The organism is Paraliomyxa miuraensis (assembly GCF_026337845.1).
Taxonomy (GTDB): Bacteria; Myxococcota_A; Polyangia; order Nannocystales; family Nannocystaceae; genus Paraliomyxa; species Paraliomyxa miuraensis.
In genome coordinates this window covers 1-57,671 of the sequence record NZ_JAOVZF010000134.1, presented here as the reverse complement: position 1 = coordinate 57,671, position 57,671 = coordinate 1, and the positions used below count along the sequence as shown (strand labels likewise).

Annotated in this window: 44 protein-coding genes and 2 tRNA genes (1 of these 46 running past the window's edge); 27 read left to right on the top strand and 19 right to left on the bottom strand. The window is 70.2% G+C overall.

What is annotated here, in order from left to right:
- From OEB96_RS05035 to OEB96_RS05015, 5 genes are all read right to left on the bottom strand, one after another.
- A protein-coding gene (locus tag OEB96_RS05035; RefSeq protein WP_266214293.1) for a lysine N(6)-hydroxylase/L-ornithine N(5)-oxygenase family protein crosses the window boundary here: on the bottom strand, positions 1-1,111 show its 5' portion. 200 nt of this gene lie to the left of the window's left edge; the window shows 1,111 of its 1,311 coding nt (coding positions 1-1,111); the start codon lies at positions 1,109-1,111; its stop codon lies beyond the left edge, outside the window.
- Between the two features lie 70 nt (positions 1,112-1,181).
- On the bottom strand, positions 1,182-2,984 hold the full coding sequence (locus OEB96_RS05030) for an IucA/IucC family protein (RefSeq protein ID WP_266214292.1): 1,803 nt from the start codon (positions 2,982-2,984) through the stop codon (positions 1,182-1,184).
- On the bottom strand, positions 2,981-5,737 hold the full coding sequence (locus tag OEB96_RS05025; protein ID WP_266214291.1) for a GNAT family N-acetyltransferase: 2,757 nt from the start codon (positions 5,735-5,737) through the stop codon (positions 2,981-2,983). The genes OEB96_RS05030 and OEB96_RS05025 overlap by 4 nt, the downstream gene beginning before the upstream one ends.
- Positions 5,738-5,747: 10 nt before the next feature.
- Positions 5,748-6,626, bottom strand: coding sequence for a hypothetical protein (locus OEB96_RS05020; protein ID WP_266214290.1), 879 nt, complete (start codon positions 6,624-6,626; stop codon positions 5,748-5,750).
- 219 nt (positions 6,627-6,845) lie between these two features.
- Positions 6,846-7,430: a superoxide dismutase gene (locus tag OEB96_RS05015; protein ID WP_266214289.1), complete on the bottom strand. Its 585-nt coding sequence runs from the start codon at positions 7,428-7,430 to the stop codon at positions 6,846-6,848.
- Between the two features lie 275 nt (positions 7,431-7,705).
- Here OEB96_RS05015 and panB point away from each other — a divergent pair, with 275 nt between their 5' ends.
- Entirely contained in the window at positions 7,706-8,611 is a 906-nt protein-coding gene (gene panB / locus OEB96_RS05010; protein WP_266214288.1) for a 3-methyl-2-oxobutanoate hydroxymethyltransferase, read from the top strand.
- Positions 8,612-8,738: 127 nt separating this feature from the next.
- Positions 8,739-10,580 carry a hypothetical protein gene (locus tag OEB96_RS05005; RefSeq protein ID WP_266214287.1) on the top strand — a complete coding sequence of 614 codons (1,842 nt, stop codon included), beginning with the start codon at positions 8,739-8,741 and terminating at the stop codon, positions 10,578-10,580.
- A 34-nt stretch (positions 10,581-10,614) separates the two neighbouring features.
- Here OEB96_RS05005 and OEB96_RS05000 read toward each other — a convergent pair whose 3' ends face one another.
- Together OEB96_RS05000 and OEB96_RS04995 are read right to left on the bottom strand one after the other, a co-directional pair.
- On the bottom strand, positions 10,615-11,763 hold the full coding sequence (locus tag OEB96_RS05000; RefSeq protein WP_266214286.1) for a hypothetical protein: 1,149 nt from the start codon (positions 11,761-11,763) through the stop codon (positions 10,615-10,617).
- A gap of 32 nt (positions 11,764-11,795) precedes the next feature.
- A complete protein-coding gene (locus OEB96_RS04995; RefSeq protein ID WP_266214285.1) occupies positions 11,796-12,644 on the bottom strand; it encodes a ribulose phosphate epimerase in 849 nt (282 codons plus the stop codon).
- A gap of 309 nt (positions 12,645-12,953) precedes the next feature.
- On the opposite strand from OEB96_RS04995, the gene OEB96_RS04990 reads away from it, so the two are divergent.
- From OEB96_RS04990 to OEB96_RS04965, 6 genes are all read left to right on the top strand, one after another.
- On the top strand, positions 12,954-13,370 hold the full coding sequence (locus tag OEB96_RS04990) for a hypothetical protein (RefSeq protein ID WP_266214284.1): 417 nt from the start codon (positions 12,954-12,956) through the stop codon (positions 13,368-13,370).
- Positions 13,367-14,827 (top strand): site-specific integrase, encoded by a 1,461-nt coding sequence (locus OEB96_RS04985; RefSeq protein ID WP_266214283.1) that lies wholly within the window; start codon positions 13,367-13,369, stop codon positions 14,825-14,827. The genes OEB96_RS04990 and OEB96_RS04985 overlap by 4 nt, the downstream gene beginning before the upstream one ends.
- Positions 14,824-15,387 carry a hypothetical protein gene (locus OEB96_RS04980; RefSeq protein ID WP_266214282.1) on the top strand — a complete coding sequence of 188 codons (564 nt, stop codon included), beginning with the start codon at positions 14,824-14,826 and terminating at the stop codon, positions 15,385-15,387. The genes OEB96_RS04985 and OEB96_RS04980 overlap by 4 nt, the downstream gene beginning before the upstream one ends.
- 67 nt (positions 15,388-15,454) lie before the next feature.
- Positions 15,455-16,171, top strand: coding sequence for a hypothetical protein (locus OEB96_RS04975; RefSeq protein ID WP_266214281.1), 717 nt, complete (start codon positions 15,455-15,457; stop codon positions 16,169-16,171).
- A gap of 19 nt (positions 16,172-16,190) precedes the next feature.
- The gene (locus tag OEB96_RS04970; protein WP_266214280.1) at positions 16,191-17,072 is read left to right on the top strand and encodes a class I SAM-dependent methyltransferase; all 882 of its coding nucleotides are present in this window, start codon (positions 16,191-16,193) and stop codon (positions 17,070-17,072) included.
- A gap of 5 nt (positions 17,073-17,077) precedes the next feature.
- Complete coding sequence (locus OEB96_RS04965; RefSeq protein WP_266214279.1) at positions 17,078-18,052, top strand: SGNH/GDSL hydrolase family protein; 975 nt, start codon at positions 17,078-17,080, stop codon at positions 18,050-18,052.
- Positions 18,053-18,071: 19 nt separating this feature from the next.
- Here OEB96_RS04965 and OEB96_RS04960 read toward each other — a convergent pair whose 3' ends face one another.
- Genes OEB96_RS04960 through miaB form a run of 3 tightly spaced genes read right to left on the bottom strand, consistent with a single transcriptional unit; the run spans position 18,072 to position 22,672 of the window.
- Complete coding sequence (locus tag OEB96_RS04960; RefSeq protein ID WP_266214278.1) at positions 18,072-20,756, bottom strand: S49 family peptidase; 2,685 nt, start codon at positions 20,754-20,756, stop codon at positions 18,072-18,074.
- Positions 20,753-21,208, bottom strand: coding sequence for a co-chaperone GroES (locus tag OEB96_RS04955; RefSeq protein WP_266214277.1), 456 nt, complete (start codon positions 21,206-21,208; stop codon positions 20,753-20,755). The genes OEB96_RS04960 and OEB96_RS04955 overlap by 4 nt, the downstream gene beginning before the upstream one ends.
- A gap of 33 nt (positions 21,209-21,241) precedes the next feature.
- Positions 21,242-22,672: a tRNA (N6-isopentenyl adenosine(37)-C2)-methylthiotransferase MiaB gene (gene miaB / locus OEB96_RS04950; protein ID WP_266214276.1), complete on the bottom strand. Its 1,431-nt coding sequence runs from the start codon at positions 22,670-22,672 to the stop codon at positions 21,242-21,244.
- Positions 22,673-22,873: 201 nt separating this feature from the next.
- Here miaB and OEB96_RS04945 point away from each other — a divergent pair, with 201 nt between their 5' ends.
- Positions 22,874-24,124: a peptidylprolyl isomerase gene (locus tag OEB96_RS04945; protein ID WP_266214275.1), complete on the top strand. Its 1,251-nt coding sequence runs from the start codon at positions 22,874-22,876 to the stop codon at positions 24,122-24,124.
- A gap of 118 nt (positions 24,125-24,242) precedes the next feature.
- Here the strand turns inward: OEB96_RS04945 and OEB96_RS04940 are convergent, their stop codons facing one another.
- Complete coding sequence (locus tag OEB96_RS04940; protein ID WP_266214274.1) at positions 24,243-24,941, bottom strand: hypothetical protein; 699 nt, start codon at positions 24,939-24,941, stop codon at positions 24,243-24,245.
- Positions 24,942-25,318: 377 nt separating this feature from the next.
- On the opposite strand from OEB96_RS04940, the gene cysD reads away from it, so the two are divergent.
- The 3 genes from cysD to OEB96_RS04925 are packed head-to-tail and all read left to right on the top strand — an operon-like array spanning position 25,319 to position 29,091.
- Positions 25,319-26,221, top strand: coding sequence for a sulfate adenylyltransferase subunit CysD (gene cysD, locus OEB96_RS04935; RefSeq protein WP_266214273.1), 903 nt, complete (start codon positions 25,319-25,321; stop codon positions 26,219-26,221).
- A 2-nt stretch (positions 26,222-26,223) separates the two neighbouring features.
- The gene (locus tag OEB96_RS04930) at positions 26,224-28,050 is read left to right on the top strand and encodes a GTP-binding protein (protein WP_266214272.1); all 1,827 of its coding nucleotides are present in this window, start codon (positions 26,224-26,226) and stop codon (positions 28,048-28,050) included.
- Positions 28,051-28,056: 6 nt separating this feature from the next.
- The gene (locus OEB96_RS04925) at positions 28,057-29,091 is read left to right on the top strand and encodes a ParB N-terminal domain-containing protein (protein WP_266214271.1); all 1,035 of its coding nucleotides are present in this window, start codon (positions 28,057-28,059) and stop codon (positions 29,089-29,091) included.
- Between the two features lie 6 nt (positions 29,092-29,097).
- Here the strand turns inward: OEB96_RS04925 and OEB96_RS04920 are convergent, their stop codons facing one another.
- On the bottom strand, positions 29,098-31,374 hold the full coding sequence (locus OEB96_RS04920; protein WP_266214270.1) for an erythromycin esterase family protein: 2,277 nt from the start codon (positions 31,372-31,374) through the stop codon (positions 29,098-29,100).
- Positions 31,375-31,512: 138 nt separating this feature from the next.
- Positions 31,513-32,541, bottom strand: coding sequence for a synaptic vesicle VAT-1 family membrane protein (locus OEB96_RS04915; RefSeq protein ID WP_266214269.1), 1,029 nt, complete (start codon positions 32,539-32,541; stop codon positions 31,513-31,515).
- Positions 32,542-32,661: 120 nt separating this feature from the next.
- Between OEB96_RS04915 and OEB96_RS04910 the strand changes: the two genes are divergently transcribed.
- Positions 32,662-32,734, top strand: a tRNA-Glu gene (locus OEB96_RS04910).
- 40 nt (positions 32,735-32,774) lie between these two features.
- Positions 32,775-32,847: transfer RNA gene (locus OEB96_RS04905), tRNA-Lys, on the top strand.
- A gap of 84 nt (positions 32,848-32,931) precedes the next feature.
- Here the strand turns inward: OEB96_RS04905 and OEB96_RS04900 are convergent.
- A complete protein-coding gene (locus tag OEB96_RS04900) occupies positions 32,932-33,666 on the bottom strand; it encodes an integrase arm-type DNA-binding domain-containing protein (protein ID WP_266214268.1) in 735 nt (244 codons plus the stop codon).
- Positions 33,667-33,804: 138 nt separating this feature from the next.
- On the opposite strand from OEB96_RS04900, the gene istA reads away from it, so the two are divergent.
- From istA to OEB96_RS04870, 6 genes are all read left to right on the top strand, one after another.
- Positions 33,805-35,376 carry an IS21 family transposase gene (gene istA / locus OEB96_RS04895; protein ID WP_266214267.1) on the top strand — a complete coding sequence of 524 codons (1,572 nt, stop codon included), beginning with the start codon at positions 33,805-33,807 and terminating at the stop codon, positions 35,374-35,376.
- A complete protein-coding gene (gene istB, locus OEB96_RS04890) occupies positions 35,373-36,125 on the top strand; it encodes an IS21-like element helper ATPase IstB (RefSeq protein WP_266214266.1) in 753 nt (250 codons plus the stop codon). The genes istA and istB overlap by 4 nt, the downstream gene beginning before the upstream one ends.
- Before the next feature lie 420 nt (positions 36,126-36,545).
- Positions 36,546-37,877 carry a cytochrome P450 gene (locus OEB96_RS04885; protein WP_266214265.1) on the top strand — a complete coding sequence of 444 codons (1,332 nt, stop codon included), beginning with the start codon at positions 36,546-36,548 and terminating at the stop codon, positions 37,875-37,877.
- Between the two features lie 44 nt (positions 37,878-37,921).
- Complete coding sequence (locus tag OEB96_RS04880) at positions 37,922-38,842, top strand: hypothetical protein (RefSeq protein ID WP_266214264.1); 921 nt, start codon at positions 37,922-37,924, stop codon at positions 38,840-38,842.
- Positions 38,839-39,255 carry a hypothetical protein gene (locus OEB96_RS04875; protein WP_266214263.1) on the top strand — a complete coding sequence of 139 codons (417 nt, stop codon included), beginning with the start codon at positions 38,839-38,841 and terminating at the stop codon, positions 39,253-39,255. Before OEB96_RS04880 ends, OEB96_RS04875 begins: the two co-directional genes overlap by 4 nt.
- Positions 39,252-40,040, top strand: coding sequence for a hypothetical protein (locus OEB96_RS04870; RefSeq protein ID WP_266214262.1), 789 nt, complete (start codon positions 39,252-39,254; stop codon positions 40,038-40,040). Before OEB96_RS04875 ends, OEB96_RS04870 begins: the two co-directional genes overlap by 4 nt.
- A gap of 13 nt (positions 40,041-40,053) precedes the next feature.
- Here the strand turns inward: OEB96_RS04870 and OEB96_RS04865 are convergent, their stop codons facing one another.
- The 5 genes from OEB96_RS04865 to OEB96_RS04845 all read right to left on the bottom strand — a co-directional run bounded on the left by OEB96_RS04865 (position 40,054) and on the right by OEB96_RS04845 (position 44,276).
- The gene (locus OEB96_RS04865; protein WP_266214261.1) at positions 40,054-40,779 is read right to left on the bottom strand and encodes a hypothetical protein; all 726 of its coding nucleotides are present in this window, start codon (positions 40,777-40,779) and stop codon (positions 40,054-40,056) included.
- 283 nt (positions 40,780-41,062) lie between these two features.
- On the bottom strand, positions 41,063-41,569 hold the full coding sequence (locus OEB96_RS04860; RefSeq protein ID WP_266214260.1) for a 4-hydroxylaminobenzoate lyase: 507 nt from the start codon (positions 41,567-41,569) through the stop codon (positions 41,063-41,065).
- Positions 41,566-42,462: a hypothetical protein gene (locus OEB96_RS04855; RefSeq protein ID WP_266214259.1), complete on the bottom strand. Its 897-nt coding sequence runs from the start codon at positions 42,460-42,462 to the stop codon at positions 41,566-41,568. Before OEB96_RS04855 ends, OEB96_RS04860 begins: the two co-directional genes overlap by 4 nt.
- Positions 42,463-42,492: 30 nt before the next feature.
- A complete protein-coding gene (locus OEB96_RS04850) occupies positions 42,493-43,533 on the bottom strand; it encodes a hypothetical protein (RefSeq protein ID WP_266214258.1) in 1,041 nt (346 codons plus the stop codon).
- Complete coding sequence (locus OEB96_RS04845) at positions 43,527-44,276, bottom strand: NUDIX hydrolase (protein ID WP_266214257.1); 750 nt, start codon at positions 44,274-44,276, stop codon at positions 43,527-43,529. The genes OEB96_RS04850 and OEB96_RS04845 overlap by 7 nt, the downstream gene beginning before the upstream one ends.
- Before the next feature lie 262 nt (positions 44,277-44,538).
- On the opposite strand from OEB96_RS04845, the gene OEB96_RS04840 reads away from it, so the two are divergent.
- The 7 genes from OEB96_RS04840 to OEB96_RS04810 all read left to right on the top strand — a co-directional run.
- Positions 44,539-46,845: an ATP-binding protein gene (locus OEB96_RS04840; RefSeq protein WP_266214256.1), complete on the top strand. Its 2,307-nt coding sequence runs from the start codon at positions 44,539-44,541 to the stop codon at positions 46,843-46,845.
- Positions 46,846-46,888: 43 nt separating this feature from the next.
- Complete coding sequence (locus tag OEB96_RS04835; RefSeq protein WP_266214255.1) at positions 46,889-47,869, top strand: response regulator; 981 nt, start codon at positions 46,889-46,891, stop codon at positions 47,867-47,869.
- A 214-nt stretch (positions 47,870-48,083) separates the two neighbouring features.
- The gene (locus OEB96_RS04830) at positions 48,084-49,241 is read left to right on the top strand and encodes a hypothetical protein (RefSeq protein WP_266214254.1); all 1,158 of its coding nucleotides are present in this window, start codon (positions 48,084-48,086) and stop codon (positions 49,239-49,241) included.
- A gap of 45 nt (positions 49,242-49,286) precedes the next feature.
- On the top strand, positions 49,287-50,384 hold the full coding sequence (locus OEB96_RS04825) for a hypothetical protein (protein ID WP_266214253.1): 1,098 nt from the start codon (positions 49,287-49,289) through the stop codon (positions 50,382-50,384).
- Between the two features lie 44 nt (positions 50,385-50,428).
- Complete coding sequence (locus tag OEB96_RS04820; protein ID WP_266214252.1) at positions 50,429-50,992, top strand: hypothetical protein; 564 nt, start codon at positions 50,429-50,431, stop codon at positions 50,990-50,992.
- Positions 50,993-51,477: 485 nt separating this feature from the next.
- Complete coding sequence (locus tag OEB96_RS04815; protein ID WP_266214251.1) at positions 51,478-51,609, top strand: hypothetical protein; 132 nt, start codon at positions 51,478-51,480, stop codon at positions 51,607-51,609.
- A gap of 285 nt (positions 51,610-51,894) precedes the next feature.
- Positions 51,895-57,671, top strand: a 5,777-nt coding sequence (locus OEB96_RS04810) for a SpvB/TcaC N-terminal domain-containing protein (RefSeq protein WP_266214250.1), incomplete at its 3' end; no start/stop codon positions are given.

Sequence of the window (57,671 nt, the reverse complement as noted above, 5' to 3'; positions counted from 1 at the left end):
TGACCGCGAACAGGCGGTGGTGTCGGGGCCCGTCCCACGCGACGGCGAAGTCGGGCCCGACCTCGAGGTGGCCATCAGCGAGCGCGAGGCGCTCCGAGAGCCCCTCGAGGCACCGGGGCAGGCGATCGTCGAGCCCCGTGCACAGCACCACCACGTCGGCATGGAGCCGCTCGTGCGCACCATCGAGGCGGCAGCGCAGGTCGAGCTCGAAGCCGGGCCGCATGCCCTGCAGCTCGCGGCCGGGGAGCAGCTCGACCAGTTGAGCGCGACCGGTCGCGTGCAGCTCGTAGACGACGTCGTGCAGCGCCTGCAGCGTGGCCAGCGAGATGCCGTCGCCGGCCAGGCGCTGGTGCTCGAGCAGCGCGGCCCGGGTGGACGGCGGAAGCCCGTGGAACAGCCGCACGTACGCCGGCGTGAACAGGTGATTGGTGAACGGGCTCTCGTCGAGCGGCTCGAAGTTCAGGCGCCGCGAGGCCCACGACACGCGTGCGGGGTCGCCCCAGCGACCCTGCAGCAGCTCGAGCAAGACCTCGGCCCCGGTCTGGCCGCCGCCGATCACCACCACCGAGCGTCCTGCCACGCTCAGCTCGCGCTCGAGGATCCCCTGGGCATGGAAGCATCGCGGGCCGAGGAACGGGCGCGTGCACTCCGGCACGGCCGGCGTGCGGCCCGTACCCACGCACACGTGCTCGGCCACGCACAGGCGACCTTCCTCGCCCCACAGCTCGAAGCCTCGCGCGCCCAGGCGCACCTCGCCAACGTCCGCCCCGAAGCGCAAGGTCGGCAGCCGACGCGCCACCCACTCCATGTAGTCGGCGAACTCGCGGCGGCCCACGCAGGCCTGCTCGCGCGCGAGGAACGGATAGAAGCGCCCGTGCCGGACGAGGTAGTTGAGGAACGAGTGGGGGTTGGTCGGATCGACCGCCGTCACGAGGTCCTTGAGGAACGAGGTCTGCATGCGGGCCGAGGGGAACATCAGGCCCGGGTGCCACTGGAACCGCGGACGACGATCGAAGAACGCCGCGTGCACCTCGTCGATGCCGTCGAGCAGCGCCGCGAGGCTCAGGTTGGAGGGGCCGATGCCCACGCCTGCGAGGGTGAAGTGGTCCATGGTCGTGCTCGTGGGGGCCATCAGGGCCCGTCGTGGTCCATCGTGGGTGAAGAGCCCGGCTCACCGAGGCTCAGCAATCATCGAGCGGGTGCGCCAGCGGATTGCGTAGCGGAGGGCCGAGGTCGGGAAGGGGACGGTGCTCGAGGTCGCCGTAGCCCACGCGAAATCGGGCTCGGTTCAGGCACACGCGCTCCATCTGGGCCCGGTCCAGCGGGGCCCGTGCGATCCGCTCGCGCAGCTCGGGGTGCTCTTGGGCGTAGCGGCGCACCACCTCCATCACCAGGTGGTAGACGCGAGCCTCCGGCAGTCCCAGCTCGAGCTCGAGCACCGGCGCGAACAAGCGCATCACCGAGACCAGGTGGCCGGTGAACAGATCGTGCACGAGCTCGCCGATCGGGGGCCGCCGGATCGGGGCCCGGGTGATGCTCGTGGGCAGGCCCGACTGCTCGGGCCAGGGCTCGTCCACCAGGCGCACGTCGCCGTGGAAGTCGCGCAGCACCATGCCCTCGGGTCGACCCTCGCGCAGCAGCACCGCCACGTTCTGGCCATGGGCGATCACACCGAGTCCATGGGCGCACAGCAGGTGATAGAGCGGCATCACCGTGCACCGAAGCAGCGCGAGCAGCCAGCGCTCGACCGACCACCCACTTCGCTCGATCCAGTGCCGCACGAGCGGCTCCCCGTCGAGGTCGCGCTGGTACAGCGCCGCGGCCAGGATCTCCTGCACACCCGGATCGAGCCGCGAGGGGGCGCTCTCTCGCCAGATCGCGGCGAGCAGCTCCTGGTAGCGATAGGGTCCCGCGGCCTCGGCGTGCACGGCCGAGGGGACGTGCACGCCGGCGAGGTCTCGCAGGACCACCGTGCCCGCCGTGGCGAGCAGCGGATCTCGCTCGACCACGTGCGCGACGGCCTGGGACAGCGCTCCACCGATGGCGACGTGCTGCGCCGCGATCCCCCGGTAGCACGACGTGTTCATGATGGTGAGCGAGAGCTTGAGCTCGGGCGCCTCGGGCCGGCATGCATTGGTCAGCGTGCGGATCGAGGCCCGCGGCTGGTACTCGTCGCCGAGCTCGCCCAGGTCGCGAATGCGCCCGGTGGCCAGCTCGGCCGCGTACTGGAGCTGGATGTGGCGATCCCACTGCCAGGGATGCACGGGAATCACCGCGTGACGCTCGACATCGGCGTCCATTGCCGCCGCGGTCCGGCGCAGCTCGTCGTAGGCTCCGTCGCCCAGGGTGTGGCGCAGCAGCTCGGGCTGTGAGCATCCCGCGGCGCCGTGCAGGCGCAGCGCGTGGTCGCGTGCGATCAGCCACCGCAGTCGAAATCGTGGCGAGGCCTCGGGCGCATGAGCCCGCAGCTCGCGACTCCCCCAGCCCAGGCGCCCGCGGTTGCCGATGATCTTGGGGTGCGCGTCCAGGTGCTGCTCGAGCTCCACGCCGCCGAGCGCCGCGAGGTGAGCCGCTCCGCACTCGAGCCGGCGGCACTGCTGGGCCTCGGCGGCGATGGTGTTGAGCAGCTCCTCGAGCAGGTTGCCCAGCACGAGCGGCCGCAGGCCCAGCTGCGCGCGTGCATCGATCAGCAGGCGTGCGGTCCGAGGGGGTGGTGCCTCGCTGGGGACGCCGTCGTGCTCGCGCACCACCGTCCCCGGCCATACCTGAAGATCGCCCCATGCGCTGCGCCGGGCCAGGAAGCGATGGCGCACGCCGCCGTCGAGCACCAGCTCGTGCTCGTCGTGGCCGTCGCGGCCCTCGCCGACTCGCCGCGGCTCGAGCAGGCCCTCGTAGCACAGCTCGCGGATCGTCCGCGCCAGCACTCGGTCGTCGGCCAGGCGATACCACCACGCCGGATCACGCTCGTGCTCGGTCGCGCTCACGCGGCCCCTCCGGACTCGACGTTGGACCGTTCGCCGGACCGTTCCCTGGACGCTTCACTGAATTGGGCGAAGAAGTCCTCGCGCCGCAGGGTCATCAGCCGCGCACGCTTGTGCGGCATCGTGATCGTGCCCTCGATCCTCCACGCGGTGGAGTCGGCCCACGAGCGCACGCGTGCCTGATCCACGCGGGGCTCGCCCACCAGCCGCTGCGTGCGTGGCTCGTCGAGGAACAGGAAGTGCGCCATGGCGAGGAACCAGTGGCGCCCGAGGCCGCAGAACCGAAAGCGCTCGTCGCCCACCGCCATGTGGAACCCGCGGTCGTAGTCGCCGGCGTCGTAGTAGGCCCCCAGGCGATCTTCCTTGGCCCAGTACGATTCGAAGTACGCGAACGGCACGTCGTCGAAGCAGCCGATCATGGGCACCGTGTGCGGGTCGCCCAGACGGGTCTCCACGTACTCCGAGAGCCGCGGCCGCGACCACGCTTGCTCCCAGAACTCGGCGACCGTGGGGTCGTTCATCCACGCCACGAACGCGTCGAAGTGCTGGTCGGGATCGAAGCGGTGCAGCGAGAACACGCGGTCGACCGCGGCGCAGCGCCTGCGGTAGAGCAGACCGGGCGGGGTTGGGGGGCGCCACGGATGCACGGCGGTCGCGCTCGTCACCCAGGCCGAGGGATCGACCGACCGGCCGCGCCGGTGGTGCCACGGCTGCGCACGCTGGAGCAGGGCCTCGCGCACCACCACCCGAGGGTCCGTGCTCGCGCCGACACGATGCGTCACGCGCTCGAGCCCCGGGGTCGTGGCCAGCAGGTGCTCGCTCACCAGGGCCAGCGCGACGTCGGTCGGCGGCCCGCTCCAGCCCACCTCGCTCCGGGGTCCCGGGGCCACCGTGAGCTGCAGACCGGCGCCATCGAGACTCCCACGTCGTCGCATCACGCCGTGGGCGTCGACCTCGGCGCCCCCCAGCTCGAGCCACGCGTCGCCGTCGATCCCGGCCAGCCGCACGCGCTGGGCGGCCACGTCGACCACCAGCGGCTCCCGGGGCGGCTCTCGCCACAGCGGGTTGGGCATCGGATGCTGGATCTTCGAAGGATCGGCCAGCGTGGCCTCGTCGAGGTCGCTCAACGTACAGCCGAGGTTGCGCTTGCCCCAGATCGTGGGCTCGTCGAGCAGGTAGGCCAGGCCGCGTGGATCACCCGACGTGCGCGCACGCAGACCCTCGAGCTCGGCCCGAAGCATCTCGAGCAGCCACGCCTGCCGTACCCCCGGGACCATCACGAGCGAGGCGATCGTGTTGAAGATGGCGTTGATGACGAACGAGTAGGCGAACAGCCGAACGTCGTACGGAGGCACGAAACAGGCGCGCTCCAGCTCGGGTACGCGCTCGCCGTAGCGCTCGCGCGCCCTCGGCCCGTAGGCGGTGCCCTGGGCGTCGCGAAACCACACGTGCTCGATCTCCACCCCGCGCAGGCCCAACACCAGGTTCTGCTGGTGTGCGCTGAGCAGCAGGCCGTGCTCGGCTTGTGCCACGAACACCGGCCGACACGCGCGGGCGAGGAAGCGTTCGAACCAGGCCTCCGCGAGCAGCACCGCCGAGGAGCCCTCGGCGAGCGCCGCGCTCGTCAAGCGCTTGGCCAGGCGGCTGCAACCGTCGCGCGGATCGTCTTGCAGGAGCGTGGCGAGCACCTCGGCGTGGGCATCGGCGCCAAACGGGTTGTCACGCAGGACCACCACGCTCGCCGGATGGCATGCGCCGTCGTCGTCGACGAGCCCGTAGTGGGCCGGCTCGCGCAAGATGGAGAACTCGGGGTGGTCGCGCTCGAGCGTGCCGACCTCGGTGTGCTCGAGCAGGCGGCCGAGCACGAGCCCCCGCTCGAGCTCGGCCGGGTGCAGCAGCCGCATCGAGTTGGTCAGCCGCACCGGCAGCGAGTGCTTGAGCATCACCGGCGCGTCGGGCCGATGGAGCGTGCGCATCGACGAGGTGGGGGCCCAGCACGCCGGGCCCGGGCCCAGGCGCCACAGCGCACCGCGCCGCTCGGCGCGCTCGAGCACGGGCAATAGCGCCCGCGCCTGCAGCGGATGCAGCGGGACGAGCACCACGTCGGCCGTACTCGGCACGCCCTCGGGTCGACGCTCGGGGGTGGGGAAGGGGACCGGTCGATCCGGCCGCACGGCGCTCACCTGCAGGCGATCGCGCTGCACCGCGATCCACTCGAGCGCCACCCGAGCGGCGCGCGTGGGGAGGTAGGCCGAGGGATCGTCACCCGTGACCGAGCCATGGGCCCGCGGCACCGGGTGCATCGAGTGTCCGAGCAGCAGCGCCTGCTCGGCCTCCAAGAAGCGCAGCGGTCCCGTGAAGATCGCGTCGAGCTCGTCGCGGCGCTCGTCGAGCGTGGCCTCCAGGGCCCGCGCGCTGTCGGCCACGCGCTCGACGAAGCGGCGCCGCATCGACGGGCTCACCGGGCCGATCCCCAGCGCGGCCAGGAGCGAGGGCTCCTGCACCACGATCGCGGCCACCGCATCCGCGGTCGGGCGCGTGCGCGTGCCGTCGGCCGCCACGCGCCAGGGTCGTCCCACCGGCCAGCGCCCGACCCCCGGCTCTCCCAGCAACGGCACCTCCAGCGAGCCGCCCTGGGTGGGCAGGTCGATCACCACTCGTCGCTCGGTGCCCTCGCCCTCGATGCGCCCGCTGGCTTGCTCGCGCAGCAGCGTGTTGAGGAGCGCGGACGTCGATGGATCTCGTCGGTCGTCCATGGTCTGCTCCTCACGGCGCCACGCAGGCACCCACGTGCTCCTGGCCGGGGGTCGTCACGCCGATCGCCTGGCACTGCGCCATCGGCCCGGCCTCGGCGCATGCGTCCCCGGGCACGTCCACGTCGCACAGCGCCGTGCAGCAGTAGTCGTCGGGGTCGCACCCCGCCACGTTCTGCGAGCAGTGCAGCCCCGGTATGCAGCTGATCCCGGTCTCGCACGGCTCGCCCTGCCCATGCGGGTCGGCGCCCGACGGAAAGCACACGAAGCCCTCCTCGTAGCCACGCAGGATGCAGGACTCGGCCTCGCCGCAGCTCCCTGCGAGCAAGGGGTCGCACGCGGTGGCGCAGATCGGCAGCATGCCGATCCCCACGCACACGTCGTCGAGTGCCTCGCAGCTCCCCCCCACGCACAGCGGGTAGCAGACGCCGTCCCATGGGGCTCCCGTGGTGTCGAACGAGCCGATGCACCACGTGTCCTCGTTGCAGGTGTCGGTGCCGGCCACCACGCCGTCGTGCATGCAGGCGTCACCCGCCCCCCCGTCGCCGAGCACGGGCAGGCATACGAACTCCCAGGCTCGCTCGTCGCGACGCAGCACGCACTTGAAGCCGTCGGGGCAGTCCTGCACGTCGGCCTGGCACTGGGAACCGGTGGGATCGCCCCCGGTGGTCGTGTCCGGCGTTGGACCGTCCTCGGTGGAGGCGTCGCTCGTGGAGGTCTCGGGCTCGGGGCTCGGTGCCGTGCTCTCGGAGTCGTCCTCGACGGGATGGCTGGTCGAGCCCGAGGAGTCGGATGCGCCATGGGCGGCGTGTGGATCGGAATGGGTCGGGCTCGCGGGGCACCCGGCGCACCACGAGACCACGGCAACGAAGACGAGCGGTCGGGGCAGCATGATGGAGGAGAAGAGAACTTAATTAAAAATGATTTTCAATTACATTTTCATTCAAACACGGTTTTGCGCATAATCACCGGTTGAACACGGACTAATTGATAACAATTTTCAAAATAATTCCGCGCGTCCTTTCTCGTCTCGGCGCCGGGTCGGGGTTCGAAACGACGAAGGCCGCCCCGGGGGGCGGCCTTCGTGCATGTGCGAGCCGTCGGGCTCGGCTCAGCCGGCGAGGTTGCGCGCGGCGAAGTCCCAGTCGACGAGGTGGTCGAGGAACGCCGAGATGAAGCCCGGACGCGCGTTGCGGTAGTCGATGTAGTAGGCGTGCTCCCACACGTCGAGGGTGAGGATCGGGGTCTTGCCCTCGGTCAGCGGGTTGCCGGCGTTGGCGGTGCTCATCACCGACAGCGCGCCGGCACCGTCCTTGACCAGCCATGCCCAGCCCGAGCCGAAGCGGCCCGCGGCCTCGGCCGCGAACTTGGACTTGAACGCGTCGAAGCCTCCGAACGCGCGGTTGATCGCGTCGGCGAGATCACCGGTGGGCTGACCACCGCCCGCCGGCTTCATGCTGTTCCAGAAGAAGGTGTGGTTCCACACCTGCGCCGCCTGGTTGAACAGCCCGCCCTCGGTGGTCTTGATGAGCTCCTCCAGGCTCTTGTCGGCCTCGGGCTTGCCCGCGGTCAGCTCGTTGAGCTTGTTGACGTAGGCCTGGTGGTGCTTGCCGTGGTGGTAGTCGAAGGTCTCGGCGCTCATGTGAGGGGCGAGCGCGTCCTTGGCGTAGGGAAGGTTGGGCAACTCGAAGGGCACGGTGATCTCCTCTTGGGCTCGTTGGCTCTCGGGGTCGGGCGACCGCGACGGCGGCCGTCATCCGTCGGAGCGCACTGTGTCACGCGCCAATCGAGGGTGTCAAACGTCCTTGGCGTTGATTTCTTGGCGAAATTCGGCAGGCCCACCGGTCGTGTGGGCACGGTGAGGGCGTTATTCGGGGCCGGATCCGCACCTCGCGTGGTACCTTGGCGGGGCGAGCTGAGGCGTGGACCGGGATGGACCCGGCCGCGACCCAAGCGCCCCGCAACATCCAAGTGTCCCACGACGATCGCAACGACGCGAGCTATGGCCGGGCCGTGCCCGGACCCGGCTCGAAACCTCCTCTTCGCAAGGCCGTGACCGTCCCCACCATTCGCGCCGCCAAGGGGCGCGAGCCGCTGGTGATGGTCACCGCCTACGACGCGACCTTTGCCCGGATCCTCGACGAGGCCGGCGCCGATCTCTTGCTGGTCGGCGACTCGCTCGGCATGGTGATCCAGGGCAACGACGACACGTTGTCGGTGACCGTCGACGACATCGTCTATCACTGCCGCGCCGTGGCGCGCGGGGCCAAGTCGGCCCACGTGGTGGGCGACATGCCGTTCCTCAGCTACCAGGTCACCCCCGAGGAGGCCGTGCGCAATGCGGGGAGGATCCTCGCACAGGGGCGCGCCCACTCGGTCAAGCTCGAGGGCGGCCGCACGATCGCTCCCACCATCGAGCGCATGGTGGCCGCCGGCATCCCCGTCATGGCGCACGTGGGACTCACCCCGCAGAGCGTGCACGCCATGGGGGGCTTTCGGGTGCAGGGCCGCGACCACGACGACGCCGAGCGGATCCTCGCCGACGCCCACGCGGTGGCCGAGGCTGGCGCGTATGCGCTGGTGCTCGAGGGGATCCCCGGTGAGCTCGCGGCCCGCATCACGGCCGAGGTCTCCATTCCCACCATCGGCATCGGGGCCGGGGTGCAGTGCGACGGTCAGGTGCTGGTCTGCTACGACCTGCTCGGGCTGACCGCCGATCTGCGGCCCAGGTTCGTCAAGCGCTACGAGGAGCTCTACGACCGCAGCGTGGCCGCCGTGCGAGCGTACTGCGACGAGGTTCGCACGCGCCGGTTCCCCGCGCCCGAGCACACGTTCGGGGCCCGCAAGGGTCCGCGCGCGATCGCTTCGACGGGGTAGGGCGGTGCGCCCTGCTTCCCGGCAGGACCCGGGCCGAGCCAGGGCGGGGTGACGCGTCCACGCCAGCGATGATCGCGATCGAGGTCGATCGTTTGTGGGCCGCGGATCCCTGCGGCACAGTAGGGCCATGCGGAAGTGGTGGGTGGCCCTGGCCGGTTGGGGCCTGTCGTGCGGCGGCGGTGCGGGCCAGGACGCGGGCGTGTCGGTGGCAACCATCACCGAGCCGGACGCGAGCGGTGGGACGACCACGCCTGGCGCATCGTCGGATCCGAGCGGTGACACGGCGGTCGACGACACGAACGGCGGGCCCAACGTGCCGCCTGCGATCGAGGTGCCCTCGTCGGTGGCGCTGGCCGAGGAGGTCCCCTGGTCGCTGGTGGTCGGCGTCGTCGACCCCGATGACGCCGACGTGCGGGTGTTCGCGCTGGGCCTGCCGCCCGGGGCCCGCTGGGACGAGCCCACCCGGACCCTGAGCCTGCGCCCCGACTTCATCCAGGGCGGGGACGATGCACTATGGGAGGTGACGTTCGTTGCCGACGACGGGGACGCGCGGGTGGAGGCCAGCATGAGCCTGGCCATCGACGACACCGTTGCCCCGCCGTGGCCGATGGTCGTGGGCAGCGAGCCCGGGGATGGCTTTACGCGGCTCTACCTGTCGCAGGTCACCGATGACTTCCTCGACTCGCCCGGCTACGCGGGGCGCAGATACGACGCGGTGGTGACTCGTCCCGATGCCGTGCCTCCGGGGGAGCGGCGCCCCGTGCTCGTTCGGCTGCACGGCTTCGACGGGAGCCCGCCCACGTCGGGGTGGGAGGGCGAGTATCGGATCATGCCGCACGACCCCGACGACACGTACTGGTGGGGCTACGGCGAGGGGCTGCCGGGGCCATTGCCGACCGAGGGCGCCGTGCCTCCCTACACGCAGCGTCGCGTGCTGCACCTGCTCGAGTGGCTCCTGCGCAGCGAGCCCGGGGCGGATCCCGAGCGGGTGATGATCGCGGGGGGATCGATGGGGGGCGCCGGGGCGGCGACCATCGGGCTGATGCACGGGCGGCACTTCGCCGCGGTGGATGCCACGATCTTCCAGGCGATTCCGCGCAACCACCGGCCCTCGCGGATCGCCCAGCTCACCACGCGTTGGGGCGCGCCCGAGCTCTCGCTGGGCGACGGGCTCGATGATGGGCTCAGCGCCTGGGACCACATGGATCTCACCCGGGCGCTGCTCGAGCTGCCCGAGGCGCGGGCGCAGTGGATCTTCCTCGAGCACGGCAAGGACGACCCCACGATCCACTTCGGGGCGATGGTGCTGCCGTCGCCGCTGACCGGGAGCACGTTCTACGAGGCGCTGCAGGAGACGGGGGCCGGGCACCTCGCGGTGTGGGACGAGGGGGCGCACGGACCCGCGGATCCGGTGCTGGGCGACGGGTGGTGGCAGACCGGGTGGAATCCGATCTACGACGACACCGCGTGGGCACGGCGGGACACGGCGCTCGTCGGGTTCTCGAGTGCCTCGCACGATGGCGATCCGGGCAGCGGCGAGGGCAACGGCCTGCAGCCGTGGAGCGACGAGAGCGGCTACGCCGGCGTGCTCGCGGTGCCGGGAGACACGGGGTGGAACGGTGAGATCGCGGGGGCGCTCAACCGGTTCTTGCGCTGGGATGCCAATGGGCTGGTCGACGAGCTCGATCGCTTCGAGGTGCCGATCGTCGGGCTCGACGGCGAGGGCGGGCCGCCGCCTCGAGCCGGGTATCCAAGCGTCGGAGACCAGTACGACGGCGTGTGGCCGATCGACGTGGACGTGTCGCTGCGGCGGGTGCAGGCGTTCGGGTGCCGGCCGGGTGAAGTGGTCGACTGGAGCTTCGGCGAGCAGAGCGGCGAGGCGACCGCGGACGGGGCAGGGGAGCTGACGATCCCCGGGGTCGAGGTGGGACCGCAGTGGGAGACGCTGGTGGTCTCGCGGCGGTGGTAGCCGCCCAGCGCCCGACCGAAACGGTGGTCGGCGCTCACTCGCTCGGCACGGCTTCCCACCGACAGTCGCCTGCATCGACCCCTGGCGCCGCGCAGCACTCGAGCACGTGGTCCCGCGCCTCGCCGAACGCCGCCTCCCATGCGTCGAAGTCCGCGAGCTCCACGCTCGCCGTCGGCATCCAGTATGCCAGCTCCCAGTACGGGCTCCCCGGCTCGGCCGCCGCATGCACCTCGTCCTCGTACGGGTGGAGCTTGTGGCTCCCCATCGAGTCGGGTGCAAACGACGAGCACGTGTTGCGGCTGCCCAGTCGATGGCAGCTCGTACACGCATCGGCCTGCGGTGACACCAGGTGCATCACCCCGGTCGGCCGTGGCTCTCCCCGCAGATCCACCAGGTGATACGGCCTCTTGTTGGCGGCGATGCTCGCCCAGCCGGTCGACTGCAGGTGCGGCGTGTAGATGAACGGATCGTGATCGTGGCAGGTCACGCAGCTCGAGCCATCGTTGTACTTGAACACCTCGACCGAGCGCGCCCGCTCGTCCTCGGTGGCCTCGGACAGGTCGAGCGGCGGCGCGTCGTCCTCGTGCACCTGGTCGTTGATGTCGTCCCAGAAGCACGTCGCTCCGGTGCGCGCGTTGTGGCCGATGACGGCCATGTCCTCGAAGAGGACCGAGCCGTCGAGGTCGAGGTAGGGATCGCGGCAGATCCAGTACACCGACACGTCGCCGTGCGTGAGCTGGCCGAGCTTGCTGCCCTGCTGGCACGAGCCGGTGAGGAACGAGGGGTTGGCGCAGTCGGTCGCCCCCGGGGGGGCGGGCTCGAGCGTGTAGCCGGTCTCCGAGAGCACCGCGTGATGGGTGACGATCGCCTCCGCGTTCTGGCACTGCAGCTCGTCGACGGACGGCAGCCAGTCGTCGAACGCGATCTTGCAGCGGCACGCGTGGCACCCGGCGATGCCGTCCTCGCTGCCGAGATCGATGCATGCATCCTCGCAGGCGTCCGGCTCCGTCGGCTCGCCGGTCGAGTCACCATCGACCACGTCGGGCTCGGTGCCCGCCCCGCTGCCGCCGCCCGACGACTCCGAGCTGCCACCGATGTCCTCGCTGGCCGGCGTCACGTCGCGACAGCCCACGATGCCCAGGACGAGCGCGACGACGATTGCACGGCAGGAGCTCGAGCGCATTGGATTCCTCCGTGGCATCCATGGGTGCATGCTCAGCTCGGCACGACGCATGCGCCGGTGTGCTCGAAGCCGGGCGGGGCCGCGCCTTCCTCGAACCACGGGACGCACTCCATCGTCGGATCCAGCTCGCTGCACGCGCTCGATCCGACGAAGCAGAACGTGGTGCAGCAGCCGACTGCACCCTCGCAGGGCAGCCAGGACGCCCCGAGGCAGACCAGGCCGGGATCGCAGGCGTTGATGTACTCGCACGGGTCGCCGAACGCACCGAGGTCGCCGCTCGCATCCGGTGCGCACGAGAACGAGTCATGGATCGCATAGCAGCCCTGTCCCTCCACGCAGTTCTGCTCGAGGGGGCAGCACACCGGCAGGCACAGCAAGATGTCTCGCCCCTCACAGGTGGTCTCGGGATCCGCACAGTAGGGGTTGGACGCATCGCCCTGGCAGTATGCGACGCAGACCCCCTCGAGGGTCTCGGGGTCGACGTCCCAGCAGACCGCCCCGAGCACGCACGTGTCGAGCCCGCTCGTCCCGCTGCCTTCCACCGTGCAGGGCTCGCCGACCTCGTCGGGGTCGGGGGCGATCGGGACGCACTTGGTGGCATTCCATGCGCTGCCGCCGTCGTTCGACCATATGTTGCACTTGGTGCCCGCTGGACAGTCCTGGAGCAGGAAGTCGCACTCGTACGAGACTCCTCCTCCGTCGGGCTCCACGAGGAACAAGATCGGGGGATCGCCCGTGCTGCCGTCGCTGCTCGCATCGGGCTCGACCGGGGTCGATGTGTTGCTGCCACCGGCGCCGCCGCTCGAGGTGTCGCTCGGAGCCTCGCTCGTGCTTGCCCCTCCCGCCCCCACGGATGGGCTCGAGGGCCCGCAGGCAGCCATCGTCAGAGATGCGCACAGCGCATGAACTGAGAGCCACGGGGCCGGGAAACCCTTCATTTCACCATGATAGGGCTGCCATAGATCGCATTTCAATCCAATATTTCGAATATTTCAAAACCCATGGTCGGGGTTTGGTTGGACCGATGCCGGGTGCCGATCCCGCTTGCTTTTTTGGGCGCGCTGTACCGGCCTTGCGACCGCCCGATCCCGTCCTAGATGGTCTTTGAAGAGACCTCCGATCGGCGCATGCAGACGACGTGAGCGCAGACCGCTGCGTCCTCTACGAGGGCCGCGCCAAGGAGCAGGACCATGCCCACCCTGGCCGAGCTCGCCAACGAAGTGAACAACCGGCTCTCGCAGATCGAGACGCACACCAAGGAAGCGGCCGACATGGTGGCGCTCGTCCGGGGCGATGCCGCCGAGCTGAAGGCGGGCGTCGACGTCACCAACGCCACCGTCGACGCCGGCCTCGCCTTCCTCGGCCAGGGGCTGTTCTCGGTGCTCGAGGCGCAGCGGATGACCAACGCCAAGCTCGCCACCCTGGTCGATCGGGTCGAAGTGATGCTGGGCTGGGCGGCGAAGCTCGCGGACATGATGGGCAGGCAAGTGCGAGCGCTCGAGCAGGAACTCGCGAGCCGCGAGGACGCGCTCGCCGAGCCGGGCTCCACCACCCCCCACGAGCCGCGCGCTCGGGGCTGGGACGGCCAGTGGAAGCGCGAGCCATGACCCTCTTCATCCAGATCGACGCAGGCACGTGGGGCAGCTGCGGCGACGTGGTGTTCCCGGCCAGTGCCAGCGTCGATCTGATCCAGATCTCCAACAACGACACCGGCGACGACGTGGCCGCCGGCTACGGCGAGGACGCGTTCTGCGACGGCCTGGTCAAGATCTCCTACGAGCGCAGCACCACCGGCCCGTGCCCCGAGCGCCTCGACGTGCTGGTCAACACCGAGTTCGGGGTCGGCGACGACGGCATCGACATCATCATCGTCGCGGTCGGCAGTGGGTTCACGTTTGCCGACGGCACGCCGATGGCCGGCAACGGGAGCTCGTGCGAGCCGGGAACCTCGGGCAACCCGACCCGCTCGATCCTCGTGTTCTATGACGTCGAGGACAACAACGGTGAGGGCGTGTGCCTGAGCGCCGAGGACAACGGACAATATGACCTGTCCAACCCCACTGCGGTGCTGCTGTATCACGAGCTGTCGCATGCCCTTCGGCAGGCGAGGGGCGAGCTGCTGTCGCTGCAGACCGCTGACCCTTGCAGCGAAGCCTCTCCCGAAGAGCAAGCCGCCATGGTGGACGAGAACGACATGCGCCAGCAGATGGGCGCGCGCCGGCGCAATACCTCCAATCACTGCGCCAACCCGGGGCTGGATGGCTCGTGCGCCGCGAGTTGCTGCGTGGTGGCTACGGTGGCCACCGGCTCGCCATACTCGGCCGAGGTGAACGCGCTGCGCCGCGTTCGCGACGAGCTCTTGCGGCGCTCCGAGGTCGGCTTCGACTTCTTCGCCCGTCTCCACGACGACTACTACGGGTTCAGCCCCCAGATCTGTCGCCTGATGGCCGGCTCGCGGGTGGTGCTCGAGGAGATCCGCGACTACTTCGTCGGTCCGCTCACCACGTGTCTCGAGCTGATGGTCGCCTACACGCTGGGGCGCTCCGGCACCGAGGCGCTCGGCGGACGGGTGCTCGCTCGGCTTCGGCAGTCCCCCGAGCTGCTGCGCTCGACCCCCGAGGAGCTCGACGCCGCCGAGGCGGTGCTCGATCACCCCGGTCGCGCGGAGCTGACGGGGTCGGCCGAGCTTCACGAGCTCGCGGTGCTGATCGACGCGCGCGCACGCGGCAGCGAGGTGGTGCACTGGGCGTTGTTCGAGCCGATCCGCATGATCATCGGCACGCTGCGGCTGGTGCACGCCAACGCCAGCGCGGCCGCGATCGGCGAGCACCTGGCGCGCTCGTTCGATGCCTGGGCCGCCCAGCTCCCCCTCACCGACGTGTGGCATGGCCTGTCGCGCTTCGCCCTGGCGCAGGAGCTCGCCTTCCTGGGGCGTGCGCTGGTCCGCACCTCCGCCGCGCGGGCCGAGCTCGGCGCTCGGATCGCGAGCCACCTGTGCAATCACACCGACGTCGAGGCCCTGCTGCGGATCGCATGGGACGGCGACGAGGACGCCTCGCCATGAGCCCCGCGCTTCGCATCACCCATGCCACCCTCGACGACGACGGGCGCAAGCTGCGGCTCGAGCTGACCGTGGCCAACCCGGCCGAGCGTACGCTGCACCTCTACCGCACCATGCGAGCGGTCCGCTACGACGCGAGCACGCGAACGCTGCAGGTGCAGCTCTCCGAGCGTGGCCTCGAGGAGCCCACGCGCGTGGGCTCGTTCTTGTGGCCGCGCTTCACCTCCGTGGACCCCGGAGGCACGGCGAGCCTCGGGGTCACCGTGCCCCGTGTCCTCTCGCGCATGCGACCGGAGCAGGCCAACGGGCGCACGCCGATCATCGAGGCGCTGCCGGCCCACGAGGCCGTGGTGGTGGAGGTGGAGGTCGCGTGGAGCGGCACTCCGTTCTACGACGATCCTCGCCCCCGCGCGGGAGGTCCCCGCGCCCGTCTGGTGGCGTGGCCCCAGGGACTTGCGTGCGTTCGCTTCACCCGCGACGGTTCTACCGGTGAGCCCGACCGCCCGACCGAGCCCGAGCTCGGGCCGCGCGGCCCCATCACGAGCCCACCCGATCCGCGTTGACGGGGCCGGCTCGAGCGCGTCGCGATCGCGCGCTTGCGCGCGCTCGCGGCCTTGATACCTTCGACGCATGCCGCTGTCGCCCGAGCAGGAGTGGACGCTCACCGCCTGTGGCCTCGTCGCACACGCCGACGGCATCGTCGAGGCCGGCGAGTGGGATCGCGTGCTGTGGATGCTCGACGAGCGCCTGGGAGACGACGCGGCGACGGCGTGGTCCGAGCTGCTGGCCGATCGCGCGCGCCTCCACGCTCACATGGAGTCGCTGGCCCCGCCCATGCCGTTCTTCGCCGAGGGGATCCTCGAGAAGGCCTGGCGCATGGCACTGGCCGACGGAGAGGGAAGCGAGCAGGAGGCCACCGTCCACGACGCGCTGGCCGAGCGCATGGGCGTGCCCGGGCCCGAGGCCGCGCACCTGCGGGCCCAGTGGCTTCGGCAGGCGCATCGTCGCTCCGAGCTGGTGGCGGGCTTTGCCGCGATCCTGGCCAACCTCGACGGCCGCCTCGATCCGGCCGAGGCCGCGGTGCTCGACGCCATCCTCGAGCGCCTGCCCGTCGAGCCCGAGCGTCGTCCCGCGCTGGTGGCCCTGCGCGATCATCCCCCGCCGCTCGACGAGGTGGTGGGCGAGCTGATGCGCATGGACGCCGAGGAGCGCAGCATTGCGCTCTTGGCCCTGGTGCCGGTGGTCCACGCCAACGACGATGGCGAGCGCGAGCGGGCGCTGTTCCTCGAGGTCGCCGAGCGCGTGGCGATCGGACCGACCGAGGCCCAGCGCATGCTCGAGCGCTGAGCGGGCACGTCCGACGAGCATGAGCGAGCACGCCGAGCGGATCGGGCCCACGGCCCACTACACCGCCTACGTGTGGCGCAGGGCCGGCTTGCCCCACGCCGAGCACTTCGCCACGCGCACCGGGGCCGTGCTCTACTGGGGCTTCTTCGTGCTGGGCGAGTGGGCCACCCGCCTGTCGTCCACCGTGCCCACGATGCACGAGTTCCTCGAGTATCGACACCGCCTGATCGACGCGGTGGTGGCCGAGCTCCGACCCGGGTGCGTGGTGGAGCTGGGGGCCGGGCTCACCCGGCGCGCGGTGACCTGGGCCGCCGATCACGGCGTGCCCGGCCTCGAGCTCGATCTGCCGGCGATGGCCGCGATCAAGCGTCGCGCCCTGGCGCGAGCCCCCGCCGCGCTGCGCGAGCGCCTGCGCGGGCGCCATGCGGTGCACGACGCGGACGCGCTCGCCCCCGAGTTCGCCGCCCGCCTCGCGAGCCTGCTTCGCGAGCACCAGCGGCCGGTGGTGATCCTCGAGGGGGTGGTCGGCTACTTCGACGCCGGGCCCCGTGCGCGCATGTTCGCCGCCGTGGCCCAGGCCCTGCGCGAGGCGGGAGGAGGGCACATGGTCTGCGACCTGCACACGGTGGCGGCCCAGGCCCGGGTGGGCTGGGCGACGCACGTCCTCAAGGCCGCGACCCGCAGCCTGACCCGGCGTCGCAAGGCCCAGGATCCGTTCGCCGATCTCGACGCCGTGGCCCGCACGCTCGACGTCGCCGGGTTCGATGCCTGGCACGAGGAGCATCCCGAGCACCACCAGCGAGCGCAGCCTCGCCTGGCCCGGCTGCGCTCGCCGGCCCACGTGATCGTGGCCCGCGTCGATGGTCCCGCGCTCGTCGAGCGGCCCGACGGGCTATCCTGAGCGCAATGGTGATCCACGAGAGCGAGCTGCGGGCGCGCTTGCACGGCGACGACGACGAGGACGTCTACGACGCGCTGGTCGAGCACTTCGAGGCCGAGCACGGAGGCTCGCCGTTCGTGGCCGCCTGGAGGTTGCGGTCGGGGCTGCGGATCGAGGCCGATCGCGCGCTCGAGGCCATCGGCGACGCCGTACGGCCACGCCTCAAGGATCGCCTGCTCGACCTGGCCAACGACGCCCAGCGGGCTTGGCGTAGGATCCGATTCGAGCGCCGTCGGGCCGAGAACCCGCACTGGCCGGTGATCGTGTGCGAGGGGGACTCCTGGGTGGCGCATCCCTACATCGAGGATCTGACCGACCACCTGCTCGACGACGACGATCTGCCCGTGCTCGCGCTGGGGGTGGGGGCGGCCAGCGATCTGCTCGGGCGCATGGAGGGCACGCGCGATCACGAGCGGGCGATCGAGCAGCACCGCGCGAGCGCGCTGCTGCTCAGCGGAGGCGGCAACGATCTGATGCTACGGTTCCACGAGTTCCTGCACCCGTGGCGCACCGGCGCGGATCCAAAGCGGCTGCTCACCCCTGCCGTCGACGACCACATGCTCGCGCTCGTGGGCACGATCCGCCAGATGCTCCTGCGCGTGCGCCGACGCCAGCCCACGCTGCCGGTCCTCGTGCATGGCTATGACTATCTCCGGGTCGGCGACGTGGGGGACGACGGCTACCTCGCGAGGTTCTTCGATGCGGCGGGGATCCGCTCGGGGGACGAGCGGCGCGCGGTGTTGTGGGCGATCGTCGATCGCTACAACGAGCACCTGCGCAGCACCTGCGAGTGCGTGGCGGGGGTGAGCTACGTCGATCTACGGGGGATCGTGACGCACGACTCCATGTGGCACGACGACATCCATCCTACCGACGATGGCTTCGCGCTGATGAGCACCAGGGTGGGCGAGGTGCTGCTCCAGCGGCTCTCCGACGGCTGACGGCCTCCGGGAGCCCCGGCTACTCCAGCTCGATCACGGCGGGCATGATCGCCTGGGCCTGCCCCTGCGGCAGGAACAGCAGCGACAGCGGAATGCGCGACAGCGCCTCGTCGAGCGCCAGCGGCAGGGCGCCGCGCAGCGACGCTGCCTCGCGGGCGGATCGCTTGCGCTCCACCGCCCGACCCACCGGGCCCACGCGCCCCCTCGGGCCGCGGCTCGAGCCGAGGATGAGGTCGAGCAACGATGGCTGCTCGGGCAGCACGCGCAGCTTCAGCGGTCGCCAGTCCGGCAGACCCGCCTCCGACCGCACCAGGGCAATCGCGTCGTAGAGACCGCCCATCTCGTCGACCAGCCCCAGCGCCTTCGCATCGGTGCCCGAGTACACGTGCCCGCGGCCGAGCTCGTCGACCTTCTCGGGGGTCATGCCCCGCGCGGTGGCCACGCGCTCGCGAAACAGATCGTAGGTGCGGCGGATCGAGGCTTCGATGCGCGCACGCTGGTCCTCGGTGTAGGCCGAGTACGGCTCGCCGATGGTGGCGTTCTTGCCCTCGGCGAGCGTGAACGTGCTGATCCCCAGCGTCTCCAGCAGCCCCGACACGTCGAAGTGCAGCGAGATCACCCCGATCGAGCCGGTGATGGTCATCGGATCCGCGAGCACCACCGGTGCCCCGGCGGACACGTAGTAGCCGCCGCTGGCGGCCACGTCGCCCATCGACACCACGATCGGCGCCGAGAAGCGCGGGTCCTGGGCGTGGGCCTGCGCCGTCAGTGCCACCTCGCGCCAGATCACGTCGGAGGCCAGCGCCGACCCACCGGGGCTGTTGACCCGCAGGACCACGCCGCGGCAATCGGGGTCCTCGCGAAGGTCGTGCAGGGTCTTGGCGATGGTGTCGCCCCCCGCAAAGCCCAGCCCGAACAGCGGGATCTTGCGGCTCTTGCCGTCGACGATCGCATCCTCGACCAGCACCACCGCCACGTAGGGGTCCCCGGCCCAGTGCAGCCGCGGCGTGGTGTCGTAGAACTCGGCGAATTCCACCTTGGCCCCGATCCGCTCGGAGATCCGCTCGAGCAGCTCGTCGCGGAACACGACCTCGTCGGCCAGCCCCTCGTCCACCGCGGCATGGGGCCCCCACGGGGCCTCGTCGAAGCGGTGGCGCACGTCCGCGAGCGACAGGCCCCGGGCCTGCGCCACGTCGTGGACCACGGTCGCGTAGAGATCGCGCTGGATCTCCTGCCGCTGCGCGCGGTCGGGCTCGGACGGCGCGGTGTGGGTGAAGCGCTCGCCCGCGCTCTTGTACTCGTCGACCTTGATCACCTCGGCCTTCACGCCCACCTTGTCGAGCGCCCCCTTGAGGTAGAGCGAGGTCGAGCCGATGCCGTAGGTCTCGAGCGAGCCCGCCGGGTGCACGAACACCTGCTCGGCCACGCTCGCCACGTAGTAGTCCTTGAGGCTGGCCGTCTCGAGGTAGGCGAACACGTGGCCGCCCGCATTGCGCACGCGGACGAGCGCCTCTCGCAGCTCGTGCAGGCTGGCCCAGCCGGCCCCGGTGCCCCGGGCGTCCACCACGAGCACGCTGCGCTCCCCGGCCTGTTCGGCCCGCTGCAGCCGCTCGAGCATCTCGATGAGGCTGCGCTCGTCGCTCACGTCGGCGAGCTCGAAGCGCTCGGCATCGAGCTCTCGCGTCCACACCACCCGGCCCCGCTCGCGGGAGTGCAGGCGGGCCGAGAAGCCCACGCCGTCGAGCCCCTCGGACACCCCCGCGTGCAGGCCGGCGCCGGCCGTGATCACGTCCCACGAGCCCTCGAGCGCCACCCCGCCCCGCAGCGCCTTTTGGCCCTCGACCCGCTCGAACGTGACCGGATCGAGCACCGAGGCGCGCACCTGCTCGACCTCGGCCTTGAGCGCCCAGCCCTGCCAGCGCACGGCCACCCGTCCGCGCGGCAGGAACCCCGAGAAGTCCACCCGCTGGACCGGCCCCCCGTTCTCGCTCACCAGCACCTGCTGGGTCGCCGCGGCGGCCAGCTCGAGGTGGTGCGTGCCCAGGGGTCGCAGCGCCAGCTCGCCGGTCAACGACAAGTGCGCCGGGAGCACCGTGCTGTCGAGGTCGGCCGACGACAGCCGAGCGTTGATGCCGGCCGAGCCATAGTCGAACATCCTGACCATCGCGCCGATGTCGAGGTCGGGCCGCTGCAGCCACTGCCCCTGCACGCGCACGCCGTGGACGCCCACGCCGAACGCCGCCTGGTCGAAGTCCCCCGCGAACGCCAGCGAGAGCTTGGTGAGGTCGGGGTTGAAGTCGGCGTCGAAGTCGTCGCCGTCGAGCCGTAGCTGGGGCCGCACCACCTGCACGCCCAGGCCCATCGCCAGCCCGAAGCCCAGGTTGGAGGCGAAGAAGCCGCCGAACCCGCTGCCGCGGGTGTAGTTGGACACGCTGCGATAGCCCAGCAGCGACAGGTCCACCCCCTCGATGTCGGCGAGCAGCGCGGGGTTCAGCTCGATGCTGGTGGCGTCGCCCTCGCCCGAGACGTCGTGGATGACCCGGTCGACCCCGTCGGTGGGGTGGCGATCCTGCGCCCGCGGCACCTCGGCCCGCGCGGGCGCGGCCGGGAGCAGGACCAGCCCCGCGCCGAGCAGCGTCGCGAGCAGGGGCGAGACCCGGGATGGCATCTGGGGAGCACGGCGGCGCGGGGCGGTGGCGGTCACTGGATCTCGTCCTCGCTGATGATGTCGACCAACGCCAGGATGTGTCGGACCTCGATGATGCGCAGCGTCTCGTCCCAGGGCACGGCCACCCCGCGATCCTTCTCGAACAGCACGTTGGCGTGAAGCGGCACTCCGCTGACGTTCCTGCCCAGATCTGCGCGTGGATCGGGGCGGTCGTGGTCGTCGTCCTCTTCGGTGGTCTCGTCGGCCAGGGGATCGTCGACCTTGGGCATGGTGCGCGCGACCTCCACGACCTCGCCCAGCAGCGCCATCGCGTTGTCGTCCTTGACCCCCTGGGGGAGGAACAGGCCGGCCTCGGACCGATCGGGGGACTTGAGCACGCGGACCAGCACGCGCGGCCCCAGCGGCTGCACGTGCCGACTGACCCGCCGCGGTGGCTCGGGCTTGGGATCGTCGTCCTCGGGGCGAGGCTTGGGCGCGGCTTTGGCCATGGCTGCGATGGTCTCGCAGCCGCGGGGGCGTGGCTAGTGCCGCTGGCTCGGGGCGGGCTCGGCCCACAGCGAGTGGCCGGTGCTGCCCGTGATCGTCACGTCGAGCAGATCGCCGGGGGCCGCGGCGTGCAGGGGCAGCAGCACCTTGTGGAAGCTCTCCGTCCGCCCCACCAAGCGGTCGCCGCGGCGGGACGTGCCGCTCACCAGCACGCGCTGGCGGGTGCCCACGCGTGCCTCGTGCGAGGCGCGGGTGTGCTGCTCCTGCCGCTCGATCACCTGCTGGAGCCGCTGCTTCTTGACCGCCTCGGGCACGTCGTCGCTCATCTTCTTGCTGGCGTAGGTGATGCCGCGATCGCTGTAGGCGAACATGAACGCGCTGTCGAAGCGCACCTCGTCCATCAGCGCCAGCGTCTGCGCGTGCTCGTCCTCGGTCTCGCCGCAGAACCCGACCATCAGATCGGTCGACAGCGCGATGCCGGGCACCGCCTGCCGCAGGCGGGCCACCAGCGCCACGAACTGGTCGCGGGTGTAGCCCCGGCGCATGCGCTCGAGCACCGCGGTGCAGCCCGACTGCGCCGGCAGGTGCACCTGGGGGCACACCTTGGGCAGCCGCGCCATCGCGTCGACGAGCGCCGGGGAGAAGTCCACGGGGTAGGGGCTGGTGAAGCGGATCCGCTCGATGCCCTCGACCTCGTGCACCGCGGCGAGCAGCTCGGCGAAGCCCACGTCTTCGTGGCGATAGGAGTTGACCGTCTGCCCCAGGAGCACGACCTCGCGGTAGCCGGCCTGGGCCCGGGCCCTCACCGCGCGCAGGACCTCGCGCGGCGGCACCCCGCGCTCGCGCCCGCGGGTGTAGGGCACCACGCAGAACGTGCAGAACTTGTCGCAGCCGCGCTGGATGGTCACGAACCCGCTGATGCCGTCGTCGTCGGGTTCTTCGGCCAGGCCCTCGTAGACCTCGGCCTTGTCGAGCCGCACGTCGATCACCCGCTCGCCCGCCCGCGCGCGGTCGCACAGCGCGGCGATGCTGCGGTAGCTGTCCGGGCCCGCCACCAGCGTGATGTGGGGAGCCCGCTGCGCCACGCGGGTCTTGAGGTGCTCGGCCATGCAGCCGGTGATCCCGATGACCAGCCCCGGGTTGTCGGCGCGATGGCGCAGCAGCTGGCTGGTGCGTCCCACCACGCGATCCTCGGCCTTCTCCCGGATGGCGCAGGTATTGACGAGCACCACGTCGGCCTGCGCTGGATCGCGCACGCGCACGTAGCCGCCCTCGCGCAGGCGCCCGGCGATCAGGGCCGAGTCGGCCTCGTTCATCTGACAGCCGAACGTCTCCAGGTAGACCCGCGGTGCGTCGGTGGCGACCACGATGTCCGCGGTCGGCTCGGGCTCTAGTTCGGGCTGCGGCCCGCGCTCGGATGACGCGTGGGGGGCCGGGCCCCGCCGGATCTGCACCAGGGACGACAAGGGGCCGAAGCCTACGCGAAATGGACGGGGGCCGTGAGGGCGGCGTGTGCGCGGCATGCGAGGGTCCGTCCCGGGCGGATCGGCCAGTGTCGCGGCGTCCGGGCCGGACCTTCGTTGTCGTGGGGCGCTCGATGTGCTTTACATCGGGACGCCATCGTCGGCCCGGCCGCGTCGCCAGCCGGGCCCACTGGGGAGGCACGCATGCGCTACTCGTTTCCTGCCATCGTAGGTCTGTCCCTGCTGCTCCCGCTCGGTTGCACCGAGCCGCCCAAGCCCGAGAAGGCCCAGGATCTGGACAAGATCGAGTCGGCCGACGGCAAGTCCGAGCAGATCGAGCTCGGTCCGATCCCCGACGGCGCCATCGCGAAGGTCGGCGACGTCGAGATCCCCAACGGGGTGTTCCGCGAGATCTACGACCTCAAGATCAAGAAGTATGCCGATCGCGGCCGCGAGATCCCTCCGTCGGCCGATCGTCGCTATCGCAAGTCGATCACCGAGCGGCTCATCTATCACGAGGTGCTCGCCCAGGAGGCCAAGGCGCTCGGCGTCGACTACGACCAGGCCGAGCTCGCCTCGCGCGACGAGCAGCAGCGTCGTGGGATCCGGGAGTGGGACAAGCACCTGGAGCGGCGCGGCGAGACCGACAAGAGCCTCGAGGACATGGTGATCGCCGAGCTCCGCGAGAAGGCCATCCTCGTCAAGCTCGGCAAGCTCGAGGTGACCGAGGCGGAGATCGACGAGGACTACGACAAGATCAAGGGCAACTGGAAGTCCGACAAGCCGCGCGTGCAGGCGTCGCACATCCTCGTGCCGATCGGGCCGCAGGCCGACGTGCGGGCCAAGGCCGACGGCAAGGTGCCCGAGCCCTCCGAGGACGAGCGCACGCAGTGGGAGGCGGAGGCCCTGGCCAAGGCCAAGGAGATCCACGCCCTGGTCACGGCCGAGGGCGCCGACTTCGCCAAGATCGCGACCGAGAAGTCCACCGGCCCCAGCGCGGCCAAGGGCGGCGACATCGGCATCTTCACCGCCGATCGCATGGCCGAGGAGTTCTCGGCGGTGGCGTTCGCCCTCGAGGCCGGCCAGGTGAGCGAGCCGGTGAAGACCAAGTTCGGCTACCACATCATCAAGGTCACCGGGAAGTGGCCGCCCGGCGAGCTGCCCAAGGAGGCGCTCGTCGATCAGATCCGCGAGCGGCTGGAGCAGCGCAAGCTCCACCAGGGGCGTCGCGAGCTCAAGGAAGAGCTGCTGGCCAAGTACACGATCGTCGACAACATCGAGCCCACGCTCGGGCCCGAGCCCAAGCGTGGCGGTCGGCGGATGCGCGGCGAGGGCAAGGGCCCGCGCAAGCTCGGACCCAAGGCGCGCGAGGGCAAGGGAGCCCCGCGGGCTGCGCTCGATCGCGACGCGGTCAAGGGGATGCGAGGCGCCCCGCCGTCGGGCCCCGAGAAGTGAGCGCGGGCGCGAGCCCAGCCCGAGCCAGCAATCGCACGCAATGAAGAAGGGCGCGGCCATCTCGGTCCGCGCCCTTCGTTCGTCATTTGCGATTTGCGGGCGCCGCTGCGTCGCTGGTCTACAGGAACGTGCCGCCGACGTGCAGGCCGAACAACATCTGGTGCACGGGGGCGACGTCGGTGTCGTAGGACTGCTTGTCGCAGACCACGGTGGTCTCGTTCTCGCGGCACGTGCGGCCGTGGGCGTTGAGGATCATGTCGAGCTTGGCGCCCACGAACACCCGGCGGCTCACGAACACGTCGATGGTGGGCTCGATCTTGAAGGCAAAGCCCTGCGAGTAGTCCTTGGTGCCGTCGGTGCGAACGAAGGTCTGTCGCGAGAACCCGGGCCCGAGCCCCAGGCCGAAGTCGAAGCGCCACACGGGGAGGGTGGGGCGGACCACCCCGAACACGCTGTTCTGCATCCCGCGGCGGTAGCTGGCCGCGCCCACGACCTCGTAGCTGGTGTCGAAGAACCCGAGGTTGTAGGCCGCGCCCGCGAACACGTACTTGTTGAAGCGATAGCCGAGCTCGGCGCCCAGGCCGACCGACGGGCGGGTCTTGCCATCGACGGTCACGCCGCCGACTCCGGTGGCGGTATCGCGAGCACACTCGGCCTTGCCCGGGATGCAGGCCGCCCCGCCCAGCATCACTCCCCACTGCCCACCCTTGCGCGTGAGGTTGGGGCGGGCATGGGCATCGGCCGAGAGCCCCGCCGTCACGAGGAGGGCAGCGGTGGCAAGGCCGAGGGAGAGGGAGCGGGCGCGGACGATCGGCATGGTGTTGTTCTTCCTCTGGCAGGGAGCAGACGATGGCGAGGAGGCGCTGAGCCCGCGACAGCGGTCGGGGCTCGGCGGCCCGCATGGATGGCCGGTGGGGGAAGGATATTCACCCACGGGGAGTGCGGGTCCCGACGTCCTTGCTGCCGCCGCCTCAGGATCGCGCACCGCCCGGGCCTGGACAAGAAACCCACGCGTCACGGGCACTTGGGCGCAATTTACGTTTCTATACCGTAATTATTGACTCGACCGGCGCTGTGAACGGGAAGCGCGTGCTCGAAAACTATGCTAGTGCTGCCACGAAGCCGCGAAATGAAGCCGAATTCCGATCTCGACGGCGACGTCGACTCAATACGGTTGATTGCGAGGTAATCGACATGTCTCAGCTCGACGAGCTCGAGGAGCAGAGCGTCTACATCTTCCGCGAGGCCTACAAGCACTTCAAGCAGCTGTGCATGTTGTGGTCGATCGGCAAGGACAGCACGGTGCTCTTGTGGCTGGCGCGCAAGGCGTTCTTCGGCCACGTACCGTTTCCGCTCGTCCACATCGACACCAGCTACAAGGTCCCCTCGATGATCGCCTACCGCGACCGGCTGGCCCGGGAGTGGGGGCTGCAGATGATCGTGGGCCAGAACCGGCAGGCGCTCGCCGAGGGGATGAGCCACGAGCGCGGGCGGCTGACGTGCTGCCGAGCGCTCAAGACCGAGGCGCTGCGGCACACGCTCGACGGCAGCTGGCCGCGCCTGCGCATGGGGGCCGACGGCCGGTACCACGAGGATCCGGAGGTCGCCTTGCCCGCGGCGCCCGGGCGCGAGGCATCGTTCGGGCGCGAGGCGTTCACCGGAGTGATCGTTGGCGCCCGTGCCGACGAGGAGGGCAGCCGCTCCAAGGAGCGCTACTTCTCGCCGCGCGATCACAACAGCGACTGGGACATCGCCGATCAGCCGCCCGAGCTGTGGAACCAGTTCAAGACCGACTTCGCACCGGGCACGCACGTTCGCATCCACCCGCTGCTCGACTGGACCGAGGTCAACATCTGGGAGTACATCGAGCGCGAGCGGGTGCCGATCATCGATCTCTACTTCGACGACGGCACGGGGCACCGCTACCGGTCGCTGGGCTGTGAGACCTGCACCGGCAAGATCGAGTCCACCGCCACCACCACCGAGGAGATCCTGGTGGAGCTGCGCGCCACCAAGGTCCCCGAGCGAGCCGGCCGTGCGCAGGACCAGGAGGACACCTACGCCATGGAGAAGCTGCGGCGGGAAGGGTACATGTAGCCATGCGGCAGACCATGCAGATCGTGATCGTGGGCCACGTGGACCACGGCAAGTCCACCCTGGTGGGGCGGCTGCTCGCGGATACCGGGGTGCTCGGCGAGGGCAAGCTCGACAAGGTCATGGCCACCTGTCAGCGCCAGGGCAAGCAGTTCGAGTACGCGTTCCTGCTCGATGCGTTGGAGGCCGAGCAGGATCAGGGCATCACCATCGACGCGGCACGGGTGTTCTTTCGCACCGACAAGCGCGACTACATCATCATCGATGCGCCCGGCCACATCGAGTTCCTCAAGAACATGGTGACCGGGGCCGCGCGGGCCGAGGCGGCGGTGCTCATCATCGACGCCAAGGAGGGGGTGCGGGAGAACAGCCGCCGGCATGGCTACCTGCTGTCGATGCTGGGGATCCGGCAGGTCGCGGTGGTGGTCAACAAGATGGATCTGGTCGGCTACGACCGCGGGGTGTTCGACCGCATCGTGGCCGAGTACCGCACGTTCCTCGAGGGCGTGGGGATCCGCCCGCACTGCTTCATTCCCATCAGCGCGCGAGAGGGCGACCTGGTCGCAGGGCCGTCGGCGGCCATGCCCTGGTACGACGGGCCCGACGTGCTCGCGGCGGTCGACGCCTTCGGCAAGGCGCCGTCGGGCGCCGATCTGCCGCTGCGCATGCCCGTGCAGGACGTCTACAAGTGGAACGCCCGTGGTGACGATCGGCGGATCGTGGCCGGTCGGGTGGAGGCGGGGCGGCTGGCGGTGGGCGATCGCGTGCTGTTCTCGCCCTCGAACAAGACCTCGACGATCGCCAGCCTCGAGGTGTTCGCGGCCGAGCCACCGCGCGAGGTGGAGGCGGGGCGCTCGGCGGGCGTCACCCTGACCGAGCAGATCTTCGTGGGGCGCGGCGAGATCATGAGCCACCTGCGGGAAGGGCCCGAGGTGGGCACGCGCCTGCGCGCCAACGTGTTCTGGCTGGGGAAGCTGCCGCTCGAGCCCGGTCGCGCCTACAAGCTCAAGCTCGGCACCAGCCAGACGGAGGTGCGGGTCGAGGAGGTCGTGCGGGTGCTCGACGCCAGCGAGCTGGAGAGCAGCGTGACCAAGAAGCGGGTCGATCGACACGACGTGGCCGAGCTGGTGCTGCGGACCCGCGCTCCGATCGCGTTCGACCCGTCGGAGCGCGTCGAGGCCACCGGACGGTTCGTGATCGTCGATGGCTACGACATCGCGGGCGGTGGGATCGTGCGGGCGCTCGTGCCCGACGAGCAGCAGCAGCTACGGCTCGAGAGTCGGATCCGCGACATCGAGTGGGTGCGTGGGGACATCACCGCCGAGCGGCGCGCGCGTGCGCTGGGGCACCCGGCCAGCATGGTCATGCTCACGGGCGAGGCCGGCGTGGGCAAGCATGCGGTGGCCCGAGCGCTCGAGCGGCGCCTGGTGGACGAGGGCGTGCACGCCTACCTGCTCGACGGCAAGAACGTGGTCCTGGGGGTCGATGCCGACATCGAGCTCGACGATCGCGAGGGCCTGGTCCGGCGCTTTGGCGAGGTGGCGCACCTGTTCCTCGATGCGGGGCTCGTGGTGGTCTCGACGACCAATGTGATCGGGCTCGCCGACCACCACACCCTGCAGACCCTGGTGGCGCCGTTCGAGGTGCTGGTGGTCCACGTGGGGCCCGCGGGCACGGAGGGCGAGGAAGCCGACGTTCGGCTCGATCCCAGCCTCGTGTCGGGTCTGGGTGCGGGACCGGGCTCGGGCCTGGGTTCGGGCGCGGAGCCGGTCGAGGCCGTGGAGCGGATCATGGAGGTGCTGGCGCAGCGGTCCCGGCTTCGGTCACACTAGGGCGCCGTGTCGGAGACCAAGAAGAAGACTGCCAAGAAGAAGACTGCAAGGGCGGAGGGCGAGGGCGAGGCCAAGGCCGCCAAGAAGAAGGCGGCCAAGAAGACCTCGCGCAAGAAGGCCGCACCCGAGCCCGGCTCGCGGGGGCTCCTGCCGCCTGCGACCGGCGAGGGCGAGGTCCCGGCGGAGGTCACCGCGCTGCAGGCCGCCATCGATGCCGATGGGGGGCGGGTGCTGGCCACCTATCGCGAGCCGATCGGGGCTCACTTCACGATCCTGGCCGCGTTGCCGATCGAGAAGGTCGCGCCCACTCCGTTCCAGCGCGATCTCTCGGCGATGCATGCCAAGCGGCTGACCGAGGTGATCGACAAGCTCGATCGCTTCCTCGATCCGATCATCGTGGTGCGCGGCCCCGAGGGCGGCTACTGGACGCCCAACGGCAACCACCGTCTCAACGCGGTGCGCAACCTGGGCGGCGGCGCGATCGTGGCGCTGGTGGTGCCGGAGGCGGAGGTCGCCTACAAGATCCTCGCGCTCAACACCGAGAAGGCGCACAACGTGCGGGAGAAGGCGCTCGAGGTGATCCGCATGGCGCGGTCGCTGGCCGAGCTGCCGCCGCAGCCGGAGTCGGCCTATGCGCTCGAGTTCGAGGATCCGGTGCTGCTGACCCTGGGCGCGTGCTACGAGAAGAACGGCCGCTTCTCGGGTGGCGCGTACTCGCCGGTGCTCAAGCGCGTGGAGGGGTTCTTGGAGCTGCCGCTGCCCGAGTCGCTCCCCGTTCGCGAGGCGCGGGCGTCGGCCCTGATCGCGCTCGACGAGGCGGTGGCCAAGGCCGTGGCGGCGCTCAAGGAGCGCGGCTTCGACAGCCCGTACCTCAAGGCGTTCGTGGTGGCGCGCTGCAATCCGCTGCGCTTCAGCAAGGGCGATCCACCGCCGTGGGAGGAGGTGGTGCGCACCATGACCGAGCGCGCGCAAGGGTTCGACGTGAGCAAGGTCGACGCCGGCCAGCTGGCCAAGGCCAGCGGACCGGCGTCGGACGACTGAGTGTCGTCAGTCGCGCTCGATCGGGCGCGCCCGCGAGGTCTCCTCGACGAACAGCAGCACGTCGAAGCGCTCGGGAATCGGCTCGATCACGCGGGCGCCGAGGTCGTCGCGGTCGAAGCCCGCGCCGATCTGCCGCATGGGCAGGGGTGAGCGCAGCCACTGTGCGGCCGGTCCCTGCTGCGGGAGGTCGCGCAGGGGCAGGGCGAACAGCGCGGGGCCGGCCTGGCGCAGGGCTGCCTCGATGTCGGAGCCCTTGGCCGAGCCGACGCGGTGCTCGCGAAGGCCAGCCATGGAATCGCCGGCCACGGTGAGGGCCTGGAAGCCGCCGCGATCGAAGGCGAAGCCCACCGAGACGTAGTCGTTGCCGAGCGCGTCGGAGAGGTACTTGCCCATCACGTCGGTCTGCGACCAGTGACGCGCGACATGGCCGTTGTGGGCCCATAGCACGGCCTTGGTGTCGGGGCCGAAGCGCTCGGTGATGTGCAGCACGTTGTCGGCCATGGCGCGATCGCGGGCGGAGAACACGGCCATGCCGTGGGCGTTGCGCATGGCGACGACCTGCTGGACCTGCACGAGGTCTTCGTGGGCGTCGGCCCAGGCGTCGGCGGACGTGGCCGCGACCCAGGCGGCTCGCTGGGACTGCATGTGCACGAGCAGCCGCTCGAGCGCGGTCTCGACGTCGGCGCGCTCGGCCGGGGACAGCGCGGCGTAGGTCTCCTCGTTCCACGGACGACCGAACATGGCCAGCGCGTCCCGCCCGGGGGCCCGGGGGTCGACCTGGTCGAGGAACGCGACCACGTTGCGCGCGGCGACGTCCGGGGTCTGCATGTCGAAGCCCACGAAGTGGAGCGTGCGCGGGTGGGTGGCGTTGTACTCGCGCATCCACTCGATGAGGTCGAGGACCTCCTCGGTGTCCCAGGTCCAGAAGTAGATGCCGGCGAGTGCCTGCTTGGGATCGCCCTGCCCGGTCTGGACGTAGCGATCGATGGCGCGGCACTCGGTGCGGCTGGCCTCGAGGCCGAACACGGTGAAGCCATGGCGCTCCACCAGGTACTCGAGCATGCGGTGCTTGAGCTGGAAGAACTCGCGCGTGCCGTGGGTGGCCTCGCCCAGGCCCACCACGGTGGCGTCGGCGAACACGGGATCGAGGGCGACGAGATCGTCGATGCCCGAGCGGGGCTCGGTGGTGCGCAGCGGGACGTCGTGGGCGGCGATCCAGTCGAGCGCGGCGGGGGATGCCGCGCCGGTGCGAGGCAGCGACGCGGTGAGCTCGGCGTTGGGATCGTCGAGCTCACGGACCGCGCGCTGGCCATCGGGGGTCTCGATCATGGCCACGTAGTGGGTGGAGGCCGGCAGAGACAGGGAGAAGCGGCCCTCGGCGTCGGTCCGGACGGGATAGAGCTGCTCCTCGGCCGTCATCACGGTCGCGAGCACGCCGGGGTAGGGCAGCCCACGATCGTCGTGGATCGTGCCGCGGACGAGCTGCGGACCGGGGGCGAGCCGCAGCTCGAGCGGGTGCTCGCCCGTGGTGAGCTCGGTCAGGGCGCTGGCGCTTCCGGCGGGCGCGCTGGCCCCGACCACGTAGAAGCCGGCCGGGGTCTGCACGGAGAACCGACCGGCGTCGTCCGTGGTGTGGATCGTGTGCTCGCCCGTGGACGAGAACACCGCCACGGTGGCATCGGGGACGGGCGCGTTGGTTGCGTCGCGCACGGTCCCGAGGAGGGTGGCCGGAGGCGGAGGCGCGCTCGTGGTGGTGACCGACAGCTCGACCGCGTCGAACCAGGCGGTCCCGCTGCCTGCGTGCTCGAGCACCAGCTCGACCTCCTCGGCGTCTTGCGGGACGTCGAGCTCGATCTGCAGCGGGGTCCAGTCCTGGTCGCCGCGCAGTCTCTTCGGCGCCGGGGTGTCGTGGCGGGCGAGCGTGTCGAGGTCGCGCTGGGCCTGCAGGCGCAGCCCCACGCCGCCGTGGGCGACGCCCTCGGTGCGCACGTGGACGGTGGCGACGACTCGCTGCCCGCGGACGGCCGCGATCGGCAGCGGCAGGCGGGCGGTGCCGCGACGGTGGATGCCGTCGTGGGCGAGCGCGAGGCTGTGCTGGCCCTCGAAGGCGTGGCTGCCGTCGACGGTGGCGGGATAGTCGGAGCGATCGAGCACCCACCCGCTGGGGGGATAGGTGTGCTCGAAGCCGAGCTCGAGCCCCTCGAAGGGCGAGGCTGCCTCGCTCTGCGCCGCCTGCGGTACGACGGTGGCGGTCGTGGACGAGGTGGCATGGCACGCGGCCACGAGGGCCAGGCAGGCGGCACCGAGGAGGGCCGCGGAGGGAATGCGTCGTAGGGGCGGGGTCGGTGTCACTGCATCGGGTACTGACACCCCGCGGCAGGGGTGGGTTTCCGGGGCCCGGGAGGCCGTCCAGGGGCAGGCTCAGGGCTGCAGGAGCACCTTGCCGACGTTCTTGCCCAGCTCGAGCTCGGAGAACGCAGCGGCGGCGGCATCGAACGAGTGGATCGCGTGCACGTGCGGCTCGATGGCACCTTGCTCGTAGAAGCGCACGAGCGCGTCGAGCTGTCGCCGCAGCAGCGCCTTCTCGTCCCACAGGTGGCCCATGTTGCAGCCCGAGACGGTGCGGTTGTCGTTCATCAGCGTCATCGGCGAGAACCGTGGCATGCGAACGAGCTGCTTGATCAGGTTGAGATACATCGCGGGGCCTCGCTTGCCGCCGATGTTCGAGTTGGCCAGGCCGAAGGCGATGAGGATGCCGACCGGTCGCAGCAGCGCGTAGCCCTTGCGCCAGTCGCCGCCGCCGAGGGCGTCGAGCACCACGTCGACCCCACGGCCCTCGGTCAGGCGCATGATCTCGGTCGCATAGTCCTGGGTGCGGTAGTCGATGGGGTGGGTGCAGCCGTGCGTGCGCACGTAGTCGTGCTTGCCGCCCGAGGCGGTGCCATAGGTGGTGACGTCGTCGACGGTGCGGCACAGCTGCAGCGCGGCCGTGCCCACGCCGCCCGCCGCCATGTGCACGAGCACGTGGGCCCCGGGGCGGATCCGGGCGATCTCGAACAGCATGTGGTGGGCGGTGAGGTAGTTGACCGGCATGGCCGCCGCGTGCTCGAACGACATGGCATCGGGGATCCTCACGACCTGATCGTCGGGCACGACCACGTGGCTGCTGTGGCCTCCGAAGCGGGACATGTAGGCGACGCGATCGCCCTCCTTCACGGCCTCGACCCCGGCCCCGACGGCCTCGACCACGCCGCTGCCCTCGTAGCCGACCACGCACGGGGGCTTGGGTGCGTCGGGGTAGAGGCCCTGGCGTGCGGACAGCTCGGCGAAGTTCAAGCCGGCGAAGGCGACCTTCACCCGGACCTCGCCGGGCTTGGGATCGGGCGTGGGCGTCTCGCGGACCTCGAGGACCTCGGGGCCGCCGTGCTTGGTGATCCAGACCGCGCGCATGGATGGCGTGGTACCGCAAAGGGCGGGCTCCGGAAAACCGAGATCGGCGCCGCGGCTCGCGCCTTGCGGGGGGCCCCCGGTTCCGCTACATAACGGCGCGCTTGCCCGGTCCTCTCCCATGACCCCATCGTCCAGAGGCCTAGGACGCTGGCCTTTCAAGCCGGTAACACGGGTTCGAATCCCGTTGGGGTCGCCGACCGGGCAAGCCCTCTCCGTCACCGCGACGGGGAGACGGGCTCGTAGCTCAGATGGTAGAGCAGCGGACTTTTAATCCGCGGGTCGCAGGTTCGATCCCTGCCGGGCTCACCGAACGAACCCCGTTATGCGGGGTTTTCGTTTTTCGGTGAGGGGCCTGGAGTTCACCTGGAGTTCAGGTGAGCGGCGGCGGGCTCACGGACGCATGCGCTCGCCTTCCGCCAAGACGGCATCGAGCCGGGCCCGTTCCTCCGCCGAGAGGAAGCGCTCCATCTTGCGCTCCGGGAACTTCGGCATGCGATGGCAGGGGTTCGATCGCGTGTCGCGGTACCCCCAGCGCTCCGCGTTCGTCATGATGACCGACACGAGGGCCAGCGCTCGATTCGCGGCACCGGGCGCCGTCTCGCCGATCCGTTGGTGCAACCGCTGGACGTCGGCCCGCTCGATCTCGCCGATCTTCATGCGCCCCAGTGCGGGCAGCAGGTGAACCCGCAGCAGGCTCTCGTAGCCCCGTACGGTGCTCGGCTTGCGGTAGGGGCGGGCGAGCTCGGTCATGTAGCGCTCGGCCACCTCCGCGAGCGTGGGGGCGGCCTTGCGGGCGTCTCGCTCCCTCGCCGGGTCGCCCCCAGCTTCGACGATGGCCCGGGCCTTCGCCGCGTCCACGCGGGCCTGGTGCGCCGTGTAGTCCCCCATGATCACCCCGAGCTTGTAGGCCCGGTTCCGCCCGTCCCGGCGGTAGCGCAGCATGGCGGTCTTCGTGCCATCGGTGTTCACTCGGATGATGAACCCCTTGATCTGGTCGTCGATGACGTCGTAACGGGCGGGCCCGGGCTGTAGGCGGTCGATGGTGGTCTTGTTTGCGAATTCCGCTCTGACCTGGGCACCGATTCCGGCAGCACCTGGGCACCGATTCCGGCCGAACCCGGGCACTGATTCCGGAGCACCTGGGCACCGATTCCGGGCCACCTGGGCACTCGCGCGCCATTGACGCGAGGCCGCGGGGAGCGGAGCACGGGGGCTGGCCAGCCACTCGCTGACGGCGTCGTCGACACGGCGACCGTCACGGAGATGAGCCGGCACCCGATGCGAAAGATCCGAGAAGTCCTGCGCCTCAAGCTCGAGCACGACTGCAGCCACCGCGAGATCTCGGCCGCGACCGGGATGTCGAAGGGCTCGGTTGCGGCCTATCTGCGACGCGCTCACGAGGCCGGGGTCACGTGGGAGGTCGCCCAGTCGCTCGACGATGCGCAGCTCGAGCGTCGGCTGTTCAAGATCGCAGGCCGCAACGTGCCCCACCCGCGTAGGCCCATCGACATGCAGTGGGTCCATGCCGAGCTACGACGACCGGGCGTGACGCTGCAGCAACTGTGGCTCGAGTACTGCGAAGCGGCGACCGATGATCCCGAAGGTCGACGGCCATACCAGTACAGCCAGTTCTGCGATCGCTACCGTGACTTCCGCGAACGCATCGACGTGACCATGCGCCAGGTCCATCGCGCAGGTGAGAAGGTCTTCGTCGACTACTCGGGCAAGAAGCTCGCCTACTTCGACTCGAAGACCGGCGAGCGGATCGAGGTCGAGCTGTTCGTCGCCGTGCTCGGGGCGAGCAACTACACATTCGCCGAAGCCAGCCGTAGTCAGAAGGTCGCGGACTTCTGTGCGTCGACGGTCCGGGCCTTCGAGTTCTTCGGCGGTGTTCCGCAGGTCGTGGTCCCCGACCAGCTTCGAAGCGCAGTCAAGGGCCCCCACCGACTCGACCCCGAGATCAATCCGACCTACGCCGAGCTCGCCCAGCACTATGGGACCGCGGTGATCCCAGCCCGGCCGGGCAAGCCGCGGGACAAGGCCAAGGTCGAGGCGGCCGTATTGATCGTTCAGCGCTGGATCGTCGCGTGCCTTCGAGACCGGATCTTCTACGGTCTGGACGAGCTCAACGTCGCCATCGATGAACTGCTCGTGCGCCTCAACGAGCGACCCTTCAAGAAGCTCGAAGGTTGCCGCCGGTCCGCCTTCGAGGCCATCGATCGGCCAGCGCTGCGCCCCTTGCCGTCGACGCGATTCGAGGTCGCGTGCTGGAAGAAGGCCAAGGTCAACATCGACTATCACGTCGACGTCGACCACCGCCTGTACAGCGTCCCTCATCCTCTGGTCGGCGAGCGGGTCGAGCTACGAGTGACCGTCGCCACCGTCGAGGTCTTCCATCAAGGACGCCGCATCGCCAGCCACGTGCGCAGCTACGGTCCGCCTGGCGCTGCGAGCACCGACCCTCGTCATCGCCCCAAGTCCCATCGTCTCTACGGCGCGTGGCCACCCTCGCGCATCGTCCAGTGGGCTCGAAGCTACGGGCCACGGACCGCCGAGGTCGTCACCGCGATCATGAAGGCGCGACCGCACCCCGAGCAGGGCTATCGCTCCTGCCTGGCGCTGATCCGCTCGACCAAGCGCTACGGCGGGAGTCGAGTCGAGGCCGCATGCGATCGCGCGGTGCAGATCGGCAGCCCGACGCGACGAAGTGTCGAGATGATCCTGCGACGGGGGCTGGACCGGGTCCCCGTCGCACCCACGCCTGCTCCCCAACCCATCGTCATCCACGACAACGTGCGTGGCGGTGACTACTACGATCGGAAGGAAGATGAATGAACGACGAAGAGACTCTCCACAAGCTCACCGAGATGCGACTGCACGGCATGGTTGCTGCAGTTCGTGAGATCCAAGCCCTCGCACCGGGACATTCCCTGAGCTTCTCGGAGAAGCTCGGCATGGTCGTCGACCGCGAGTGGACCGACCGTGAGAACCGCAAGCTGGCGAGGTTCCTACGGGCGGCCAAGCTGCCGACAGAGGCCACACTGGAAGACGCATGGTGCCAGCCCGGTCGCGGCCTGACCAAAGCTCTCGTCCGTGATCTGGCCACCTGCAAGTGGATCGATCACCACCACAACGTCATCGTGCTGGGCAAGACCGGGTGTGGGAAGAGCTTCTTGGCCACCGCGCTGGCCCAGGCCGCATGCCGTCAAGGGCGACGTGCTCTGTATGTTCGCGTCCCTCGACTGCTTCACGACCTCACCATCGCCCGCGCCGAGGGCTCCTACTCGGAGCTGCTACGTCGCTTCGCCCAGCTCGACGTGCTCGTCCTCGACGACTTCCTCATTGCGCCGCTCAGTGACGTCGAGCGCCGCGACATGCTCGAAGTCCTCGAAGATCGCTACGACCACACCTCGACCGTGATCGCGACCCAGGTCCCGACCAAAAACTGGCACTCGATGCTCGCCGACCCTACGATCGCCGATGCGATCTGCGATCGCCTCGTGCACAACGCCCACGTCATCCCCCTCACCGGGCGGTCGATGCGCGAGCAGAAGGGAATGAGCACCAAGTCCACGACCACCTGACGCCAGCCAAACCCGTCGCTCCGCTCCGAGCCCTGCCCACATGCGCCGGATTGGGTGCCCAGGTTTCGCCGGATTGACTGCCCAGATCGGCCGGAATACGCACTTGTTCAGGCGCTTGCGCATCGTGGTCTCCCTCGCCGCTTCCGGGAGTTCACCTGGAGTTCAGGTGAGGCCGGGAGCGGGCGGGTTTCAACGTACTGGCCGCGGGCCCGATGACCAGCGATCCCCCAACGATTCCCGAATGTTGCGGGGGACGCCGCGCAGAAAAAGTGAGACTCGCGGGCCCACCAACACCGACTTTTAATCCGCGGGTCGCAGGTTCGATCCCTGCCGGGCTCACCGAACGAACCCCGTTCTACGGGGTTTCGTCGTTCGGGTGAGCGATCCTGACCCGGCGTGGTCCGCTATGATCGCGGGTTCATGGCCTTGCCGCCCGGTCCGCGCAGCTCGCTGTGGTCGTTGGTTCGCTACTTTCGTGACCCGATGGGCGTGATGCCGGCGATGGCGAAGGAGTACGGCGAGACGTTCACCATCCCGGGCAACCCGCCGCTGGTGTGCACCGGGGACCCCGAGGGGATCAAGGCGATCTACGCGGCCAATCCCGACACGCTCGAGCCGCTCTCCAAGGACCTCGCGTTCGTGCTCGGCGATCAGTCGCTCATCCTGATCGGAGGTCCCGAGCATCGACGCAAGCGCAAGCTGATGATGCCGCCGTTCCAGGGGGCTCGCATGCGGGCCTATGGCGCGGCGATGCAGCGGATCACCGAGCAGCACACGGCGCAGTGGGAGCCCGGTCGGACGGTGGGCGGGCACGAGACGGCGCAGCGGATCTCGCTGGAGGTGATCCTCGAGGTGGTGTTCGGACTGCGCGAGCCGGCCGAGCGCGCCGAGCTCGGACGGCAGCTCACCGAGCTGCTCGAGGGGTTCTCGCCGCTGCTGGGCATCTTCCCCTGGCTGCGTCGCGAGTTCGGAGGCATTGGCCCCTATGCCGCGTTTCGCCGCCGCCAGCGGGCCGTGCACGAGCGCGTCGATGCGCTCATCGCCGCCGCTCGCGAGGACGAGGGACGAGACGACATCCTGAGCCTCTTGATCGGGGCGCGCGACGAGGACGGGGCGCCGATGAGCGACGAGGACGTGCGGCAGCAGCTGTTGCTGCTCGTGGTCGCGGGCCACGAGACCACGGCGATCGCGATCGCGTGGGGCCTGTACGCCCTGCACCAGCCGCAGAACGTGGACGTGCTCGAGCGCCTGCGGGCCGAGCTGCGGGCGCTGGGCCCGACGCCGCAGCCCGAGCTCGTCGCCAAGCTGCCCTATCTCGATGCGGTGTGCCGGGAGACGCTGCGTCGCCACCCGCTGGCTCCAGCGCCCGCGCCTCGTCGCTTGCTCGCGCCCATGACCCTGGGTGGCTACGAGCTTCCCGCGGGCGTGGGCGTGGCCGCGGCGATCGGCGTGGCCCACCTGCGCGCGCAGTCCCATCCCGACCCGCTGCGGTTCAGGCCCGAGCGCTTCCTCGAGCGCAAGCCCTCGCCGTTCGAGTATCTCCCGTACGGAGGCGGAGCGCGGCGCTGCCTGGGGGCGGCCATGGCCGACTACGAGCTTCGCGTGGTGCTCGGGACCCTCGTGCATCGCTTTGGCCTGCGCCTGGCCTCGAACGAGCCCGATCGCGGCAAGGTCCGCGCGGCGAACGTGGGTCCGGCCCATGGGGTGAAGCTGGTGGTCGAGAGCCGGAGGCCGGTGCCCGGTGGCTCGTGACGTCGGCGTCACGTATGCTTGGGCGACTCGGTGGTGGCTCGAGCATGATCGCATCACGATGGTCGACGGTGGGCGCCTTGCTGGGCGTGGCGATGACTGGCAGCTGCACGGAGGTCGGCGGGTCCGGGTCGAGCCAGGGCGAGCTGGGCTACGGCAGCTTTCGCTGGCAGTGCGCAGGGGCGGGTGACATCACCTGCGTGGAGGGGAGGGTCACGGGCTTCCCCACCAAGGTCGCCCTGGGCTCCGAGGTCGAGATGAGCTTCGGCTTGGGCTCGTCGGTCCCGGTGCGAACCGGGTGGCTGGAGCTGGCTGGATCGTCGCGCGCGCGAGAGCTCTCGCGCTCGTCCAACCCCAGCTACGACTACATCCCCGACTGCGACCTCGACTACGACTTCGACTGCGATCCGGTTGGCGCCACGGCGCGCTACCAGGCGCAGGAATCGGGCCTGGTGTCGGTTCTGGGCCTGGCCGACGACGGCACGGTGGCAGACTTCGTGACCCTGTCGATCGCTCCGGCGACGAGCCTGGCCGTGGTGCGTGCCGATGCGTACGATGGCGACGTGGTGACGCATGGAGACGTGGGGGCAACGATCGACCTGCGGGTGGAGCCCTATGCATCGGGCCAGCTCCTGGTGGGTCACCTCGACTACTCGTGGGTGTCGCTCGAGCCCAGCGTCGCCGCCTTCGTCTCGACCGAGGGACACCTCGCCACGCTCGAGCTGCGGCAGGCCGGCACCGCCTATGTCCAGGTGCAGGGCGGCGGGCGCGAGGACACCATCGCGATCGAGGTGCTGTCGTCCAACGACGGGCCGGAGCGTCGTCCCCCGGGAGGTGACAGCGCAGACGAGACCGAGGGCGGGACCACGGACGCCGGTACGGACACGGCGTCCGGCTCGGATTCGGGCACGGCGACCGGCGAGACGTCGACGGAGACCGGGACCGGCAGCACGGGAGGCATGCAATGAGACGGGTGGTCTCGTCGATCGTGCTCTTGGGCTTGGCCCTGGGGCTCTTCGGCACCGTGGCCTGCGATCCGGAGTTTGGTCGCGTGTCGCTCCATCAGCTGCGGGCCACCCCCGAAGCCGAGCTGGGCGCTCAGGGGATCGTGGTTCCCGAAGGCGGGGTGCTCGTCTTCGAGGCGCAGCCGCGTGCTGCGGAGGGCTCACGCGACTACGTGGGGTTCGAGCGCTTCGAGATGCGCCCGTCCGACTCGCGCAAGGTCGAGGTCCGACGCTCGATCGTGCGCGACGTGTGGGTGGTCAATGGGGTCGAGAGCGGCTCGACCGCGCTCCAGGTGCTCATCGATGGGGACGTGGTGGACACCATTCCCGTCGATGTCGTCGTCGGGACCGCCACGCAGAGCGAGGAGGATCGATGATGCGCACCATCCTCTCGGTCGCCGTCGCGGCGAGCGTGGTGATGCCGCTGCCGGCGGTCGCGGCTCGGGGCGCCACGACCACCGTCGTCGAGCCATACCTCAAGGTGGCCCCCAAGGTGGAAGAGCTGCAGGCCATGCACGGCCAGGCGCAGGAGAAGGTGCAGCTCTACAACGGCACCCACGATCCGGCCCACCTCGCGGAGGCGCGCGAGCTACTGGCGCGCTGGCTGGTCGAGCATCGCGCGCTCTATGGAGACACCCCCGAGGCGGCCTCGGTGCGAGCGCCCATCGAGCAGCAGCTCGGGCAGATCGACGCCGAGCTCACACGGGTGCGGCCCGCCGTGGCCCCGCAACCACCACCGGCGGAGCTTCAGCCGGCTGCCGCTCCGGCGCCCGCCGAGCCTCCGCCCCCGGCGATGCGCGAGGATCAAGCCGAGGATCTCCGCTCGGGGCGTGCCTTGGTGGCCGGGGGCAGCTCGATGTTCTCGGTGGGGGCGGTGACCCTCTTGGCGGTGAGTCTGCCGCTGTGGGCACTTCGCAACCAGGCGCTCGAGCGGGCCAGTCGGGAGACGTTCTACGTGGACGAGCAGCGCTTGATCGATCGCGCGCGTCGCCGGCAGACGGGAGGGATCGTCACCCTCGCGGCGGGCTCGGCCCTGGTCCTGGGGGGCATCGCCATGATGGCAGTGGGGGGCGCTCGGCGTGCCCGCGTGCGCAGGGAGCTCGCGCTCGTGCCCACGCTCGCGCCCGGACATGCGGGCGCGAGCATGACGATGCGGTTCTAGCCGAAGCGTCGGGTCAGGCGTCGGGCGGCACCACGAACAGGCTCTTGGCCGACTCCTCGTAGGTCGGCTTGAGGAGCTTGAAGTCGGCGGGCTCGGACTCGAGCATGACGATGAAGTCCTTGTCACCGCGGCGAGCGACGCCGAGGTAGAGCACCACCGCCGAGTTGCCGCCGCCGCCGCCGTACTCCACCGACATGTGATAGTCGGTTGCGGTGTCGACGTAGGCCTCCGAGCGCGTGCCGCCGGCGTAGCCCTGGCTCTCGAGCGTGGAGATGAACTCGTCCATGAGCTTGGCGGGCTTCTTCTTCTTGTCCACCTCGTACACGAACACCATCATCCGCTTGATGATCGCGTCGCAGGCGGACATGAAGCCGCCCGACATGATCGCGGTCTGCACCATGGGGTTCTCGTCGGGGGGGAACTCGACCCCGACCGGCGGGCGGATGATCACCTGATCCCCGAACAGCAGCGTGGGCGTATCGGCGACCTTGGCTTCGCAGGTGGTGGGCGCGGCAGCTTCACCACCGTCGCCTCCATCGCCGCCGTCGGCCACGGACCCGCCGTCGCCACCGGCGTCGTTGCCACCGCCACGCTTCTTGGGCTTCTTGCCGGCCTTGCCACCCCCGTCCTCACCGGGCGGGTTGGTTCCTGGGGGCTTCTTCGAGCCACAGCCTCCGGCGAGGCCGATGCACAAACCGAGTAGGATCGCAGGGGCGACGGACTTCGTAGCGAGCTTCACTTGGATGGGTGCTCCTTGAATCGGGCGGGACGTTATCAGGACGCGCGGCCCAGCAAAAGGGGCTTTGGATCCCCGTGGGCAGCTTTGGGCTCGTGGACGAGGGGAAGGGCCCGATCCGAGTGGCTCCCCGCAGGTCGGTCGAACGTGGCCGGAACGCAACGTCTCACGGGGGCCTTTCAGCGAAGGTCCCACTTGGGGGAGTGGTCGAGGCGTGATCGAGGAGTGGTCGAGGATTGACCGGGTCGATCTCCGCAAAATGCGCGGCAGCGATCGCGCGCAGCCGTCAATCGGCGGGATTCCACTCCACGGCCCCGTCGGGGAGGAAGTAGAGCAAGGCCATGCGCGGACCGGTGACGGTGGGGGTGTGCACCGAGCCGGCTGGCATCACGACCCACCCGGGAGGATGGCCATCGAAGCGCGAGCCCTCGGCCGTGGGATCGATCGCGAAGCCGAGCGTCACCTCGCCCCGGGGATGACGGTGGCGTAGTGCGGGGCCCTCGAGGTCGACCACGTCGATCGACAGGTCGCGCGTTCGTGGGTCGGCCTTGGCGACTCGGCTGAAGCGGGCGCTGGGCTCGCCTCGATCGCAGAGCCAGCCGGCGGCGATCCCCTCGCGGAGGGAGCGGCCGATCGCCTGCGCGAGCTCGCCCTGGGCGGGCATGGTCGACTCGAGGCGGGCGGCCAGGCGCGCCGCCTCGTCGGCATCGCGGCACTCGGCCAGCGGGAGCTCGGCCACGAGGTCGAGCACGGGAGCGAGCTGGGTGAGGAGATCCTGACGAGGGTCGGTCATGGCGGTGGGGAAGGGAGGCTAGCATCCCCGTCCACCCCCTGTGCGGTGATCCGCAGCGAGCGCGGCTCGTGGGCGGTCGAGGCGGCGGCGGGATCGAGCAGCGCACGGCCGACGAACACCAGGCGGACGGGGGCGGGCGCGAGCTCCTCGAGGCGGCGGCCCGCGGTGGGGAGCGGCGCGACGCCGAGTCCCACGCGGGGGGCAGGAAGGGCGAAGCGCTCCAGCACGGCCGTGGCATGGCCGGCGGGCACCAGGGCCAGGCGCTGGCCTGGCAGCACGAGCACGTCATGGGGAAAGGCCGGAGGCGGGGCCTGGGGGGACGGGCTTGCGACCACGCCTTCCACCGTACGGCGTGCGTCCACGGCCCACGCGGACTCCATGCGCGCGATCATCTCGTCGAGATCACAGGTGCTGCGCCACATCCACGCATGATCGCCATCGTCTCCCGCGACGAACACCAGCTCGCGAGGGTGGAAGCCGGCGCGCTCGAGCGTGGCCACGAGCACGGGCACCTGCCACGACCATTGTCCGAGCGAGAACGCCAGCGGGATCGGCAGGCCGTGTCCGGCGTCGCGCACGTGGTCGCCCAGCGCGGAGAGGGTCGCGGCCAGCTCGGGATCGTCGAGCTGGATCGAAGCCACGGCGGAGGCCGTCGGCGAGGTCCAGGCGTAGCCGTCGAAGCCCTCACCGGTCGGGCCACAGGGCGGGGGTGGCTGGAGCGATGGGGGAGGATCGGCCGACGCGGAGGCCGGATCGGAGGCCGGATCGGAGGCCGGATCGGAGGCCGAAGCGGAAGCCGGATCGGAGACCGGAACCGAGGTCGGCCTGGTCTGGCAGGCGAGCGCGAGCAGCCATGCGCTCGCCCACCAAGGCGATCGTCGAGTCGTGACCATCCGGAGGCGTAGCATCGGCACGCGCTCGTCCTAGGGCTCCGCCAGCAGAGGGGCGGCATCGGCGGTCGATAGCTGCAGGCGGCCGGCAACCACCGAGCGATCGGGGCCATCGACCACGAACGTGACGCGCTTCATCAATTGCTGGACTGCATCGCTTTGCTCGGGGGCGTTGCGCGCGGAGAGCACGGTGACCACCGCACTGGGCTCACCGTCGATCTGCAGGGCGATCTGGCCATCGAAGCCCTCGGGGGTCGGCCGTAGCTCGAAGCGCACGGCGAGCACGGCCTGGTCGAAGTCGAGGTGGAGCATGGGGCCGGCCGCGAACACGGCCGCCACCGGGCCCCCCGGGAGCTCGAGCAGCGCATCGAGCTGGGTCTCGACGTCCGACGGGGGGGTGTCGCGGGCGGCGATCAGCGGAGGCAGGCCGGTGCCCGGATCGCTCACGGGGATGAAGCCGGCCACGTCGCCCTCGAGCAGGACCACTCGATGGGGGAAGACGCGACGAGGGACCCACACCTCGAAGGCATCGACCTCCTGCCGCTGCAGACCCAGCGCCTCGAGCCGGGTGATCGCCTCCGCGCGTGACACCGTCAGGGGGCGCAGGACGAGCGGCTTCTTGGCCATGAGGCTGGCCGAGGCCAGGGTCTGAGGTCCGAGCCACGTGGTGGCCGAGGGGGCATCGCTGGGGCGTATGGCTTCGAGCGCCTCGTCGACGTCGCCCATGGCTTCGAGGAGATCCTCGGCGCGTGGTGGCAGGCCGTAGACCACCGCCACTGCATCGGCGCGCAAGGGGGTGCGGAGGTAGGCGACCGAGACCGCGTCGGGATCGAGCCAGGCCAGCAGGCGAGCGCGAGCCGGATCGGCCGCGGCGACGTCGATCGCCGCGTCGTTGGGCGTCGAGGCGGCGGGAGGCGGCGGGGAAGGCACGCGCTCGCGCGGGGGCGGGTCCTCGCGCTGGCAGCCGGCGATCAGCCCCAGCAGCAGGGCCACGCCCACGACCGCCCGCCCGACCATGCTCGTGCCGATCCTCGTCATGGGGCTCGTCATGGGCTCGCGCACGGAGCTCAGCACGGTCGCCACCTTTGGCCGTCGCGAACGAAGCGCGAGGGCAACCCATGCACGCGGGCAGGAGCCGGCGCGGCCTCTCCCGGCGCGACCGCGTAGTCGGGATCGTGGGGCATCAGGATGGTGAGCCGGCCGTCCGCGATGATGACCTTGGGCAAGATCAAGGCGCGTGGATCCACGTCGAGCATGGCGGGCAGGCCGTGGCGCTCGGCCTCGCGCAGTCGCAAGAGCATCGCGAGGGTGGGGGGCGGGAGATCGACCTCTTCGGTCTCCCACGCGGCGAGGTGCTCGGCCGCGGTGGCCCAGCGCCCTTCGTGGGTCTCCACGCCGTCGGCCTGGGCCTCGGTCCCCTCGCCCACGGACAGCTCGGTCATGAAGAATCGGGCGAGGTAGCGCCGCCGAGATTCCGCCGAGGGGGTGAGCCAGGTATCGAACCACCGCAGGGTGCGATCGGGGCCCAGACGCAGCCTGGCCTCCTCTTCGCACTCGCGTCGAGCGGCGCGCTCCCAGCTGGGGTCCTGATCGATCGCACCGTCCTCGGGGTCGACCCGTCCCCCAGGGAACACCAGCGTCGACGGCATGAACGGGCTCTTGGCGCTGCGGCGCACCATGTAGACCTCGCGGCCGTCGGCACCCGGCCGCAGCACGAGCACGGTGGCGGCGTGGCGGATCACCGATCCGGCTGCGTCCGCTTGCGGCGAGTCCGGTGGAGGCGGCGCCGAAGGGGATCGAGACGGATCATCGTTCATGGTGGCCTGTTGCCCTCGTTGGCCTCCTTGGTACCACGCACCAGCGCCGGTCGCCGAGCAGATCGCGTGAGCAGCGCTCACGCGGGAGAGGGTCCCCGTGCGTGGCTTTTGCAGTTACGCTACGTTCGTTGGCCATCATGTGCCGCGCTTGGACCCAGGATCCGCGCCGCATTCCTCGCTCCGTGCCGAGGGGCTGCGGATTCCCCGCCGGTTTGCCCATGCCGGGTGGGCTCCCGACGGGAGGCGCGGCGTGATGGACCGCGTGACCGCCTCGTCCCCGACGGTCGCGTCGTCGACCGACGACCTCTACCGCGAGGTCTTGCAGGTGGCGCCGATCGCCACCGCGGTGCTCGATCGCGCGGGTCTGGTGGTGGCGTGCAATCGGGTGTTCGTCGAGCTGGTGCAGGTGCCGGCACGCAAGGCCGTGGGCGAGCCCTTCCTCGGGTGGCTCGCTCGCTCGAGCGAGCGCGAGGCCTTCGGTCGCGCCTTCATGGGCCTGCGCGACAAGGAGCCCGGTCACGGCTTCGTGCTCGACGTGGGGCTCGTGCCCATGCTCGGTCCGCGCGTCGACTGCGTGGTGCGGGCCCATCGTCTCGGTGACGGTCACGTGACGGTGACGTGTCATCCGGCGGATGGCAAGACGGCATCGCCGGAGGCGGAGCTCGGGCTGGCGGTGACCCGGAGCCTCGACGCGCTCGACCAGGGCATGATGCTGGTGGATCTCGACAGCAAGATCGTCCATGCCAACCCCGCGGCGATCACCTTGCTGGGCGAGGCGATCGCCGGGCGGAGCTTCCTCGAGCTCGCCGATCCGGACTCGGTGCCCCAGCTCACTCGAGCGCTCACGGTGGCCCGCGCGGGCAGCTGGCAGGGCGAGGTCGATCTGCGTCGCCTCGATGGCGAGCCGCTTCCCGTCGAGCTGTCCGTGGCGGCGGGCACCGGGCCGGCCGTGGTGCTGGTCCGCGACATCCGAGAGCGGCGTCGTCGAGCCTTCGAGGAGCGCCTGGTGAGCCAGGTCGACCGCTGCCTGGTGTCGAGCCCGGACCCCCGGCAGAGCGTGCTGGCGGCGTGCGCGGCCCTCGGCGGTGGCCTGGGCTGCGAGCGCATCACGGTGCTGGTTCGGGTGGGTGGCGCATGGGTGCGGTGGCCCTGGGAGAACGGTGCGGCGCGCCGCTCGGTGCCGCTGGTGCACGTCGAGCCCCCCGAGACCTGGAACGAGGCGCAAGAGCTCCAGCCGCTGTCGCCCGACGACCCGATGGTGCAGGGGTGCTTTGGGGCGCTCGAGCCCTCGTGCACGGTCCATCGCGTGCCCTTGCGGGCCCCGAGCCGGGTCGTGGGGCACCTGCTCCTGGTGCCGGGGCGGGAGATCTGGGACGCGCGCGATCGGAGCCTCATCGGGGGTCTGGCGGGACAGATCGCGCTGGGGTTGGCCAACGGGCTGTTGGCCATCGAGACCCGCGAGCTGGCCGCCTACCAGGCCATGGTGCTCGACCAGACCACCGTGCTGCTCAACAGCGTCGACGCCGAGGGGCGCGTGGTCACGTGGAATCGTGCCAGCGAGCAGGCGCTGGGGATCTCGGGAGGCGCCGCGCTCGGGGGCCGCCTGGGCATCGACGTGGCGCCGGCCGCCGAGCCCGAGCAGTGGGCATCGCTATGGCGCACCTTGCTGCGCGACGGCGTGGTCGCTCGCGAGGTCACCCTGCTGGGAGATCCGTCGCTGCCGGCCGCCAAGCGCGAGGTCCCGCTGCACGTGGAAGCGCGGCTGCTGCGTGACGGCGAGGAGATCCGCGGGGCGGTGATCGTGGGGCTCGACCTCCGCGAGCGCCGAGCGCTCGAGCGCCAGGTGCTGCGCAGCCAGAAGCTCGCGGCCGTGGGTCTGTTGGCGGCGGGCATTGCTCACGAGATCAACAACCCCCTCTCGGGGGTGGTCGGCTACAGCAAGCTGCTGCTCGAGCGCCCGCTGCCCGACAACGTGCGCGAGAAGGTCGAGAAGATCGCTCGCAGCGGCGAGCGCTGCCGCAAGATCGTCGAGGGGGTGCTGCTGTTCTCGCGGCAGCAGGACGGGGGCGAGCGCCGCCGCGTGGATCTGCGGGGTCTCATCGATCGCGTGCTGTCCATCGGCGAGTACCAGTGGCGCATGCACAACATCCGAATCATCCGAGAACTCGACGACTCGGTGGTCATCTCCGCCGACGCGGATCAGATCGAACAGGTCATGCTCAACCTGCTGAGCAACGCAGCCGACGCCATGCCTCGCGGGGGCACGGTGCAGGTGGCCCTGCGCCGCACCGAGGATGGAGGGGCGGAGCTGACGGTGGCCGACCAGGGCCACGGAATCCCCGAGGAGATCCAGGCCCGGATCTTCGATCCCTTCTTCAGCACCAAGGAGATCGGCAAGGGGACCGGGCTCGGACTTGCGATCTCCTACGGAATCGTACAAGACCACGGCGGCGACATCGTCGTACGGTCCGCCCCGGGACACGGGGCGACGTTCGTGGTCACGCTGCCCGCGTCGGGCAAGCCCGTCGCGCCGCCCGCCACCGGCCCCCCCGGCGCGGCGCCCCCCTGAGCCGACTTGCCCTTCTCACCCCTGCTCGAGACGAGAACTGCCCATGGCCCGCGGTCGAACCCCCGTCAAGGACACCTACTCCACTCACGACGTCGCCAAGATCTGCTGCGTCACCCCCACCACCGTGATCCGCTGGATCGAGGACGGTCTCATCCCCGCATTCAAGACGGTCGGAGGGCACCGTCGCGTGCGGCGGGAGGATCTCGAGCAGGTCTGCCGCGAGCGGAACATCCCGTTCAACGTGTCCCAGGGCACGGAGGTGGGGCGCATCCTGGTCGTGGACGACGAGCCGGTCGTGCTGGATCTCGTGCGCGACGTGGTCAAGGAGCTCGACCACAAGTTCGAGGTCGAGGTCGCCAAGGACGCCTTCGACGCCGGGCGGCTGGTGGTCTCGTTCCGGCCCCAGCTCATCTTCCTCGACCTCATGATGCCGGGGGTGGACGGCTTCGAGGTCTGCACGCGCCTCAAGAAGGATCCGGCCACGACCAACACCGAGGTCATCGCCATCACCGGCTACTACACCGAGGCCAACATGGATCGGATCCTCTCGGCGGGGGCGGCGGCGTGCCTCAAGAAGCCGCTCGACGTGACCGAGGTTCGCGCCCAGGTCACCGATGCCTTCCACCTGCGGCCGGCGGGGGAGCGTGGCAAGGGCCGCGCCGATGCGGCCAAGGTGCTCATCGTGACCCAGAACGCCGACTTCCGCTCGCGGGTCAAGGACGAGCTGGCCAGCGCCGACCCCCCGGTCGAGGTGCTCACGGCGCAGACGGGGGCCGACGCGGTGCTGGTGGGGCAGTCCGCGCCGCCTCGCCACGTGATCCTGAGCCTGTCGGTGCCCGACGTGGACGAGAGCCAGGCGATCGAGAAGCTGGTGGCGGCGGCTGGGGCCGGCGGGGTGCAGATCCTCGCGGTCCACGATGCGCCGACCGAGGACATGAAGGCCAAGGCCCGCGCGGCGGGAGCCCGCATGTGCTTGCCCACCGCCGTGGTGACCGGCAGCGTCCGCGAGCTGCTCGGGGTGTAGCTGCCCTGGGTGTAGCTGCCCTGGGTGTAGTGGGGCGTCCGCATCCTGCACGGGGTCGTCGTACCGGGCTCGGCGCGTAAGTGAGCCAACCCCCGTGGGACCCGGCCAATCGAGGTTTCGGGCCGGCTCGGTGGTGTGGCAGGGTCGTGTCGAGATGGTGCGCACTACGCTTGGGGGGATTGGTTGGCGGGGCAGCCTGGCGCTTGCGCTGGTGGTGTCGGTCGCATGCGGGGGTGGATATCGGGGCGAGAAGGAACCGACCGGTCAGCCGACCTCCTTCACGGCGGGCGACAGCGCATCCGACACGACCCACGGAGATCCCACGGCGTCGTCGGCGGTCACCGAGGGCGACGACGAGACCAACGGCGGGACCAAGCTCGACGTGGCCCCGCCCGACACCGACGCGATGACGGCGGGCGACGGTGGTGATCAGAGCGGCTGCGACAAGGTCGACTTCCTGTTCATCATCGACAACTCGGGGTCGATGGGGGACGAGCAGGGCAACCTCATCAACAGCTTTCCGCTGTTCATCGACACGATCCAGAGCACGCTCGACGAGGCGCAGGACTATCACCTCATGGTCCTCGACGTGGATGCCTGGCAGTACGAGACCTGCCAGCAGATGTGCACGACGGCTCCTCCCGAGTGCATCAACCCCATGGGGCTCTGCGATCCCACGGTGGGGCCGGCCTGTCTGTTCCCGTGCTTCCTGGGGGCGGTGTGCGGGCTCGACGGTGGCTACCAGTGCGGGGTGACCATGCCCGAGGTCTGCGAGGACGTGCTCGGGGCCGGCGTGACCCATCCACGGGGGCAGGGCAGCAGCAACATGGACTGCAACTTCTCCACCGGGGCGCGCTACATGGACAGCAACGAGCCCGATCTCTCGGCCGCGTTCGAGTGTGCGGCCCAGGTGGGCGTGAGCTCCTATGCGGGCACCGAGCGACCCATGGAGGCGATGGTGCAGGCGGTCACGTCCGGGACGGAGGCCGAGCCTTGCAACACGGGCTTCCTGCGCGACGACGCGATCCTGGTGGTCACCTTCATCACCGACGAGGACGACGGCAACGGCGACTCGGCCGGGACGCCCGCGGGCTGGAAGCAGGCCCTGGTGGCGGCCAAGAACGGCGACGAGAGTGCGATCGTGGTGCTGGGTCTGTTCGGCGACAACGACATGCCCGGTGGGATCTGCCAGGACCTCGCCGACGGCAGCGACGGAGCCGAGGCGGCGCCGCGGCTGCGGCAGTTCGTGGACTCGTTCGGTGACAAGGGCTTCTTCGGCAGCGTGTGCGCGCCGAGCTACGACTCGTTCTTCCAGGACGCGGTCGCGCTCATCGACAGCACCTGCGAGGAGTTCATCCCGCCCGAGGGCTGAAGGCCCGCGGCGCGGGCACGTCGGGAGCAGCAGGGGAGGTCGAGGATGCGACGAGCGGCGATCATCGTGGGGGTGGGGCTCGGGCTGGCGAGCGGGTGTGCGGACGACGAGGGACGCGGCGGGTCCTTTGGCGTGCCCATGGCGTCGGCATCGGCCTCGGTGGGCTCGTTCACGTCGGGTCCGGGCGACGGCACGGCCACGTCGTCGGCCGCGACGGTGGCCGACGGAACGGCCGAGGGGGGCCCGGGCGGCGGGATCAAGCTCGACGTGGCGCCCGACACCGGCGGGATGGTCGACGACGGCGGCAACGCCGAGGGCTGCGAGAAGGTCGACTTCCTGTTCGTCATCGACAACTCGGGATCGATGGGCGACAACCAGGACTCGCTCATCGCGAGCTTCCCCGGCTTCATCCAGTCGATCCAGAACACCCTGACCGAGGCGCAGGACTACCACATCATGGTGGTGGACACCGACGCGCAGTGGGGAGGGGCCTGTCCCGTGCTCTGCCCTGCCTTCGGCTTCTGTCCCGAGATCCCCACGTACCCGTGCGGAGTGACGCCCGAGGCGTGCGACACGACGCTGGGCGCCGGGGTGGTCCACACGATGGCCTCCGATGCGCCCAACGTGCCGTGCAATTTCACGACCGGCGGTCGCTACATGGACAGCACCGAGCCCGATCTCATCTCGGCGTTCCAGTGCTCGGCCAAGGTCGGCAGCGACGGGGACGGTAGCGAGCGGCCCATGGGGGCGATGGTGGGGGCGCTCAGCGAGGACCTCGCGCAGCCTGGCGCGTGCAACGAGGGCTTCGTGCGCGAGGATGCGATCCTCGTGGTCACCATCATCACCGACGAGGAGGACGACGACAGCAACGGCCTGCCCGCGGGATGGTTTGCGAACGTGACCGCCAGCAAGCTCGGGGACGCGACCGCGATCGTGATGTTGGGGCTCATCAACGACACCGACGCGGCGGCTCCGGTGTGCCCGGCAGAGTCGCAGGATCCGGCGAAGATCCGCGAGTTCGTCGACATGTTCCCCAACAGCATCCGCGGTTCGGTGTGTGCGGCGAGCTACAACCAGTTCTTCCAGCAGGCGGTGGACTTGATCGACACCACGTGTGACGAGTTCATCCCGCCGGCCGGGTAGCGCGCCCGCTTTCCCTGGATGGGCCGGGCTCGTACCATCCGAGCATGCGTCGACGCGCTCGCGCCCTCGTTGGCCTCGGTTCCTCGCTCGTGGTGGGCATGCTCGCCTCGCTGGTGCCCAGCCGGGCCGAGGCGGGGCCCAGCGACAACTCGAGCGGGCGGCCGTTCGCCGCGCAGCTGGGGCTCGGTGCTGCGGTGGGGATCCCGGGGGGCGGGCTCTTTGGCCGCGCGCCGATCGACTTCCAGTATCACCTTCGCGGCGGCGACGTGGGCCCGGCGATCGGGGCGTGGCTGCCGATCCACTTCGACTCGGGGATGTTCGGCATGAACCTCGGCCCGATGTTCCTGTGGGACTTTCGCGTGGGCCAGGCCGGCAACGCCAAGCTCTACCTGGGACCCCTGGCCGCCACTGGATATGGCTTCTCGGCCGCGACCCACGGCCACGGCGCGGCGCACTTTTGGTTCCTCACGCTCGGCGCCCAGTTCAGGGCGCTGTGGAACGACAAGGTCGGGCTGTTCGTTCGGCCGGCGACCTTCGATCTATGGGTCGGCAACGGCTGGGCGGGCGGCAACTGGTCGGCCACGGCCGGGCTGGCGCTGGCGTTCTGAGGGATCCGTCCAACGCTCGTAGCAATTTCCTTCGTTGGCACGCCATGGAACGAGGGAGGTCGCGAACTCGTTGAAGTCATCGTCGGCCAGGCGACACGGGATGTGGGCGGTGAAGGGGTCGGCTGAGGAGAGAGCCGGTTGGTCTGCCGACGATGGCGGGGTCGGGTGAGGAGGGAGCCAATGGGTCTGCCGGCGATGGCGAGGTCGGACGAGGAGAGAGCCGATCGGTCTGCCGACGACGGCGAGGTCGGGGCGAGCGCGGATGGTCGGCCTTCGACCCGACGCGGGGGTGGGGCAACGAGGAACGAGGGCGAACGCGGATCGACACCGGGGTCGGGTGCACGGAGAGCGGGTCGAGCTTGGACCGACGCTGCGGTCGGGAGCCGAGCGAGCGAGCCGGCCGGGGGTCGGGGCACCGCTGTGCGGTGACCGTCGGGGGGGCGGGCACCGTCGTGCGGATGCCGTCCGGGGGGTCGGGCACCGTCATGCAGCCGCGCATTTTCCGCCAAATCGGCAAACGTGTGCCGATTTGGCGCAACCACCGCATCGATCGCGCCCGCACCGTGCTCGATCCTGCTTTCGCCCGTGTGTTGCGGCTACTGAGCAGCATCGGTTGACCGTCCTGCCGCGATGACGGGTTGATCCCCGGCTGCCCTCGGCGGCCTGCTGGCTGCCAATGCAATACCCGTTGGAGTTCGATGAATTCGTAGGGGCGTGTTTGCGCCCTGGAAAATCGTCGTCCTGACCGATTGTCATTTGACCCGCTCATGCGCGTGCCGTAGCCCGCCCATGGTCAGTCGAGGGCGGTGGTGATCTTCAGCCGGCCCGCCAGATTCGTCATTCAGTGAAGCCTTCGTCGTGGTGCGACGGTTGGTCTTCGGTGCGCTCGTTGGGAGGGATCCATGCCCATTCGTTCTCTTGGCTCCACGCTCACGATCGCCACGCTCGTGCTGCTGTTCGCTCCGGCGTGCGGCGGTGGCTCCTCCGCGGTCGAGGCCGCGCCACGCGGAGGCGTGGCACCGCCACCGCCACCGCCGGTCACGTTCGCGGATGAGGTCGCACAGCTTCGCGGGCAGGCAGTCGCGTTCGATCCTTCTACGGAGGTTGGCACGCTGCCCGGGCGCTCCGGGGTCACGCCGACCGGCCAGGCCGTGTACTCGATCCCGCTCGACGTTGCGCCGGGCGTGGGGGCGATGACGCCGGAACTCTCGCTGGAGTATCGAAGCACCACGCAGGATGGCCCGCTCGGCGTCGGGTTCTCCCTAGGGGGGATCGCCCCGCCGATCCGCCGTTGCAATCGCACGCTCGCGCTCGACGGTACGAATGGCCCCTTCGAATTCGAGCAGGCCGATCCGCTTTGTTGGGGCGACGAGCGCCTGGTGCTGGTCGCGGGGGTGCATGGCCTCGATGGTGCGGAGTACCGCACGCGTCGGGATCCGTTCGCGAAGATCGTCCAGCACGCCGATACCGATGCTCGCGACGGCTACTTCGAGGTCTTCACCAAGGATGGCCGGGTCCTCACTCTGGGGCAGCCCGGTGCCATGTTGTTTCACGAGATCGACGGCGATCCCGTGCCGTGGGTCTGGGCGCTGCGCCGCGCCGAGGATCGCTTCGGCAACGGCATCGAGTACCGGTATCACGCTCCCAAGCCCGCCGGGGGCTCCGATGCGTATACGTTGCGGCTCGACGAGATCGCCTACGCGGGCAAGGGCTCGGAGGCGAGCCGACGACACGTTCGCTTCGACTATGTCGCTCGCACCGATGTCTCGTGGGGCTACGTGGCGGGCGTGGTGCAGGGTCGCACCGAGCGGCTCGAGACGATCACCGTCGAGGGTCCCTACGCGCAGGTGATCGCGACCTACGTGCTGAACTACGATGTCGACCCGCTCTCCGGCCGCAGCCGGATCGAATGGGTCAAGAAGTGCGATGCCGCGGGTGCATGCCTGCCCCAGACCACGTTCGAGTGGAGCGCTCCGGGCGGGGCTGCGGGTTCGCTCTCGATGAGCTTCGTCCCGTACGGCGTGTTCCTCGGGCCCGACGCCGAGCTCGTCGACGATCCGGTGCCGTTCGCCAGCTCGCCCACGCGCCTGGTCGGCGACTTCGACGGTGACTCCGACCACGACCTGCTGTACTTCACCGACACGGGCTGGAGGGCGTGGGACGGCACCTCGCAGTTCGACCTGCTCGACACGCCGGTCGTCGTGTCGTGGCCCACGGTGCTGCCCGAGGGCGACGCGTACGTGGAGGCGCTCATAGAGGCCGAGGTGGACGCGGCCCTGGCCGCGGTGCCAGACGACGAGGAACTCACGGCCGAGGAGGAGCAAGCCATCGTCGATTCCGCCGCTGCGGTGCACCTCGACCGGCTCCAGCCGGGGTTCTCGATCATGGTGATCGAGGCCAACGGCGATCTACGCGATGATCTGCTGATCCCCCGACGCGACCTCACGGGTGGGCCATGGGTCGACGCATGGGGGTATCGCTTCGCGAAGGAAGTGGTCGTGGCCGTCGCCGCCACGCCCGAAGGCGAGTCTGCCCCGCCCGGTTTCAGCGAGCCCGTGTCGTTCGTCGAGGAGGACGCAGGTCTCTTTGGCGCACCGATCTACACCGTGGTCCCGCTCGATCACGACGGCGATGGCCTGACCGATCTGTGGCTGTGCCAGGGCGATGGCTACAAGAGCGGGCGCTGGGTGCTGGCCAAGCGCGGCCCCGACCCCGCGGGTCCCTCGGGCCACTACCGCTTCACCACCTACGACAGCGGCGTGGGCTGCTCGGTGCACGACGAGCTGCTCGTGACCAGCCTTCGGGGTGGACGACAGGATCTGCTGGTGGTTCCCGCCTACGCGACGGGTGCCGCCATGCCGGTCCCGGCCGACTTCGAGAGCCCGCAGGCGTATCACGAGGGGTACCTGCCGCTGCCCGAGGATCAGCGCACCGACTACCTCGCGCTCGCGTTCGAACCCGGTGGCCCCCCGGGAACGCTGGAGCCCACCGGCCTGCCGCGCGACCAGTACCAGCGCTGGCACGACCGCCGCTGCCGCAACGGCCTTTCGCGTGCGGTCTTCGGTCGGCCGGTCGCCAGCGCGGGGCTGGGGCTCGACAAGCTCGCCGACGTCAACGGCGATGGTCTGGTCGACGTCGTGCGCTACGAGCTCGCGTCGGGCGACCACCCCGGCAATCCCGAGCTGCCCCTGGGTCTGGACGACGGCGGGCACTGGGGCGAGGGCATCGTCTGCGGCACCGACGTCGAGGCCAACCACCCCACGGTGATCCGGCCCTACGTCAATACGGGCGACGGCTTCGAGCCGGGCCCGCCCATGCACACGTTCCAGGGCAACCCGCACGCCAACCTGTGGCTCGGCTTTGTGGCGGCGCAGCTCTACGACTTCGACCTCGACGGGATCGTCGACCTCTTGCTGCCCTCGTCGGGCGCGGGCGGCGACTGGACGGCCGTGGTCTCCACCGGCGACGGCACGTACACCGATCATGCCGTGGGAGGGATCCCATCGGGGTGGCCCGCGTACACCGACGACGCCACCTGGCGCGAGCGGACCGAGGCGGCCACGCGGCTCCAGGTGATGACGCTCGCCCCTGCCGTCCACGAGCGCGCGCAGATCACCTTCCTCGGCTACGTCGAGGACAACCCCACCGACTGGCCGTACCTCATCAACACCTTCGCCACCAACTACGGGCAGCCGCACAACCGCGTCACGACGATCACCAACGGGCTCGGGGCGACCGTGGAGATCGACTACGAGACCGTCTCCACGACGGGCGCGCACGGCATCTCGGGCCCGCACACCTACCCGAGGACGGGCGCCAAGGGGGCGATGGCCGTGGTCACTCGGCATGCGACGCAGGCCAACCCACAGGCCGACCTCGAGATCGATCGCTACGCCTACCACGATGCCGTGGTCGACGCGTGGGGCCAGGGCCTGCTGGGCTTCGCCGAGGTCGAGCGCTGGCGCGAAGGGCAGATCGATCACCACACGTGGATCCGCTACGCCTACGATCGAGACGACCAGCACGCCGACTATCCCACGGCCGGTCGCCCGGTGGAGCAACTCGAGCAGCGCCGGGCCGTCGACGACGCCGGGGCGGTGCAGTACTGGCTCACCCGCACGCAGCAGCAGTTGGAGACGGTGGTCGAGTCTCGCCTGGGCGGCGACACGCTATTCACGTACCCGGCACGCCAGGACGTGGATGTCTTCGTGCGGGACGTGAGCTGCACGATCGACTGCGAGTTCAGGCCCAGCGAGCGATTCCAGTGGCTCACGATCGAGCAGGAGCGCGACGGCCTGGGGACGATCGTCTCCTCCACGACCACCAACGACGCCGAGCAGCGGATCTACGAGGTCGATGCGATGCTCGACGATCAATCCGCGTGGATCGTGGGCCGTGCCGAGGCGTGGAGCGAGCAGAGCTGCGTGGGTGGTGGGTGTGTCGAGCGTGCTCACACCGCGACCTACGATCCGGCCACCGGGGCCGTCTCCAGCTCGACCTTTGCTCCCAACGACACGGTGGCGCGGCTCGACACCACGTATGGGTACGACGGCCGTGGCAACGTGATCACGACCACCCTGACCAACCTCCAGGGCGACGTTCGCACAACCACCACCACGTGGGACGCCGAGGGCGTGCATCCCGAGTCGATGATCAATGCGGCGGGGCACGAGAGCTGGGTGATCCACGATCCCGGCACGGGGGTGCCGATCGCCGAGGTCGCCGCCGACGGGGTGACCTGGGTGCATCGCTACGACGGCTTCCTGCGACCCACCCGGCACGAGCGACGCGTGTCGCCGATGGGGCTGTCCGATGGGCACGTGACCACGATCGAGTACGAACTCGGTGGTCCGGTCCACGATGACACATTCCAGATCGAGTCGGCGCTGCGCGTGCGGACGACCGCGCCCGATGGCCAGGAGCTCACCACCGACTACGGCGCCACCGGTCACGTGATGCAAGAGGCGTGGTGGGGCATGCAGGCGCTCGACGAGGTGCCCATCAACACGGGCGGCCCTGGGGATGAGGTCTACGTCAGCACGCTCTACGACGGGCGCGGTCGCGTGCATCGCCGAAGCCTCCCCACCTGGGTCTCGGAGCAGCCGAGCGCCTACACCGCCACGGAGTACGACGGCCTCGATCGCGTGACCGACGTCGAGCACCCCGATGGCAGCCCCGAGCACTTCGCCTACGGACTGCTGGCGAAGGGATTGCAGACTGCCCACACGGACGAGAGCGGCGCGACCTCGCTGCTACAGACGGACGCCGCCTCGCGGGTGGCGGTGAGCATCGATCCCCATGGGACGAGCACCTGCTTCGAGTACGGCGCCTTCGGTGTGCTCGGCGAGGTCCGTCGGGATTGCACCGATCCGCAGACTCCCTGGGTCAGCACGTACGAGCACGACGTGGCGGGCCGGATCGTCACCGAGACCGATCCTTCCTTTGGCACCCGAACCCGCGTCTACAACGGCTTTGGAGAGCTGCTCGAGCAGACCGACGGTGCCGGCGAGGTCATCGGGTTCGAGTACGACGCGCTCGGCCGCGTGCTCGCGCGTCACGACGCCGACGGCGACACCACGCACACCTACGACGTGATCCGGCCCGGCCGGCTCCACACGAGCGAGGGCCCCGACGACATCCTGACCACCTACGGCTACGACGCATCCGGACGCCTGGACACGGTCACGGTGTCCGACCTCATGCTCACGGTGCCCGGGGCGCTGGAACTGCACTTCGACTACGGGCTCGGCGACCGGTTGCAGACGCTGCACTACCCGTCGGTGGACGGAGACCCTGGCCTGCGCGCCGACTATGACTACGATGGCGCCGGGTATCTGCGCCGAGTCAGGGTTGGCGGCGCCACGGTGCTGTGGTCGGCACTCCAGGCCGACGAGGCCGGCCGTCTCACGCTCGAGCGCTTCGGCAATGGTCTCGAAACCACCCGGACTTACGAGCCGCTCACGGGCCTGCCCACCACCGTGCAGACCGACAGTCCCGGCAACCTCGTCCAGAGCCTGGATTACGACTGGCACCCGTGGGGCGAGCTCGAGCAGCGCTCCGACCTCGTGAGTGGGCAGCAGGAGGCGTTCGAGCACGACGACCTGCGGCGGCTGACGCAGGCGTCGATCACCGGCGCACTCGGGGGCAGCGTCGTCGACGTCTCGTACGACGACGTCGGCAACATCACCCACAAGACCGACGTGGGCAGCTACGTCTACGAGGACGGGCGGCTCTTCGCCTACGGCATTGGAGTGCCCGTGCTGATGGGCTACGACGCCCGCGGCAACGTCGTCGATCACGGCGGCCGCACGCTCACGTACACGCCGTTCGACAAGGTGCGGCAGGTCGTCGACGGCGCAGAGACTCTCGACTTCCGCTACGACGCCCAAGGCAATCGGTTCTCGCGGCACTCGGCGCTCGAGGACGATCTGACGGTGGTGATGCAGGGTCTCTACGAGCGCCGCGAGATCGCGGGCGCGCTACGGCTGACGTACCGCGTGCCTGCGGCCGGGCGTACCGTGGCGCAGATCGTGCGAACGCCAGGGATCGGGGGATTCACGAAGTTCGGGGATCCGGCGGGATCCGGGGTGTGGATCGATGCGATCGAATTCCTGCACGACGACCACCTCGGCTCGACCGACGTGGTCACCGACGACACCGGCGCGGTGATCCGCCGCGC

Bases quoted from the DNA above. Each gene is read 5' to 3' on its own strand.
- OEB96_RS05025 (WP_266214291.1), bottom strand. From the start codon at position 5,737: ATGGACGACCGACGAGATCCATCGACGTCCGCGCTCCTCAACACGCTG.
- OEB96_RS05020 (WP_266214290.1), bottom strand. From the start codon at position 6,626: ATGCTGCCCCGACCGCTCGTCTTCGTTGCCGTGGTCTCGTGGTGCGCC.
- OEB96_RS05005 (WP_266214287.1), top strand. From the start codon at position 8,739: ATGCGGAAGTGGTGGGTGGCCCTGGCCGGTTGGGGCCTGTCGTGCGGC.
- OEB96_RS05000 (WP_266214286.1), bottom strand. From the start codon at position 11,763: ATGCGCTCGAGCTCCTGCCGTGCAATCGTCGTCGCGCTCGTCCTGGGC.
- OEB96_RS04995 (WP_266214285.1), bottom strand. From the start codon at position 12,644: ATGGCTGCCTGCGGGCCCTCGAGCCCATCCGTGGGGGCGGGAGGGGCA.
- OEB96_RS04990 (WP_266214284.1), top strand. From the start codon at position 12,954: ATGCCCACCCTGGCCGAGCTCGCCAACGAAGTGAACAACCGGCTCTCG.
- OEB96_RS04985 (WP_266214283.1), top strand. From the start codon at position 13,367: ATGACCCTCTTCATCCAGATCGACGCAGGCACGTGGGGCAGCTGCGGC.
- OEB96_RS04980 (WP_266214282.1), top strand. From the start codon at position 14,824: ATGAGCCCCGCGCTTCGCATCACCCATGCCACCCTCGACGACGACGGG.
- OEB96_RS04975 (WP_266214281.1), top strand. From the start codon at position 15,455: ATGCCGCTGTCGCCCGAGCAGGAGTGGACGCTCACCGCCTGTGGCCTC.
- OEB96_RS04970 (WP_266214280.1), top strand. From the start codon at position 16,191: ATGAGCGAGCACGCCGAGCGGATCGGGCCCACGGCCCACTACACCGCC.
- OEB96_RS04965 (WP_266214279.1), top strand. From the start codon at position 17,078: ATGGTGATCCACGAGAGCGAGCTGCGGGCGCGCTTGCACGGCGACGAC.
- OEB96_RS04955 (WP_266214277.1), bottom strand. From the start codon at position 21,208: ATGGCCAAAGCCGCGCCCAAGCCTCGCCCCGAGGACGACGATCCCAAG.
- OEB96_RS04945 (WP_266214275.1), top strand. From the start codon at position 22,874: ATGCGCTACTCGTTTCCTGCCATCGTAGGTCTGTCCCTGCTGCTCCCG.
- OEB96_RS04940 (WP_266214274.1), bottom strand. From the start codon at position 24,941: ATGCCGATCGTCCGCGCCCGCTCCCTCTCCCTCGGCCTTGCCACCGCT.
- cysD (WP_266214273.1), top strand. From the start codon at position 25,319: ATGTCTCAGCTCGACGAGCTCGAGGAGCAGAGCGTCTACATCTTCCGC.
- OEB96_RS04930 (WP_266214272.1), top strand. From the start codon at position 26,224: ATGCGGCAGACCATGCAGATCGTGATCGTGGGCCACGTGGACCACGGC.
- OEB96_RS04915 (WP_266214269.1), bottom strand. From the start codon at position 32,541: ATGCGCGCGGTCTGGATCACCAAGCACGGCGGCCCCGAGGTCCTCGAG.
- istA (WP_266214267.1), top strand. From the start codon at position 33,805: ATGAGCCGGCACCCGATGCGAAAGATCCGAGAAGTCCTGCGCCTCAAG.
- istB (WP_266214266.1), top strand. From the start codon at position 35,373: ATGAACGACGAAGAGACTCTCCACAAGCTCACCGAGATGCGACTGCAC.
- OEB96_RS04885 (WP_266214265.1), top strand. From the start codon at position 36,546: ATGGCCTTGCCGCCCGGTCCGCGCAGCTCGCTGTGGTCGTTGGTTCGC.
- OEB96_RS04880 (WP_266214264.1), top strand. From the start codon at position 37,922: ATGATCGCATCACGATGGTCGACGGTGGGCGCCTTGCTGGGCGTGGCG.
- OEB96_RS04875 (WP_266214263.1), top strand. From the start codon at position 38,839: ATGAGACGGGTGGTCTCGTCGATCGTGCTCTTGGGCTTGGCCCTGGGG.
- OEB96_RS04870 (WP_266214262.1), top strand. From the start codon at position 39,252: ATGATGCGCACCATCCTCTCGGTCGCCGTCGCGGCGAGCGTGGTGATG.
- OEB96_RS04860 (WP_266214260.1), bottom strand. From the start codon at position 41,569: ATGACCGACCCTCGTCAGGATCTCCTCACCCAGCTCGCTCCCGTGCTC.
- OEB96_RS04855 (WP_266214259.1), bottom strand. From the start codon at position 42,462: ATGGTCACGACTCGACGATCGCCTTGGTGGGCGAGCGCATGGCTGCTC.
- OEB96_RS04845 (WP_266214257.1), bottom strand. From the start codon at position 44,276: ATGAACGATGATCCGTCTCGATCCCCTTCGGCGCCGCCTCCACCGGAC.
- OEB96_RS04835 (WP_266214255.1), top strand. From the start codon at position 46,889: ATGGCCCGCGGTCGAACCCCCGTCAAGGACACCTACTCCACTCACGAC.
- OEB96_RS04825 (WP_266214253.1), top strand. From the start codon at position 49,287: ATGCGACGAGCGGCGATCATCGTGGGGGTGGGGCTCGGGCTGGCGAGC.
- OEB96_RS04820 (WP_266214252.1), top strand. From the start codon at position 50,429: ATGCGTCGACGCGCTCGCGCCCTCGTTGGCCTCGGTTCCTCGCTCGTG.
- OEB96_RS04815 (WP_266214251.1), top strand. From the start codon at position 51,478: ATGCAGCCGCGCATTTTCCGCCAAATCGGCAAACGTGTGCCGATTTGG.